Annotated in this window: 50 protein-coding genes, 5 tRNA genes and 1 other annotated feature (2 of these 56 running past the window's edge); of the genes, 10 read left to right on the forward strand and 45 right to left on the reverse strand. The window is 43.8% G+C overall.

The window, feature by feature from the left end; translation table 11 throughout:
• The 11 genes from B5F18_RS00530 to B5F18_RS00580 form a co-directional block, all read right to left on the reverse strand.
• On the reverse strand, positions 1-784 hold the 5' portion of the coding sequence (locus B5F18_RS00530) for a sodium:solute symporter family transporter (RefSeq protein WP_087155714.1). 755 nt of this gene lie to the left of the window's left edge; only the first 784 of its 1539 coding nucleotides appear in the window; it begins with the start codon at positions 782-784; its stop codon lies beyond the left edge, outside the window.
• Positions 785-950: 166 nt separating this feature from the next.
• Positions 951-1430, reverse strand: a complete 480-nt coding sequence (locus B5F18_RS00535) for a methylglyoxal synthase (RefSeq protein ID WP_087155715.1) — start codon at positions 1428-1430, stop codon at positions 951-953.
• Between the two features lie 19 nt (positions 1431-1449).
• Complete coding sequence (locus B5F18_RS00540) at positions 1450-3018, reverse strand: putative ABC exporter domain-containing protein (RefSeq protein ID WP_087155716.1); 1569 nt, start codon at positions 3016-3018, stop codon at positions 1450-1452.
• Positions 3015-3713: an ABC transporter ATP-binding protein gene (locus B5F18_RS00545; protein WP_087155717.1), complete on the reverse strand. Its 699-nt coding sequence runs from the start codon at positions 3711-3713 to the stop codon at positions 3015-3017. Before B5F18_RS00545 ends, B5F18_RS00540 begins: the two co-directional genes overlap by 4 nt.
• Positions 3714-3818: 105 nt before the next feature.
• Positions 3819-4484, reverse strand: a complete 666-nt coding sequence (locus B5F18_RS00550; protein ID WP_087155718.1) for an acyltransferase — start codon at positions 4482-4484, stop codon at positions 3819-3821.
• The gene (locus B5F18_RS00555; RefSeq protein ID WP_087155830.1) at positions 4481-6517 is read right to left on the reverse strand and encodes a DNA topoisomerase; all 2037 of its coding nucleotides are present in this window, start codon (positions 6515-6517) and stop codon (positions 4481-4483) included. The genes B5F18_RS00550 and B5F18_RS00555 overlap by 4 nt, the downstream gene beginning before the upstream one ends.
• Positions 6518-6586: 69 nt before the next feature.
• Complete coding sequence (ppk1, locus tag B5F18_RS00560) at positions 6587-8701, reverse strand: polyphosphate kinase 1 (RefSeq protein WP_087155831.1); 2115 nt, start codon at positions 8699-8701, stop codon at positions 6587-6589.
• A 90-nt stretch (positions 8702-8791) separates the two neighbouring features.
• Entirely contained in the window at positions 8792-9877 is a 1086-nt protein-coding gene (gene asd / locus B5F18_RS00565) for an aspartate-semialdehyde dehydrogenase (RefSeq protein ID WP_087155719.1), read from the reverse strand.
• A gap of 21 nt (positions 9878-9898) precedes the next feature.
• On the reverse strand, positions 9899-11278 hold the full coding sequence (gene argH / locus B5F18_RS00570; protein ID WP_087155720.1) for an argininosuccinate lyase: 1380 nt from the start codon (positions 11276-11278) through the stop codon (positions 9899-9901).
• Between the two features lie 105 nt (positions 11279-11383).
• The gene (locus B5F18_RS00575) at positions 11384-12814 is read right to left on the reverse strand and encodes a phospholipase D family protein (RefSeq protein WP_087155721.1); all 1431 of its coding nucleotides are present in this window, start codon (positions 12812-12814) and stop codon (positions 11384-11386) included.
• 8 nt (positions 12815-12822) lie between these two features.
• The gene (locus tag B5F18_RS00580; RefSeq protein ID WP_087155722.1) at positions 12823-13446 is read right to left on the reverse strand and encodes an epoxyqueuosine reductase QueH; all 624 of its coding nucleotides are present in this window, start codon (positions 13444-13446) and stop codon (positions 12823-12825) included.
• Between the two features lie 127 nt (positions 13447-13573).
• Between B5F18_RS00580 and B5F18_RS00585 the strand changes: the two genes are divergently transcribed.
• The 4 genes from B5F18_RS00585 to B5F18_RS00600 all read left to right on the forward strand — a co-directional run bounded on the left by B5F18_RS00585 (position 13574) and on the right by B5F18_RS00600 (position 15975).
• Positions 13574-14347 (forward strand): ABC transporter ATP-binding protein, encoded by a 774-nt coding sequence (locus B5F18_RS00585; protein WP_087155723.1) that lies wholly within the window; start codon positions 13574-13576, stop codon positions 14345-14347.
• Entirely contained in the window at positions 14334-15131 is a 798-nt protein-coding gene (locus tag B5F18_RS00590; protein WP_087155832.1) for an ABC transporter permease, read from the forward strand. The genes B5F18_RS00585 and B5F18_RS00590 overlap by 14 nt, the downstream gene beginning before the upstream one ends.
• 136 nt (positions 15132-15267) lie before the next feature.
• Positions 15268-15603 (forward strand): helix-turn-helix domain-containing protein, encoded by a 336-nt coding sequence (locus tag B5F18_RS00595; RefSeq protein WP_087155724.1) that lies wholly within the window; start codon positions 15268-15270, stop codon positions 15601-15603.
• Between the two features lie 144 nt (positions 15604-15747).
• Positions 15748-15975 carry a hypothetical protein gene (locus tag B5F18_RS00600; protein WP_087155725.1) on the forward strand — a complete coding sequence of 76 codons (228 nt, stop codon included), beginning with the start codon at positions 15748-15750 and terminating at the stop codon, positions 15973-15975.
• A gap of 67 nt (positions 15976-16042) precedes the next feature.
• On the opposite strand, the gene metA is transcribed toward B5F18_RS00600, so the two are convergent.
• The 7 genes from metA to B5F18_RS00635 form a co-directional block, all read right to left on the reverse strand.
• The gene (metA, locus tag B5F18_RS00605) at positions 16043-16963 is read right to left on the reverse strand and encodes a homoserine O-acetyltransferase MetA (protein WP_087155726.1); all 921 of its coding nucleotides are present in this window, start codon (positions 16961-16963) and stop codon (positions 16043-16045) included.
• 22 nt (positions 16964-16985) lie between these two features.
• Positions 16986-18296: an AI-2E family transporter gene (locus B5F18_RS00610; RefSeq protein ID WP_087155727.1), complete on the reverse strand. Its 1311-nt coding sequence runs from the start codon at positions 18294-18296 to the stop codon at positions 16986-16988.
• Positions 18297-18454: 158 nt separating this feature from the next.
• Positions 18455-18769 carry a DUF1540 domain-containing protein gene (locus B5F18_RS00615; RefSeq protein WP_087155728.1) on the reverse strand — a complete coding sequence of 105 codons (315 nt, stop codon included), beginning with the start codon at positions 18767-18769 and terminating at the stop codon, positions 18455-18457.
• Between the two features lie 53 nt (positions 18770-18822).
• Entirely contained in the window at positions 18823-20751 is a 1929-nt protein-coding gene (gene thrS, locus B5F18_RS00620; protein ID WP_087155729.1) for a threonine--tRNA ligase, read from the reverse strand.
• Positions 20752-20778: 27 nt separating this feature from the next.
• Entirely contained in the window at positions 20779-21447 is a 669-nt protein-coding gene (locus tag B5F18_RS00625; protein ID WP_087155730.1) for a B3/B4 domain-containing protein, read from the reverse strand.
• Between the two features lie 91 nt (positions 21448-21538).
• Positions 21539-21742 (reverse strand) — a binding site (T-box leader).
• Positions 21743-21805: 63 nt separating this feature from the next.
• Entirely contained in the window at positions 21806-22384 is a 579-nt protein-coding gene (locus B5F18_RS00630; protein WP_242955771.1) for a YdcF family protein, read from the reverse strand.
• Positions 22385-22528: 144 nt separating this feature from the next.
• Positions 22529-23029 (reverse strand): SEC-C metal-binding domain-containing protein, encoded by a 501-nt coding sequence (locus B5F18_RS00635; protein ID WP_087155732.1) that lies wholly within the window; start codon positions 23027-23029, stop codon positions 22529-22531.
• 180 nt (positions 23030-23209) lie between these two features.
• On the opposite strand from B5F18_RS00635, the gene B5F18_RS00640 reads away from it, so the two are divergent.
• Complete coding sequence (locus tag B5F18_RS00640; protein ID WP_087155733.1) at positions 23210-23422, forward strand: hypothetical protein; 213 nt, start codon at positions 23210-23212, stop codon at positions 23420-23422.
• A 7-nt stretch (positions 23423-23429) separates the two neighbouring features.
• On the opposite strand, the gene B5F18_RS12550 is transcribed toward B5F18_RS00640, so the two are convergent.
• On the reverse strand, positions 23430-23591 hold the full coding sequence (locus tag B5F18_RS12550) for a hypothetical protein (protein WP_204217041.1): 162 nt from the start codon (positions 23589-23591) through the stop codon (positions 23430-23432).
• 270 nt (positions 23592-23861) lie between these two features.
• Between B5F18_RS12550 and asnA the strand changes: the two genes are divergently transcribed.
• On the forward strand, positions 23862-24872 hold the full coding sequence (gene asnA / locus B5F18_RS00645; RefSeq protein WP_087155734.1) for an aspartate--ammonia ligase: 1011 nt from the start codon (positions 23862-23864) through the stop codon (positions 24870-24872).
• A 61-nt stretch (positions 24873-24933) separates the two neighbouring features.
• Here asnA and add read toward each other — a convergent pair whose 3' ends face one another.
• The 5 genes from add to B5F18_RS00670 all read right to left on the reverse strand — a co-directional run bounded on the left by add (position 24934) and on the right by B5F18_RS00670 (position 32114).
• Positions 24934-25944, reverse strand: coding sequence for an adenosine deaminase (gene add / locus B5F18_RS00650; protein WP_087155735.1), 1011 nt, complete (start codon positions 25942-25944; stop codon positions 24934-24936).
• 11 nt (positions 25945-25955) lie between these two features.
• Positions 25956-27143, reverse strand: coding sequence for a phosphopentomutase (locus B5F18_RS00655; protein WP_087155736.1), 1188 nt, complete (start codon positions 27141-27143; stop codon positions 25956-25958).
• Positions 27144-27297: 154 nt separating this feature from the next.
• On the reverse strand, positions 27298-28578 hold the full coding sequence (locus tag B5F18_RS00660; RefSeq protein WP_087155737.1) for an adenylosuccinate synthase: 1281 nt from the start codon (positions 28576-28578) through the stop codon (positions 27298-27300).
• A gap of 155 nt (positions 28579-28733) precedes the next feature.
• Complete coding sequence (gene cls / locus B5F18_RS00665; protein WP_087155833.1) at positions 28734-30305, reverse strand: cardiolipin synthase; 1572 nt, start codon at positions 30303-30305, stop codon at positions 28734-28736.
• Between the two features lie 141 nt (positions 30306-30446).
• Entirely contained in the window at positions 30447-32114 is a 1668-nt protein-coding gene (locus tag B5F18_RS00670; protein ID WP_087155738.1) for a glutamine--tRNA ligase/YqeY domain fusion protein, read from the reverse strand.
• Positions 32115-32317: 203 nt separating this feature from the next.
• Here B5F18_RS00670 and B5F18_RS00675 point away from each other — a divergent pair.
• Positions 32318-32390 (forward strand) — tRNA-Thr (locus B5F18_RS00675).
• A 35-nt stretch (positions 32391-32425) separates the two neighbouring features.
• Here the strand turns inward: B5F18_RS00675 and B5F18_RS00680 are convergent.
• The 17 genes from B5F18_RS00680 to B5F18_RS00760 form a co-directional block, all read right to left on the reverse strand.
• Positions 32426-32749 (reverse strand): sporulation initiation factor Spo0A C-terminal domain-containing protein, encoded by a 324-nt coding sequence (locus B5F18_RS00680; protein ID WP_087155739.1) that lies wholly within the window; start codon positions 32747-32749, stop codon positions 32426-32428.
• Between the two features lie 94 nt (positions 32750-32843).
• Positions 32844-33470 (reverse strand): sigma-70 family RNA polymerase sigma factor, encoded by a 627-nt coding sequence (locus B5F18_RS00685; RefSeq protein WP_087155740.1) that lies wholly within the window; start codon positions 33468-33470, stop codon positions 32844-32846.
• A 16-nt stretch (positions 33471-33486) separates the two neighbouring features.
• Positions 33487-34245 carry a 23S rRNA (guanosine(2251)-2'-O)-methyltransferase RlmB gene (gene rlmB / locus B5F18_RS00690; RefSeq protein ID WP_087155741.1) on the reverse strand — a complete coding sequence of 253 codons (759 nt, stop codon included), beginning with the start codon at positions 34243-34245 and terminating at the stop codon, positions 33487-33489.
• Positions 34238-34690, reverse strand: a complete 453-nt coding sequence (locus B5F18_RS00695) for a Mini-ribonuclease 3 (protein WP_087155742.1) — start codon at positions 34688-34690, stop codon at positions 34238-34240. Before B5F18_RS00695 ends, rlmB begins: the two co-directional genes overlap by 8 nt.
• Positions 34675-36081: a cysteine--tRNA ligase gene (gene cysS / locus B5F18_RS00700; RefSeq protein ID WP_087155743.1), complete on the reverse strand. Its 1407-nt coding sequence runs from the start codon at positions 36079-36081 to the stop codon at positions 34675-34677. Before cysS ends, B5F18_RS00695 begins: the two co-directional genes overlap by 16 nt.
• A gap of 36 nt (positions 36082-36117) precedes the next feature.
• Positions 36118-37236 carry a GNAT family N-acetyltransferase gene (locus B5F18_RS00705; RefSeq protein ID WP_162607522.1) on the reverse strand — a complete coding sequence of 373 codons (1119 nt, stop codon included), beginning with the start codon at positions 37234-37236 and terminating at the stop codon, positions 36118-36120.
• Positions 37200-37760 carry a 2-C-methyl-D-erythritol 2,4-cyclodiphosphate synthase gene (gene ispF / locus B5F18_RS00710; RefSeq protein ID WP_087155745.1) on the reverse strand — a complete coding sequence of 187 codons (561 nt, stop codon included), beginning with the start codon at positions 37758-37760 and terminating at the stop codon, positions 37200-37202. The genes B5F18_RS00705 and ispF overlap by 37 nt, the downstream gene beginning before the upstream one ends.
• Positions 37761-37772: 12 nt before the next feature.
• Positions 37773-38171, reverse strand: coding sequence for a hypothetical protein (locus tag B5F18_RS00715; RefSeq protein ID WP_087155746.1), 399 nt, complete (start codon positions 38169-38171; stop codon positions 37773-37775).
• Positions 38172-38350: 179 nt separating this feature from the next.
• Positions 38351-38424, reverse strand: a tRNA-Met gene (locus B5F18_RS00720).
• 16 nt (positions 38425-38440) lie between these two features.
• Positions 38441-38513 (reverse strand) — tRNA-Val (locus B5F18_RS00725).
• Between the two features lie 6 nt (positions 38514-38519).
• Positions 38520-38593, reverse strand: a tRNA-Met gene (locus B5F18_RS00730).
• Between the two features lie 16 nt (positions 38594-38609).
• Positions 38610-38682 (reverse strand) — tRNA-Val (locus tag B5F18_RS00735).
• A 186-nt stretch (positions 38683-38868) separates the two neighbouring features.
• Positions 38869-40203, reverse strand: coding sequence for an NADP-specific glutamate dehydrogenase (gdhA, locus tag B5F18_RS00740; protein ID WP_087155747.1), 1335 nt, complete (start codon positions 40201-40203; stop codon positions 38869-38871).
• Between the two features lie 204 nt (positions 40204-40407).
• Entirely contained in the window at positions 40408-43917 is a 3510-nt protein-coding gene (locus B5F18_RS00745; protein WP_087155748.1) for a right-handed parallel beta-helix repeat-containing protein, read from the reverse strand.
• A gap of 18 nt (positions 43918-43935) precedes the next feature.
• Positions 43936-45918, reverse strand: coding sequence for an FUSC family protein (locus B5F18_RS00750; protein ID WP_087155749.1), 1983 nt, complete (start codon positions 45916-45918; stop codon positions 43936-43938).
• Positions 45919-46149: 231 nt separating this feature from the next.
• Positions 46150-49905, reverse strand: coding sequence for a phosphoribosylformylglycinamidine synthase (locus tag B5F18_RS00755; RefSeq protein ID WP_087155750.1), 3756 nt, complete (start codon positions 49903-49905; stop codon positions 46150-46152).
• 100 nt (positions 49906-50005) lie between these two features.
• Entirely contained in the window at positions 50006-50695 is a 690-nt protein-coding gene (locus B5F18_RS00760) for a TIGR01906 family membrane protein (RefSeq protein WP_087155751.1), read from the reverse strand.
• Between the two features lie 157 nt (positions 50696-50852).
• On the opposite strand from B5F18_RS00760, the gene B5F18_RS00765 reads away from it, so the two are divergent.
• Positions 50853-51737, forward strand: a complete 885-nt coding sequence (locus B5F18_RS00765) for a LysR family transcriptional regulator (protein WP_087155752.1) — start codon at positions 50853-50855, stop codon at positions 51735-51737.
• On the opposite strand, the gene B5F18_RS00770 is transcribed toward B5F18_RS00765, so the two are convergent.
• The 4 genes from B5F18_RS00770 to B5F18_RS00785 form a co-directional block, all read right to left on the reverse strand.
• Entirely contained in the window at positions 51691-54090 is a 2400-nt protein-coding gene (locus tag B5F18_RS00770) for a helicase C-terminal domain-containing protein (RefSeq protein WP_087155753.1), read from the reverse strand. The genes B5F18_RS00765 and B5F18_RS00770 overlap by 47 nt on opposite strands.
• Positions 54091-54270: 180 nt before the next feature.
• A complete protein-coding gene (locus B5F18_RS00775; protein WP_087155754.1) occupies positions 54271-54498 on the reverse strand; it encodes an HPr family phosphocarrier protein in 228 nt (75 codons plus the stop codon).
• A gap of 132 nt (positions 54499-54630) precedes the next feature.
• On the reverse strand, positions 54631-55410 hold the full coding sequence (locus B5F18_RS00780) for a TIGR03915 family putative DNA repair protein (protein ID WP_334293327.1): 780 nt from the start codon (positions 55408-55410) through the stop codon (positions 54631-54633).
• Between the two features lie 4 nt (positions 55411-55414).
• The gene (locus B5F18_RS00785) at positions 55415-56731 is read right to left on the reverse strand and encodes a putative DNA modification/repair radical SAM protein (RefSeq protein ID WP_087155755.1); all 1317 of its coding nucleotides are present in this window, start codon (positions 56729-56731) and stop codon (positions 55415-55417) included.
• A gap of 175 nt (positions 56732-56906) precedes the next feature.
• On the opposite strand from B5F18_RS00785, the gene B5F18_RS00790 reads away from it, so the two are divergent.
• Positions 56907-57293 carry a GntR family transcriptional regulator gene (locus B5F18_RS00790; protein ID WP_087155756.1) on the forward strand — a complete coding sequence of 129 codons (387 nt, stop codon included), beginning with the start codon at positions 56907-56909 and terminating at the stop codon, positions 57291-57293.
• A protein-coding gene (locus B5F18_RS00795) for an ATP-binding cassette domain-containing protein (protein WP_087155757.1) crosses the window boundary here: on the forward strand, positions 57271-57671 show its beginning. 478 nt of this gene lie beyond the right edge of the window; only the first 401 of its 879 coding nucleotides appear in the window; its start codon is at positions 57271-57273; its stop codon lies beyond the right edge, outside the window. The genes B5F18_RS00790 and B5F18_RS00795 overlap by 23 nt, the downstream gene beginning before the upstream one ends.

The raw sequence follows: 57671 nt of genomic DNA on the forward strand, positions 1-57671 counted from the left end.
GGATCATTTGTGGAAGTCCCCATGTTCCAAGAGAAGTTAAAATTACAACCCCTAAAAGATTTAGTGGATCCGGTCCAAAAAAAGACGTAAAGGCCCCCGGCTGTCCCACAGTCACCGGAACATCGCTTGGGATTTCGGCCATCTTTCTGATGGCTTCCAGAAATCCACCCTGTCCGGACAGAACTGCCGCAATCACGGCAACGATTCCTCCAAGCATGATGATTCCCTGAATGAAATCATTGATCGCTGTTGCCATGTATCCACCAAGAATCACGTAGATTCCGGTAAACACCGCCATGATGATCACACAGGCTGCATATGGTACGTCAAAAGCCATCTCAAACAATCGGGACAGTCCATTGTAGATTGATGCTGTGTACGGTACAAGAAACACAAAGACGATCGCTGACGCTGTGATTTTTAAAGCTTTGCTGTGAAACCGTTCTCCAAAGAAATCCGGCATAGTCTTCGATTGCAGATGTTGGCTCATCACCCTTGTCCGCCTTCCAAGCACAACCCAGGCGAGCAGACTTCCAAGCACTGCATTCCCGATTCCTATCCAGGTGCAGGCCAGTCCGTACTTCCACCCAAATTGCCCAGCATATCCTACGAATACAACAGCAGAAAAATAAGAAGTTCCGTATGCAAACGCTGTAAGCCACGGTCCAGCGCTCCTTCCTCCAAGCACAAATCCTTCCACACTCGCTGTATGCCGCCTCGCATAAATCCCTACGGCAATCATCGCTGCAAAAAAGATGATAAGCATTGTCAATTTTACTCCCATTTCTTTCTCTCCCTTCGTTTTCGCTTTAAACCGTTACGCTTTAAAGCGTTAAAGAAATAGTAGCAAATATCTTATATTTTGTCAATCTTTTTATGCAAAAACGGTATTTTGAAACCTGCCTCCTGCTCTTTCTTGTGCAGATTTTCAAAATACCGCTTTCGTTTTTCTACTCTTTCATTTTTTCAACCCGTTCCTGGATCGTCCTGTCATAATTCATAATTTTTCTTTTGTATGTAGTGTCCATATATTTGGAATGCAGCATAAAATCAGCAGTTGCAAGATTGTTTGCGATTGGTATGTCATACACAACTGCAATTCTTAAAAGCGCCTTCACATCCGGGTCATGCGGCTGCGCTTCAAGCGGGTCCCACAAAAATATCATGAAGTCTATTTGACCTTCTACTATCTTTGCACCGATCTGCTGATCTCCTCCAAGCGGACCACTGTTGTACGCCCTCACCGGAAGCCCTGTCTTCTCCGCGATCAGACGGGAAGTTGTACCTGTCCCGCAAAGAAAATGTCCTTTTAATATCTCTTTATTTCTCTCGCACCATTCCACCATCTCTTTCTTTTTTCCGTCGTGTGCCACCAGTGCGATATTTTTTGTCTTTCCAATTTCAAAGCTAATGTAATGATCCTCGAGCATTGCGATCTTCCTCCTTTTTCTAGTCCAACTGTTCCATCGTCTCAAATCTTGCCGATGCGAGCACGGCAAGCACTCCTGCAATCAGTATACTATAAATAATGAAAATCGGATAGACCAGATTCAAATTTACAAAGATTCCTGCAAGCGCGGCGAATGCAATGCCGACTCCGAGCACCGAATACTGGGCAAGAAGGCGCAGCCATTCCTTAGCCGTGTTTCCCAAAATATCTCCAAAGCACGACTCTATCAATATCTTGACGTAAATCTTTACCGCCTGCATCAGCGTATACAACAATATGCAGAATACGATCTGCCACCACGGCAATTTCCACGCTGTTCCCGCCACCACAGATGCAATCGCACCATCAACCATATTGCGAAAATGCTCCATCAGCGTGGAATACCAAAGTTTCCGAAAAGGCGTATCCGGTATCATATAGAGGTACGGGCTTTTCAGTTCCTTTCCCCATTTACCGAGATAACCGCTCGTCAAAAGGGAAAGGTACAAGATCACGCAAAAAAGCACAATCCCTCCCGGTACATCTTTAAATTCAGGCTCTATCTTCACAGCCACAATCCCCACAATAAGGCTGACAAGGCTCATGTAGCCCAAAATAAAGAATCGTTCTTTTTTATATTCCAGAACCTGCCTGTAGAAAATAGCTTTTGCCCCGGTTCCCCGATACTCTATATTTGCCCGGCGCCATTTTTTCTTTGTTCCTATGCGGAAGGTGACTTCACCTTTTTTGTTTTTGTTGTAAAATTCTACATAATCATCCGCAAACTTTGCAGCCTCCTCGTAGTATCCTCCCATACATTTCATTTTCACAGCCGCAAAAACAGCCGCAAAAACAAGTATCAGATATGCCGCTGCACCCGGCAGCCATGCTCCTGCAGGGCCAAGCAAAATCAGTCTTAGAAAGGCAATATTCCATCCAATGACCGGGACTGCCTGTACACCTCTGCTGTCCATCAGCGCTATGACAGAGGATAGGGAGAGCGAATTTTTGTAAAAATACCAGACCAAAAAACCTGCTAACGCCAAAAGACAGATCAGCACAACCTTTGGAAACCACCGTCTCCCTATTTCTGAATGCATTTCATTCCCATAGAAAATGATCACCAGTGCACACTCCAATGTCACTTCTGCAGTGAATCCCACAAGGAAAAAGATGACCATCTTCCACCCTTCGATCTGGAATACTGCCGAACCCACAATAGCCAAAATAAGATATATAATAAAAGAAAATAAAAAATTTTTTATTGCTGTGTACACAAGAATTGTCTTCGGCGATATCGGCGAAGGAAAAACAAAATGTGTATGTCCCTGCTTAAAAAGCAGTCCTTTTCTCTTGGAATAAGCATAGAGGTTTGTCCCCACTGCATAAATCGTCCATAAAGTGACAATTCCTATAAAAATAAAAGGTGCTCCCTTGATTTCCTTTTCTGCAATCTGATATCCTCCGAACGCAAACATTCCCACATACAGGAGAATAATTCCAAAGTACAGGTATGTCACTGGTTTGTGGATTGCCTTTTTCAACCGATTGATCATGGTCCGTTTTGTCATGTAGATCAGTGCTCTCATTGCCTTTCACCGCCTGTCATCTCAAAGAAAACTTCATCAAGCTCTTTGTCTCCAATCTGCTCTTTTGTGTATGAGCCAATGATGTGTCCAGCCTGCATGATGAACATGACATCAAAAATGTCTTCCACCATCTCCAACATGTGCGTGCTGATCAGCACACTGACTCCGGCATTCTTCAGTTCTTTTACCACCTCTTTGAGTTCTTTGATCGCTTTTGGGTCCAGCCCAACCATAGGTTCATCCAAAAGGATCACTTTAGGGCGGATAGCAAGTGCACAGATAATGCTGACCTTCTGCATCATCCCCTTGGAAAGCTCATTTCCCATTTTGTCCTGCTTATCCCAAAGCTCGAACCGTTTCAGAAGGTTTTCCAGCTCCTCGTCTGTGATACTGCTTTTGTATGCCATCCGGATAAACTCCAGATGTTCTCTAACACTCAACGCCTCAAACATAGCTGGAATCTCGGGCACATAACCAAACACCTTTTTCGCCTCCACTGACCTGGATGGAGTTCCCTGTATCAGAATCTCTCCTTTAAACCGCAAAAGACCTGCAATACACTTGATGACCGTAGATTTTCCGGCTCCGTTTGGTCCCAGCAGAATCCCCACGCAGCCGTCCGGAACCGCAAACCGGATGCTGTCCACTGCCGGCGTTTTCCCATACCATTTCGTCAAGTCCATTACTTCCAGCATAACTTTTCCTCCTTACAACATAAAAACACTTTTCGTAATTTGTATTATTAATTTAATACAATAATACGAAAAGCGTTCTTTCTTGTCAATACATATTTTGAAAGCCTATTGTTTCTCCACAACTTCGCCCTGTTTTTTGTAAATACTGTCTCCGGGAACAAATCCTCTCACCATGGACAGAGGATAAATGTTTGTATGGCTGCCCACAACGGTACCTGGATTTAGCACACTGCCGCATCCGACCTCCACTTCATCTCCCAGCATGGCACCGAATTTCTTCAATCCGGTTTCCACGATGCCTTCCGGTGTTCTCACTGTTGCAAGCGTCTTGTCCGATTTCACATTTGATGTGATGGAACCAGCACCCATATGAGACTTGTATCCCAAAATAGAGTCTCCCACATAATTGTAATGCGGAACCTGCACTTTGTTGAAAAGGATAACATTTTTAAGCTCCGTGGAATTCCCCACAACAGCTCCTTCTCCAACAATGGCATTGCCCCTGATGAAAGCACAGTGCCTGATTTCTGCATTTTTTCCAATAATGGCAGGACCGTGGATGGATGCCGTAGGGGCAACCTGAGCGCTTTTCGCGATCCAGATATCCTCGCCCTTTTTCTCATACTCTTCTCCGCTTAATCCTGCACCAAGCAAAAGAATAAAATCATGGATCTTGGGGAGCACTTCCCACGGATATTCCACTCCCACAAAGATATCCTTTGCAATCGTCTCATCCAGATTATAAAGTTCCTTTACCATTAACTCTTTCATTTTATCTCTCCTTTCGATTTTACTGTTTTCTTTCCTGTCTTTTTATAATATGCCGCTGCTTTGTCATAATACTGTTTCAGCTGATACTGATTTTGAAGGGCCAGAACTCCCTGAGTTCTGCTTCGGATAAACTGTTCCAGTTTTGCCATGTACTCCTCAGCTGTGATCTGTCCTTCTGCCACATACGTCAACCCCTTTTCCCAGCTTGCAGTGAGTTCCGGATTCAAAAGTGAGCGGATGGAGTGTTCCACCACATCATAGATCATCTCGCCCATCAAGGTAGGCGTGATGATCTGGGTCTTTTTGTTCAAAGATAAATATTTGATGTGCATCAGTTTTTTCAAAATCTCCGCTCGTGTAGCACTTGTGCCAATACCGCTTCCCTTTATCTGCGCCCGCAGCTCCTCGTCCTCGATCAACTGCCCCGCATTTTCCATTGCAAGAATCATGGAGCCGGAATTATACCGTTTTGGCGGCGATGTCTCCCCTTCCTTGATCTCCAGAGAATTTATGGAAAGGATATCCCCCTTCTTCAGCTTTTTAACGGATGATAAAAATGCACTTCCCTTTTGCCCCTCGCCCTCTGTCGCAGAATCCTCCTGTTCCTTTTTCTGAAAAGGTATGCCCGCAACCTTTAAATAGCCCTCGTCTTCCAGAACCCGAAAACCGGAAAAAAACTTTTCCTCCCTTATCTGTGTGACAATATTCATTTTCCTGTACACAGCCGGAGGATAAAAAATACTCAAAAATCTTCGCACGATCCTCTCGTACACATCCTTTGCAAATCTTCCAAGAGATGGCAGAAGTGCCAGCCCCTGCCCGGTTGGAATGATGGCATAGTGGTCTGTAATCTGTTTGTCGTTGACATACCTTGTCTTTCCCAGTCCTTTATGACTTTGCATGGCAAGGATATCCTGAAGATAAGGCGCTGCCACCTCGTATTTGGAAAGCCCGTTCAAATTTTTGTGGATCTCTTTTGCAACTGCCGATGAGAGCACTCGGGCATCTGTCCTTGGATAAGTCACAAGTTTTTTCTCGTAAAGCTCCTGAACGATCCTAAGCGTCTCATCCGGACTGATCTTAAATCTTTTGGAACAGTCATTCTGCAATTCTGCCAGATTGTACAAAAGAGGCGGATTTTTCTTTTCCTGTTTTTTTTCCACATTTACGATCAGGCACTGAATTGGCTTTTGTTCTTTCAGATAGACGGTAAGTTCTTCTGCATCTTTCTTTTCCTTGAAACCGTTTTCCTTATAGAGTTTTGGAGACTGAAAGTAGCGGGAGCCCTCCACAGCCCTCCACTCACCCTCAATCTCTCCATCGGGCATCGCTATGCTGCTGACAACGCGGTAGAATGGTGTCTTCACAAACTCACGTATCTCCCGCTCTCTTCGGACAACCATTCCAAGCACACAAGTCATCACCCTTCCAACAGAAAGCACTGCATATTTATGTCCAAGATAACTGGCTATCCCGTTTCCGTATTTCAAAGTCAAAAGTCTGGAAAAGTTAATCCCCATCAGGTAGTCTTCCTTTGCGCGCAAATACGCGGAGGCAGAAAGATTGTCGTATGTTTCCAGATTTTTTGCTTCTTTTATCCCTCTTAAGATTTCCTCTTCTGTTTGGGAATCGATCCAGACTCGCCTTCTCTCTTTTCCGTGCACACCTGCCATCTGCTCCACAAGACGGTATATGTACTCTCCTTCCCGCCCGGAGTCTGTACAGACATAGATGACATCCACATCTTTGCGGTTTAAAAGTCCTGCGACAATGCGGAACTGTTTCTCCACTGCCGGAATGATCTCATATTTATACTCCTTAGGAATAAACGGCAGTGTGGAAAGACTCCACTTTTTCAATTTTTCATCATACGCCTCCGGATAGCTCATAGTGACCAAATGTCCTACGCACCAGGTCACAACCGCCTCTTCTGCCTCCAGGTATCCATCCTTTCTTTTTGTATTTAATTTCAGTGCCTTTGCGAATTCCTGCGCAACGCTTGGTTTCTCCGCTATGTATAATGATTTTCCCATATTGTACCTTCCCTGTCTTTTCATACAGCCCATTGTAGCATTTTTCCCTTCTGCTTCCAAGGAAAAATTCTATCTGCCAAACAAACGCATATAAACTCTTGAGAAGATACCGGTTCTTTTTTTCTTCTTTTTCTCAATCTGAGATGTCGCCCCGATGGCTTCCTCCATAAAAATTTCCTGAGCATTGACCGGGCGGCCGCTTTGCACTCTCTTTTTGTATGTTCCGTCACTTTGCATTTTTCTGCCTTTTACATTGTCAGTCAGCATGATCTTCATCATGCGGTTTATCATCTTTTTTATTGTTTCATCGTAAACCGGACATGCGACTTCCACCCTTTTTTCTGTGTTTCTTGTCATCATGTCCGCAGAGCCAATGTAAATTTTCTGTTCCTCTCCCTTTCCAAAACAAAAAATCCTTGCATGTTCCAGATATCTTCCCACAATACTCATAATCGAAAGATTATCTGTCTCCCCAGCGATTCCGGGTAAAATGCAGCAGATTCCTCGTACATTCATGCTGATTTTTACGCCAGCCATTGATGCTTCTTTTAATTTTTCCATAAAATCAATGTCTGTCACAGAGTTCATCTTCATCACAATTCTTCCCTCCTCCCCTTTCTGGATTTCCTCATCCATGAGGGAAAGGATTTTTTTCTTTAAACTTACCGGAGATACAAGAAGATCATGGTATTCTCCCTCCAAGTTTCCGATAGACATATTCTGAAAAAATGCTGCTGCATCCTCTCCGATTCTTCTGTCTGCAGTCATCAGAGATAAATCCGTGTACATGGCTGCTGTTTTTTCGTTATAGTTTCCTGTCCCAATCTGTGTGATATACTCGATGTTTCCTTTATTCCTGTATGTGATCAGGCAGATTTTGGAATGTACTTTATACTTTTCAAATCCGTACAGCACGCGGCATCCTGCTGCCTCCAGCGTCTCAGACCAGTCAATATTATTCTGCTCGTCAAACCGGGCTCTTAGTTCAATGAGAACTGTCACCTCTTTGCCGTTTTCCGCGGCAGCACAGAGATACTCCACAAGCCGTGTCTTTTTCGCAAGTCTGTAGATGGTGATTTTGATGGTCATCACGTTAGGGTCTGTGGATGCTTCTTTTACAAGTCTCAAAAATGGCTCCATGCTTTCATAAGGGTAGAACAAAAGAATGTCCTTTTTTCTCACCTGTTTCATCACACTGCCCTCGTTTAGCATTCTGGATGGCTGGGGTTCAAACGGTCTTTCCGTAAGTGCCCGTTTCATGGAAAGAGGAATCTTATCAATGATTCCAAAAATATAATCCAGTTTCATCGGCATTTTTGTCCGATAGATCTGTTTTTTTTGAATCCTAAATTTTTCACAAAAAAACTGTTCCATCTCCTGACTCAGGGGTTGTGCTGTCTCAAGCCTCACCACCGCCATCTTTGTTCTTTTGTGCAGTGTTTTTTTCATCAGTTTCCGAAGATCTTTTTCCTCATCCACTGCATCGTCATCCGGCGTGATATCCGCATTTCTCGTCACGCAGATATAGTTTTTGTCTGAAATCTGATATTTGTCAAAGATAAGTTCCAGATATTCCAAAATTACCTTTTCCATTCGGATATAGCGGATATCATGTCCCGGCAGATAAAGAATGTCGGAGACAAATTCCGGCACCGGAACAATACCCAGTTTCCACTTGCTGCCCCGGCTTAAATTTGCCACCACGTAGAGCGCTTTATTTAAAAGATGAGGAAATGGATGGTTTGCATCCACAATCTGCGGGGAAAGGATTGGAAGAATCTGTTCTTTAAAATATTTTTTTACATACTTCTTTTCCTGTGGAACCAACTCTTTAAAATCAAGGCCGCACACACCATATGGACTCAATTGCTTTTTGATTTCCCCGTAAACCTTGTCTCTTTCTTTGTACAAGGGGCTCACAGCGTCAAAAATAGTATCCAGCTGCTCCTTTGCAGTCATCCCGGAACGCTTGTCAATTCTGTCTTTTTTCATAAGTGTCATGTCATACAGACTGCCCACACGGATCATAAAAAATTCATCCAGATTGCTTGTAAAAATCGCAACAAATTTCATTCTCTCCAGAAGAGGTACACTGAAATCTTTTGCCTCCTCAAGCACCCTCTCATTGAATCTGAGCCATGAAATTTCTCTGTTCTGCGTATAATTAAACTCTTTTCTTCCCATAATTTTCCCTCTTCCACTCATGCTTTTCCTGATTTTAAGGCAAAAAGAGGGAGTTACACAGCCTCTGCCGTGCAAAACCCTCTTTTTCATTTATTTTTCCTTGATATATCCTTTTGCGACAAGTGTCTCCGCACAGAGAACTGCTCCGCCGGCTGCTCCTCTCACTGTGTTATGGGAGAGCCCCACAAACTTGTAATCGTACACTGTATCTTCCCTGAGGCGTCCAACAGAGATTCCCATTCCATTCTCAAAATCAACGTCCAGTTTTACCTGCGGACGATTGTCTTCTTCCATGTACTGGATAAACTGTTTCGGTGCACTTGGAAGCTCCAGCTCCTGCGGAAGACCTTTGAAGTTTACCAGTTTTTCGATCAACTGCTCTTTTGACGGTTTCTTTGCAAATTTTACAAATACGGCTGCAGTATGCCCATTGAGCACAGGCACACGGATACACTGTGTGGTGATGACCGGTCCCTCAGCTTTTTCAATTTTTCCATCCACAACTTTTCCCCAGATCCTAAGCGGCTCCTGCTCACTCTTTTCTTCTTCTCCGCCGATGAACGGGATGATATTTTCCACCATCTCCGGCCAGTCCTGGAATGTCTTTCCTGCTCCGGAAATCGCTTGATAAGTTGTTGCCACTACTTCCACAGGCTCAAACTCTTTCCACGCTGTCAGAACAGGTGCATAACTTTGAATGGAACAGTTTGGTTTTACTGCAACAAATCCGCGGTTTGTTCCAAGGCGTTTTTTCTGTGCTTCGATCACCTCAAAGTGTTCCGGATTGATTTCCGGAATGACCATCGGCACGTCCGGGGTCCAGCGGTGCGCGCTGTTGTTGGACACAACCGGAGTCTCTGTTTTTGCATAAGCATCCTCAATTGCTCTGATCTCCTCTTTTGTCATATCCACTGCACTGAATACAAAATCAACGCCGGATGCCACCTTTTCGATTTCATTGACATTCGCCACAACCAGATTTTTGACACCTTCCGGCATTGGTGTCTGCATTTTCCATCTGCCTCCCACTGCCTCCTCATAAGTCTTTCCTGCAGATCTTGGGCTTGCGGCAACTGTTACAACTTCAAACCAAGGATGGTTCTCCAAAAGAGAGATAAATCTTTGTCCTACCATTCCTGTCGCTCCCAAAATACCTACTCTTAATTTTTTTTCCATTGTTTCACTCTCTCCTTTATTTTAATTTTTCTTCAGATATTCTTGTTCTATTTTTATCACATATTCCATGGCCTCTTCTCCCGGAGCACCGATGGTATTGCGTTTATCCACACAAGTTTCCAGGCTCACTGCTTCATAGATATCTTCCTCAAAAACAGGGGAGATCTCTTTGAATTCACTCATTCCAAGCTCCTCGATCGCCTTTCCCTCTTCTATACAGTACAAAACAAGACGTCCGATGATCCCATGGGCATCCCGAAATGGGACTCCGCGGTTGACAAGATAGTCCGCCGCATCCGTTGCGTTCGTAAACCCGTTCTTTGCACTGTCGGCCATAACATCTTTTTGAAATTTCATCGTCTCCAGCATGCCCGTGAACAGAGACAAGCATCCTTTCACTGTATCAATGGCGTCAAATACAAACTCTTTATCCTCCTGCATATCTTTGTTGTATGCAAGCGGAATTCCTTTCATCGTAGTGAGCAAAGATGTCAGTGCTCCGTAGACGCGCCCGGTCTTGCCTCTCACCAGTTCTGCGATATCGGGATTTTTTTTCTGAGGCATGATACTGCTGCCTGTACTGTAGGCATCGTCAATCTCCACAAATTGATATTCATTGGAATTCCAGATAATGACTTCCTCTGAAAACCGGCTCAGATGCATCATCACCGTGGATAACGCACTCAAAAGTTCGATCAGATAATCCCTGTCCGAGACTGAATCCATACTGTTAAGCGTTGGTCCCGCAAACTCAAGAAGTTCTGCAGTGTATGTTCTGTCCAGAGGATAGGTTGTTCCTGCAAGAGCACCTGATCCCAAAGGACAGTAATTCATCCGTTCATAAATATCGGACATCCTTCCTCTGTCTCTTTTGAACATCTCAAAATAAGCTCCAAGGTGGTGCGCCAGCGTGATCGGCTGTGCCTTCTGCAGGTGCGTGAAACCTGGCATATACGTTTTTATATGCTCCTTCATCAGTCTTAAAAGAACTTCAAGCATTCTCTTTAAAAGGCAGTCAATCTCTTTAATCTCGTCTCTTGTATATAATTTCATATCCAGGGCAACCTGGTCATTTCTGCTTCTTCCTGTGTGAAGTTTCTTTCCAGGCTCCCCGATCCTTTCTATCAACACTGCCTCCACAAAACTGTGAATGTCTTCATACTGTTCTGTGATCGTCAGTTTTCCTGTCTTTACGTCCTCTGCAATTCCATCCAGACCATCCAGAATCGCCTGTTCTTCCTCTTTTGTCAAAATCTTTTGTTTTGCAAGCATCTTTACATGTGCTTTGCTGCCCCTGATGTCCTGCTCGTAGAACTTCTGATCAAAAGAAATCGATGCGTTGAACTGATAGACAAGCTTATCCGTCTCTTTCGTAAAACGGCCGCCCCATAACTGTGCCATGGCAACTCCTCTTTTCTCAAAAATGTACGAATCTTAGTTTAGCATACCCATTTCCCATTGTCCAGATTTTATCGCTTTAATTTACAAAAATGCAAAATTCCACCCCTACACAACATATCGAAACGGCTGTAGCAAAAGACCCACAATATACATCGCTGCTTTTTTTAAAAACGGGATGTTCTCAACCTCAACATGCTCTGGGACCTCATACTCTTTCTCATTGACCACTTTTCTGCTGTCATGTTTAAACTCTTCCATATGTCCTTCCAGCTCATTTGCCAGCCTTTTGCTTTTTACCACAAGCATTACTTCTGTGTCCATATAAGTGCTGCGCAGATCCATATTGTAAGAGCCCACGATGGAAATCTCTGAGTCGATGACCATACTTTTTCCATGCATGGAGGTTCCTCCATCATACTCATAAATCTGCATTCCCGTCCCTACAACATCCTTTTTATTCCAAAGGTAATCGCTCGATGCCACAAAATTGTCTCCATTTTCCACGGAATTTATGACAATCTCTGCCTTTGGCACAGACGACTTCACCTCTTTTAATTGTTGGTACATATAGTCATTACAGACAATATACGGTGTGTGAATCTGTACACTTTCTTTTGCCTGTTTCATCAGATCACAAAGATTCGCGAACACTTTTGGCTCTTTCCCGTAAATCCCTGTAGGATTGGCAACAAGTTTGATTCCATCTGTTTCATATGTTTTGTTTTTATAATAGTTCGACTCTTCAAACAAGTGCGGATGCTCTTTTTTTATTTTGTCGTACCGTTCCTCCAGCTCTTTTCGCATGGCTTTAACTTCCTTTTCTTCTGCAAGGTCGCTGTCATCATGAAAAAGTTTGCACTCCTCCATATTCCACACTTCATCAAAATATGACTCCACCTCATAGAGGGAACTTTTGTTCTTAGGCTGTCCGTGATTTTCATTGTAGATCAGCACTTCCCTGTCATGGCTTTTACTCTTTGCCTTGTACTCACCGATAAAATAATCGAACATATTCCTTCCGCCGAGAATATATCCGATATCATCCACGATCACATATTTATCATGCATTCTTCCCTGCAATTTCCACGGCATTGCCAGATTGATCGGATTGTATATCTTCATTTCCACGTTTGGATAGGAAGAAAGCGCATAGAAAAGTTCCTCCCCTTCCATGCGCAAAAATCCGCTGATTCCATCCACAAGAATACTGATTTTCACGTCTTCCTTGGCCTTTTCCTGCAGAACTGCCATTATGTCTTTTGTACTCTGTCCTGGCCTCATGTCAAAAGTGGAAATGATGATCCTTTTCTTTGCCATATTCAAAAGGCGGATTCGTTCATCCCAGGCACTCTGATTGGTCTCCAGCAGCATTGCCCTGTCTTTTACTCCCTCTTGGGCAGCAAAAGAAGAAAGATCAAACGACTCCACATTCGTAATCTTTCGATATCTTGCAAATGGAATCATGGCGCCCGCGAGATAAAGCACTATCACAAAAATTACATATAAATACCACTGTCTTTTGAAATGTCTTTTCATCTTTCCTCCTATTTTTTTATTTCCTTCATCCTGTCGCGGTATGAGAACTCGCACCCACAGTAATCCTGCCGATAAAGTCCGTACTCTTTTGAGAGTTCAATCGAGCGCTTGTATCCGTTTTTCTTCTTGAAATCAGACGGAAGATAGGCAATTGCAAGTTCATTCGCTATCTTCTGTCCAATTTCATTGAGTTTCTGAGCATTTTTCATAGGACTGATGCTCAATGTAGTCGTAAAATAATCCATACCACATTCTTTTGCTATCTCTCCGGCCTGTCTTAGTCTCAGTTCATAACAGCGGAAACACCGCTCGCCGCCTTCTTTTGCCTGCTCCAGCCCTCTGGAAATTTCCATAAACTTTTCTCTGTCATAGTTTCCTGCAATAAATGATATGGGATGTTTCACCTTCATACTCTCGATCAAAGTCTGTTGCTCTAAAATCCGTTTTGTATATTCGCTTTCCGGAAAAATATTGGGATTGTAGTAAAATACGGTTATCCGGAAATACTGGGATAGATATTCCAGCACATAACTGCTGCAAGGCGCACAGCAGCTGTGCAGCAGAAGGCTTGGCACTCTGTCCTCTTTTCTTATATTATCAAGTAGTTTTTCCAATTCTTTCTGGTAATTCATATTCCAGGGTTCTCCTTTATGTAAACTTATTCTATTATACCCCTCCCTGTACATACACAGCAAGCACACTTTTCTTATATTTTCATAAACTAGATGTAGATACCAAAACAAGAAACGGAGGCTTTCCATGGAACCACTGTTGGAATTAAAACATGTGTCCTATTCTTACCATACCCCGGAAGGCGAAACCGCTGCTCTTAAAAACATCACATTTTCAGTTGCGCCAGGAGAATTCACCGCTATCGTGGGACCGTCCGGATGCGGCAAATCCACACTTTTGTCGGTCATTGCCGGATTGATACCAGCTGAATCCGGCGATATTTTTTTTAATGGCAGACCTTTAAAAGAAAGCTCTACCAATATCGGCTATATGCTTCAGCAGGACCAGCTCTTCGAGTGGCGCAACATCTACCACAATGTGTTGCTCGGTCTGGAAATCCAGCATATGCTAACAGCAAAAACAAAACAGTATGCAAAAGACCTTTTGAAAACTTACGGTCTGGAGCAATTTGAAAATTCCAGGCCGTCTGAACTTTCCGGAGGTATGCGACAAAGAGCTGCCTTGATCCGCACCTTGATCCTGGAGCCTGAACTCCTTCTTCTGGATGAACCTTTTTCTGCACTTGACTATCAGACAAGACTGTCCGTCGGCGATGATATCGGGCAGATTATACGCAGGGAAAAGAGGACTGCCATTCTGGTCACACATGATTTGTCAGAGGCCGTCAGTCTTGCAGACCGCGTCATTGTACTGACAAAAAGACCGGCCATCATCCGCCAGACCATTCCGGTCTTCTTTGACCTTGACAACGATACACCGCTGAACCGGAGGAATGCCCCTGAATTCAAGTATTATTTTAATCAAATCTGGAAGGAGCTGAACGATGATGGAAGTGATTAGCAACACCCACAAACATTACCTGAAAAGTCTGCGAAGACATCGTTTCATTGTACGGATATGCAGGTGTCTGATCCTGGTTCTTTTTCTTGGGTTGTGGGAATTCGCTGCCATGACCGGAATGATCGATTCCTTCATCTTCAGCAGTCCGAGAAAAATAGCGCTTTGTTTTTGGTCTATGGTGGAGGATAAGAGTATTTTTCTCCACATCGGCGTCACCTTGTATGAAACTCTCATCAGTTTTGCCCTTGTCATCATCTTCAGCATTTTGGCAGCCACCATTTTGTGGTTTTTTCCAAAACTATCCGAGATTCTGGAACCATACCTGGTTGTCCTTAACAGTCTTCCAAAATCTGCTCTCGCCCCTCTTCTGATCGTATGGCTCGGAGCAAACACAACGACCATCATCGTAGCCGGAATGTCTGTGGCAGTGTTTGGAAGTATTTTAAATCTTTACACAAGTTTCCAGAGGATCAGCAAAGAAAAAATCAAATTAATCTACACTCTTGGCGGAAACCGCGGGCATGCCATGACAAAGGTCATCCTGCCGGCCTCCGTTCCTTCTATCATAAGCAGTATGAAGGTCAATATTGGACTGTGCCTTGTGGGAGTGATCATCGGTGAATTCATCGGGGCCAGACAGGGACTTGGTTATCTCATCATCTACTCTTCCCAGGTATTTAAACTCGATTGGCTGATCATGTCCATTATCATCCTATGTATCATTGCCATGGTGTTGTATCAGCTCATCTCCATCCTGGAAAAATGGTGCAAAAAGAAATTTTAATATGGTAATATATGGAAAATTTTAACAATTTCCCGTTTATTTGGCTACTATCAGTTGTTAATTTAAAATCTAATTTTGTTATACTCATATTTTCCTATAACTGATACAATATATACAGTAGGGAGTGGACAGAAATATGAAGAATTTGAAAGACTTGCGGCTGGCGCGCGGTTTGAGCCAACAGCGGCTGGCAGACCAACTGCATTTAAGTCAGCAATCCATCTATAAATATGAAAACGATTTGTCTGAACCGGGAATTGAAATTTTAAAAAATATTGCCGATTTTTTTGATACCTCTGTAGACTATCTTATCGAGTATACAGACTGCCCGAGAAAATACGACACCTTCAATGAAACGGATTTAAACACCCAAGAGCTGGAGCATATGCGGATGTACCGTCTTCTGCCTCCGGATGTCCGTTCTGATTTTGATTCTCTGATGGAAAAATATGTAAGGGAGGATGATGCCTAAGGTCATCCTCCCTATCTTTATATTCATTCATAAATATAAAAAAATCACGCTCATTTCCTTGATTTCCTTTTTAGAACCTTTATAATAGAACTTATCATGTGCCGAAAATTCAGCGGCTGCTTATCAGGGAGGTAGTTATCAATTATGAAAAAATCAGAATTTCAAAAATTATATCCTGCACTTGTAAACAGAGCAAAACAGGAAGCACTTGCAGAACTCGAAAAATCTTTCGCACAGGTTCTCTCCGGAAAGGAAAGTCCGGAAGAACGCATGGCAAAAATGTCCGGAATTGCACTTTCCGTTTCTTTCCATGCATCTTCCCAGCTCATTTACGATGCTCTTTTAAACATGGGACTTTTGGAAGAAGATTAAAAATGCAAATAAGGAAGATACTGTCAGGAGAGATTCTCTCCGGGTATCTTCCTTTTATTTTTGAAATCTAAAACGGGGTTCCTTCCAGATCATACGGGGTTGTCTGATATACATAATAATTCAGCCAGTTCGTGTAGAGGTTGTTCGCATGCGCTCTCCAGCGAAGCAATGGCTTTTGTGTCTCGTCATCACCCGGATAATAATTCTTTGGCATCTCTACATCGTCCCGCTTTCCTTTATCCCTCATATATTCATTGTGTAAAGTCATCCTGTCATATTCCGGATGTCCCATGACAAAAATCTGCCTGCCCTCTTTTGCCATGGCAAGGAACACGCCTGCCTCCTTTGATTCAGCAAGGATCATAATGTCTTTTACTTCTTCAATCTTCTCTTTTGAAACCGTTGTGTGCCTGGAGTGCGGTGCCAGAAACACATCGTCAAATCCTCGCACAAGTGGAATCCTTCTGTTTTGCACTTTGTGCTCAAATAATCCAAAGAGTTTCTTTGGCAAAACTTCTTTCTGAATCCCATAATGATAATAAAGTGCTGCCTGAGCTCCCCAGCAGATGTGAAATGTGGATGTGACATTAGTTTTTGTCCATTCCATGATCCTTGTCAGCTCCTGCCAGTAATCCACTTTCTCAAACTCCAGCAGCTCCACCGGCGCACCGGTGATAATGAAACCATCAAATCTCTCCTGACTGATTTTCTCAAACGGCACATAAAACTTATTCAAATGACTGATAGATGTGTTCTTAGATTCGTGACTTGACATATTCACAAAAATCACGTCAACTTGGAGAGGGGTATTGGACAGAGAGCGCAGAATCTGCAGCTCTGTATCTTCTTTCAGAGGCATCAGATTCAAAAGTCCGATTTTGATCGGTCGGATATCCTGATGCGTCGCCCTGTGCTCATCCATCACAAATATATTTTCTTTTTCCAGTATCTCTCTTACCGGCAAATCATTTTGCACTCTGATTGGCATTTCAATTCTCCTTTTCTCTTTCCTATATTTTTTCGTCGTTTACGTAAATACCCTCGTCGGTCACTCTCCCGCCCTCCTGATATTCTTTTGTCTCTGTGGGCAGTTTTTTGACGCCGAGCCTATCATCCAGCCATGTTTCGATTATATAGTAGATCACCGCAAATGTAGGAACCCCCATGACCATTCCTGCAAATCCGAACAGTCCCCCTCCAAGCAGAATGGAAAACACCACCCAGAATGCAGACAGCCCGGTGGAATCTCCCAAGATTTTCGGACCGATCACATTTCCATCCAGCTGCTGAAGGATGAGAATGAAAATAATAAAATACAGTCCTTTTACGGGATCATTCAAAATAATGAGTACTGCGCTTGGAATCGCTCCTATGTAAGGTCCGAAAAACGGAATCACATTCGTCACTCCCACGATCACGCTCACCAGCACAGTATACGGCATATTTAAAATACTCAAACCAATAAAACAAAGAATTCCGATGATCAGGGAATCGATGATCTTCCCGATAATAAAACCTCCAAAAATTTCATTGCTCTTTCTTGTAAGATGAATGAATATATTTGCATGTCTCGGAGAAAACAACGCATAAATACATTTCTTTGACTGCGCAAGAAACAATTCCCTGCTAAACAGAACATAGACCGAGACAATGACTCCTATTAAAATATTCATGATTTCCCGAAGAAGATTGAGGACACCGACCGTCAGATTGGACATCAGGATATTTGTCTGTCTTAATAAATCTGTCTTCAGCCAATTCTGCAGCATATCCGCACCTTCATTGAGCACATTTTTGATAAACATCCCGGTTGTCGTCTCATCTGTCTGCATCTTATCCAGTTTGTCTGCCCAATCACCAATTTGTCCCGGCAAGGTGAAGACCATATCTCTGACACTGCGGTACAGTTCAGGGATCACCATATTCAGAAGCATCACCAGTGCGGCCACCGTCAGGATAAGCGCAAGAAAAATCCCAAGAGCTCTGGAAATCTTTTTTGCCTTTTCTTTACTGGCAAGCCTGTCCTCCATGACTGGATAGAACCAGGATTCCATAACCTTCACAAGAGGATTGATAAGATACGCGATCACAAGTCCGTAGATCACAGGTTTTGACACGTCAAATATCTTCCAGAGAATATCCGAAATCACCGGCAGTCTCAAAAGCATAAAATAGAAAAGCACGCTGGCGGCAACGACAAGGAAGGCGGTCATTCCTCTGCTGAAATGTTTTCTTAGTATTGAGGAGGACTTCCTGTCCATTTTCTGACCGGTATCATAAAATCCCAGTTTATTATTCTCGTTCTTTTCCTGATTTTTCATGATACCCTCCTTTCTTCTCAAGCAAGACATATTGCTTATTATACAACCCCGCAATTCTCTTCGTCAACCCCGGGAAGCCTTTGCTCCCAGCGCTCCATGTGCAGGATTTGTACATCAAAAAGACGGATGCCGGCAGCATCCGCCTCTGTTTGTCGTACCTATCTGCACTGAAAGCTTGCACACTCCGTGTCCCCACATTGACAGGCGCTGCTGCCTTCCACGCTGATCTTTCCTGCTTCGCATCTGCATTCTTTATTGTACATACATTCTGTGGCTTTACAGTCAATGCTTGCACATGGGGATGCCTCCCCGGTCACATTGCTCTGTACGTCCCCTTTTCTCTCAACAAAACTGCCACAGCATGTCTCCGCAGCTTTTTTTGCATCGTCTCCCTGAACACAGATGGAATCCAAATCACAGTAAAACTGTTTGTTGTGCATACAAGTCTGTACTGTACATTTTAACTCAGGCATTGTCATTTCCTCCTTTTTCATATTCAGAAATAGCATGCCCTGCTCTTTTGATTTTATTCCTCTTTTGCTTTTGTTTCACGCACAAGTTTTTCGTCAATTTCTTTTTTTATACTATCGATAAATTGTCCAAGGTCTTTCTGTCCTTCATCTCCTTCAAATCTGCTGCGCACGGCAACCAGGCCCTCTTCCTCTTCCTTTGCCCCTACGACAACCATATAAGGAATCTTGTTCAGCTGTGCCTCCCTGATCTTATATCCAATCTTTTCTGCGCGCAGATCGATCTCAGCTCGGATACCGGCCTGATCGAGCTGTTTTAACACTTTTTCCCCGTAATCTGCAAACTTATCTGAAATCGGAAGCACTTTTACCTGCACCGGCGCAAGCCATGTCGGGAATGCTCCTGCAAAATGCTCGATCAAAATTCCGATAAAACGCTCAATAGAACCAAATGCAACGCGGTGGATCATGATCGGGCGGTGTTTTTCACCATCTGCTCCAATATACTCCGCCTCAAATCTAAGCGGCAACTGCATATCCAGCTGAATCGTTCCGCACTGCCATGTTCTGCCAATAGAATCCTCCAAATGGAAATCGATCTTTGGTCCGTAAAATGCCCCGTCTCCTTCATTGATGACATAGTCCATGCCCATCTCGTCAAGAGCACCTTTTAAACCTTCTGTTGCAATTTCCCAGTCCTCATCGCTGCCCATGCTGTCCTCCGGACGTGTGGACAATTCCACATGGTATTTAAATCCAAACAGACTGTACACTTCATCAATGAGCCCTGTAACACCTTTGATTTCCTCTTTGATCTGTTCCGGAGTCATGAAAATATGGGCATCGTCCTGTGTAAAGCATCGTACGCGGAACAGTCCATGAAGTGCTCCGGATTTTTCATGGCGGTGTACAAGTCCAAGCTCACCGATGCGCATCGGCAGATCGCGATAAGAACGCGGCTCACTCTGGTATACGAGCATTCCTCCCGGACAGTTCATCGGCTTGATCGCATAATCTTCCTCATCAATGACAGTGGTGTACATATTGTCTTTGTAATGTCCCCAGTGTCCGGATGTTTCCCAAAGTTTTCTGTTCAGGATGATCGGAGTGGAAATCTCCACATACCCATGTTTTTTATGAAGCTCTCTCCAGTAATCCAGAAGCGTATTGCGCAGAACCATCCCTTTTGGAAGGAAAAACGGGAATCCCGGGCCTTCCTCCCGCATCATGAACAGCCCAAGCTCTTTGCCAAGCTTTCTGTGATCCCTTTTCTTTGCCTCCTCCAGCCTCACGAGATATTCATCCAACTCAGCCTTCTTCGGATATGCAGTACCGTAAATTCTTGTCAGCATCTTATTCTTCTCACTGCCTCTCCAGTAAGCTCCTGCAAGACTTGTAAGCTTGAAAGCTTTTACTGCCTTTGTGTTCATCAGATGCGGACCTGCACACAAATCCACAAATTCGCCCTGCTTGTAAAAACTGATCTCTTCTCCTTCCGGTAAATCTTCGATGAGCTCCACTTTATAAGGTTCCTGTCTTTCTTTCATAAAGGCAATGGCCTCTTCCCTTGACTTTGTAAATCTTTCGATCGGAAGAGCCTCTTTTACGATTTTTTTCATCTCCTTCTCAATTTTTTCCAAGTCTTCTGTTGTAAACGGAGTGTCCCTGTCCACATCATAGTAGAATCCGTCTGCAACTGACGGTCCGATTGCAAGCTTTGTCTCCGGATACAGTCTCTTGACCGCCTGTGCCATAATGTGAGATGCAGTGTGACGAAATGCTCCTTTTCCATCCTCATCCTGGAAAGTTAAAATCTGAAGTTCACAATCCTCGCATACTTCTGTCCTCAAATCAACCAGTTCCCCATTGATTCTTCCAACGGTTGCCACTCTTGCCAATCCTTCGCTTAAATCAGCTGCAATTTCAATCACTGTTTTCTTCTGTTCATATTCTTTCACAGAACCATCTTTCAATGTAATCTTCATCTGTTTTTCTCCTTAATATTTAAATTTTTATTTTACAATCCATGTCCGGATATCTTTTGCACCTGCATATTTTTCCAGATACTCTTTTCCATACTCCATCGCTTGTTCCAAATCCTTATTTTGGGAAAAGGAATAAATCATCGTAAGGATTGTCCGGAATCCCTCTGTTATCATCGCCCGCTCCGAGTCGCTTGTGGAACTCCCCACTGGCCCCCTTTCATCGCAGATGAGGGGAAGTCCTTCAATGTTGAGCTCTTCCTTGCCAATTCCTTTATAAGTTTCGTTTGGCATTCCAATGCGCAATATGAGATTCCCTTCCAATTTTTCTGTGTCATAAGAGCCGACAGAAAAACCAGACTCAATAGATATCAGATTGTTTGCGTCCACCACTGTATTTACCTGATAAAGACCTTTTCCCTGGCCAACACGACGGATAAGTGCCTCCGAAGATACCCGATATCTGCTTGGGTCTTTGCCAAACGCTTTGTATGCTGACCTGGATTCCCTGATATTTGGAAATTCATTAACACTCAGGTCAAACAGACGGTCTCTTACTATTTTAAATGTCTTCTGTTTCAGATATTTCCATAACTCTTCATTTTTCTTCTCCACATTTGTGGTGTAAAGAAAACATCCAAGTCTTGTGTCCGGCCACTTTTCTTTCAATGCTCCATCAATGACGATTTCCCTTGCCATACACATCCTCCTTTTCTTCTGAAATGAAAAGGGAGGTCCGCAATACTTCCTCAAAATATAATAAAAATCCCCTGCAATGAATCACTTCACTGCAAGGGACGAGTATCATAATCTCGCGGTTCCACCCCGCTTGTCTGTACTTGACAGACCTCTCTTTATGACGATAACGGAATCACCGGGCAGGTTCTCTGCCGCTTCGAGGTGGTCTTCAGCTGTTTCCCAAATAAAGGACTTCCACCAAATGTCCTTCTCTCTGTATTCTTCCACAGCTTACTCTTCTCTTCAACACATTTTCTATATGCACTTACATGCCATTTATTATAATCACCCAGAGTTTGTTTGTCAACCGCAAATCCTCTTACAGTTTTCCTATAAGTACTCCCTTACAAACGGCAAAAAATTCTCTCACCATATAATTCGGTTTCAGAACAGCTTTTGTACCCGCACAAATCCCGAATACGCTTTTATATCCCAGTTTTTTTGCCAGATGGATTGCCCGAAACACATGGAAATCGTTTGTGGCAATTCCCACTTTTGCCTCCATATCCTCAATGAACTCTTTGCTGTTTTTCAAATTTTCATATGTGGAGGAAGAGCACTCTTCCATATAAATTCTATCAGAGGAAATCCCTCTCTCTAAAAGATACTCCTTCATGGCACTGGCCTCGGAGACCTCTTCATCCTTCCCCTGTCCTCCGCTCACGATCAGCACAGCATCCGGATGATCTACCGCGTATTCGTACGAAACATCCAGCCTCCTCTTCAATGAGTCTGTCACGCGCTTTCCTCTCACCTGTGCTCCCAGGACAATAATATAGCGAACGTCTTTAGGTATGCGCCCACGTGCAGCCAGGATAAGCTTTGCCTCCACTGTCAAAAATAAAACTGCCAGAACAAGGACCGCAAAGTCAAACATACTCCTTACACCTGACGGCATCCACTGCACGATCCTCTCTCCTAAGATACATCCTGCGCTCAGAAAGATCCAGAACAGAGAAAATGTGGAGTGCGCCTTCCGCGTTGAGATACAAAGGACAAGATAATATATCAGGCTCAAAACACCGACAACAAAAAACATCCTTTATCTACCGCAGCAATATTTATATTTTTTACCACTGCCACACGGACATGGATCATTGCGTCCAATTTTCTTTTCCTTGCGGACTGTACCGGAATTCTTCTGCTCTTTATACAATGCCTTTCTCTTTTCCGGCGTAAAAATCTTTTCCCACTGTGGCAGTTCATACAGCCAGTCCGCCTTTGCATCCACCATGTTTTTATACAGTTTCTCTTTATCAAACGCAAGACTTACAACCGTGTTTTCATCCATGGTCTCAATCGGATTTGGCTCTTTCAAACTTTCGTTGATACCATCGAGAAATCCAACCATAGTAAAGACTTTCTGATGATATTTCTCAGCAAGCTCTTTTAATGTTCCTTTCACCTCTTCGTCCGGATTTTCCAAAAGCTGAGCATAAATCTCTTTTTCGATCGCAAAATAAGTTCCCCAGAATTTCTGAAGCTGTGCTTTATTCATTTCTCTTGAATAGGCGGTTGCGCGCCATTGTTCTAATAATGTCATCTCTATGTACTCCTTTTACCTTGATTTCGTTTTGTCCATAGCTATTATATACTATAAGCTTATTTTTTTCAAAACATTTTTCGTTGTATTTCCTGTATCCGTTTTTTCATTTTTCAGTGGCTTTCCTGACCGTTTCGTTCTATAATGTAACCAAAAATGATTGATAAAGGATGATACAAAATGAAAAAGACAAAACGAATTCTTGCCATCATCGGCGTCATACTTCTCGTTGCAATGTACCTTAGCACACTGATCTTTGCCTTCTTTGACCGGACGGCATCCATGAATCTTTTTAAGGCTTCCATAGCTATGACTATCCTGATTCCGGTCCTCATATATGCCTACACACTTCTCTACAAGCTGGCCACAAAGAATCAGAACGAAAACGATTAGTGTCTATCTACACATAAAGTTCTGCCAACAAAAAGGCAGAGCTTTTTTCTTCTTTTTTGACATGTCTTCTGCCCATTTCCTCCTGAAGACGAATCTTTTTCCGTTTCAGCAGATATTCTTCCATGGAAAGGACATCCCTGTTTCCATTTGTATTTTCCTGATGCAGCATCATATAACCTCCTTTTTCAGTAATCCGGTATTAACTAATATATGTTGACTCCCCGGCAAATATGTCTTGTCATGCCATATTCTGCACATCTTTTTCCTACTCTTCGCATTTATCTTATCATGGACATGTGAAAGAGTTATGTTGGTTTTCTAAAAGATTTCTAATCGCATTCTTAATATTTTCTAACGAAGTCTTTATGATTTTACTTGACTAAAGTCAAACTGGACTTTAAAATAGGAACTATATTTTTTCAGAAAGGAAGTGTTTAAGATGGAACACCTATTGATACCTGAACATTACACATCTCCATTGACCATCAGAGAAACGGAAGTCGCCATCAAAGAAGTCAAAGACTTTTTCGAGCGCGCGCTTGCAAAATCACTTCATCTGACACGCGTCTCCGCTCCTCTCTTCGTAAAACCGGAAAGTGGGCTTAACGATAATTTGAACGGTGTGGAACGTCCGGTCTCCTTTGGCATCCGCGAGCAGGATGATGCCACAGCAGAAATTGTCCACTCCCTTGCAAAATGGAAAAGAATGGCCTTAAAACACTACGGTTTTCATTCCGGCGAAGGTCTCTACACGGATATGACTGCTATCCGCCGCGACGAGGATACGGATAACATCCACTCTATCTACGTGGATCAGTGGGACTGGGAAAAAGTCATCTCAAGGGAAGAGCGAAATATGGAAACTCTCCAGTACACTGTGCGCAAAGTATACTCGGCTCTGCGGGAGACTGAAAATTATATCTCCAGGCGCTACAATTACATAGAACCCATCCTTCCGGATGAGATTTTTTTCATCACTTCACAAGAACTGGAGGACATGTATCCGGAATGTACACCAAAGGAAAGGGAAAACAAGATTGCTAAATTAAAAGGAGCTGTTTTCATCTCCCAGATCGGCGGACAGCTCGCATCAGGAGAAAAGCATGACGGCAGAGCCCCTGACTATGACGACTGGTCACTAAACGGAGATATCATTGTCTACTATCCGGTCCTTGGAAACGCTCTGGAACTTTCTTCCATGGGTATCCGCGTAGACGCGGAGGCATTAGCCCGTCAGCTGAAGGTTGCAGGCTGCGAGGAACGCCGCGAACTCGATTTCCAGAAAGCATTGTTGAACGGAGAGCTGCCATACACTGTGGGCGGCGGTATTGGCCAGTCCCGTATCTGTATGTTCTATTTGAGAAAAGCTCATATCGGAGAGGTTCAGGCATCGATCTGGCCGGACGATGTGACAAAGGAAGCCCTGGCACACGGCATTCAGCTTCTGTAAAACACTTGTATATAGATGTGCAGATTTTTCTGCATCAAGCAGGGGGCTAACATTTAGCTCCCTATCTTTTCGTTTTTTCACAATACTGACTCAATCTCTGACGCATGGTTTTCTTTTCATCTTCTTCCGCAAACGATGTATCCACTGCATACTGTGTTAACTCTTCAGCACTGATTTTGAAGTTTTTTCGGATTTTCCACAGTTCCTCTGTAAGCGTTGTCCCAGAGACAGTCCGGTTATCCGTATTAACGCTTACCAAAAGCCCCTCTTTTAAAAATTCTTCTATTGGATAATCTCTTAAATTTCCCACAGCTTTTGTCTGAAGATTGCTGCTTGGACAAAGTTCAACCCCAATCCTTTTCTTTTTGCAAATCTGCTGAAGTTCTCTTTTCCCCCTCATAGCAATTCCATGTCCGATCCTGTCAGCGCCAATTTGAAGTGCGGTGCGTACCTCATCAGCACTCCCGCACTCGCCCGCATGGATCGTACATGGCAGTCCGGCACGTTTTACAATCTCAAAAAGTTCTCTAAACCTATCCGTCGGATAAGCGGATTCATCTCCTGCCAAATCCACAGCACACACACCTCTTCCATAATATTTTTTAGCAAGGCGTATGACCTCTTCATTCTTTTTCGTTCCATGGTTCCTCATGCAGCACAAGATCAGGTTCCCGCCTATATCATATTCCCTTTTCGCACTTTTTAACCCTTCCAAAGCCGCCTCCACAATCTCCTCTCCCGACAGACTTTCCGTAACCGACAACATCGGTGCAAATCGAATTTCCATGTACATGACCTGTTCTTTTGAAGCATCGCAAAGCAGGTTTTTTACAGCACCGAAAAACGCCTCCTCTGAATGCAGACAGCAAAGAGGAAGTTCAAAACACTTCAGGTATTCTGTGAGGCTGGCACAGCGATCGTCGACACTTATCTTATCACGCCATCCATCCACAAGCGGTATTCCCCTCATCTTTGCTAAAAGTTCAATCGTGTGGGCAGAAAGAGAACCGTCAAGATGACAATGCAGGTCCACTTTGGGCATTTTTTCTATCCATATTTTTTCTTTTTCCATCTTCTCACCTCCTATCTTAAAGTTTCCAGAATGCTCTCCCCAATATCAGGTTTCGAAATGCAAAAATTGTCTGCTATGGTTGCGCCGATATCCGCAAATGTACTCCCATCCTTTAAGTTTCCTGTCCTCTCCATAGAAGGGGAATACAACAACATAGGAACCATTTCTCTGGTGTGATCCGTTCCTTTGTAGGTTGGGTCGTTCCCGTGATCAGCTGTTACAATGAGCAAGTCTTCTTCCTGCAATTTTCCCATCAGTTTTTTCAAATTCTTGTCAAATCGTTCCAGTTCCGCGGCATATCCTTTTACGTCCCTTCTATGCCCCCAAAGAGCATCAAAATCCACGAGATTCACAAAACAGATTCCTTCAAACGCCTTGCCTGCAATTTCTATAGTCTGCTCCATGCCGTGTACTGAGGAAGTGGATTTCCATTTTTCGGTAATTCCCTGTCCATCAAAAATATCTGCAATCTTTCCCACAGAGATGACAGAAAATCCATGTTCTTTGAGCTGATCAAGAACCGTTCTTCCAAATGGTTTGAGTGCATAATCGTGCCTGTTCGCTGTTCTTTTAAATTCTCCTTTTTTCGTCCCTGTATACGGTCTTGCTATCACGCGCCCTACTTTCCATTCCTCTTTCATAGTCAGCTCTCTTGCAATCTCACAGCAGCGGTATAGATTCTCTAAATCGAATAATTCCTCATTCCCGCATATCTGAAGTACAGAGTCTGCAGATGTATACACGATCATCGCATTCTCGGCTATCTCGCGCTCTCCAAGCTCTTCAAGTATCTCTGTGCCGCTGGCCGCTTTATTTCCGATGACCTTTTTTCCGCATCTTTTTTCCAGCTCCTCAATCAGCTCTTTTGGAAATCCATGCTCTGTAAATGTCTGAAATGGAGCAGCCACATAAAGCCCCATCATCTCCCAATGTCCTGTCATGGTGTCCTTGCCATTGCTCATCTCTTTCAAACGTCTTCGATACCCAATCGTCTTTGACGGAGCCGCAAGCTGCACATCCACATCCAGGGAAGGCAGGCCAAGGCTTTTTAAAACCGGGATCTCAAGACTTGGGCAGGCAGCAGCAATATGCCCAAACGTATCTGCCCCTTCATCACCAAATCTGTCTGCGTCAGGCGCATGTCCGATACCAAAAGAATCCACGACTATGACAAATACCCTTTTATATTTTTTATACATTTCTCCACCTTCTGTCTTCCATTGTTTTTCTACTATTATATACTATTTTTCCCTTCACAAACACATATCCATTTTGTGAACATCCCAATACTTGTCGAATGTAAACGAAAACGGCCGGAGAGCTTTGTCCAAAGCCTCCGGCCGTATCTTTTTATTATTTATTGCGGTAGATGATATCCTCTCTGCCCGGCCCATTGGAAACCATGGTAATCGGAAAACCAATCTTTTCTTCCACAAACTCAATATATTTTCTACAATTTTCCGGCAAATCTTCGTATTTTTTGATGCCGCGGATATCGCATTTCCATCCCGGCAGAGTCTCAAGTACTGGTTTTGCCTTTTCCAAAAGATTTGTTGTCGGGAATTCTGTCGTGATCTCCCCATCAATATCATATGCTACACATACCGGTATCTCATCCAGATATCCCAGAACATCCAGCACTGTAAACGCCACATCCGTTGTTCCCTGAATCCGGCATCCGTATTTTGATGCCACAACATCAAACCATCCCATACGTCTTGGGCGTCCGGTCGTTGCACCAAATTCGCCTCCGTCTCCCCCTCTTCTGCGAAGCTCATCAGCCTCGTCACCGAAAATCTCGCTCACAAAAGCACCCGCACCTACTGCGCTGGAGTATGCCTTACACACAGTGATGATCTGTTTGATCTCATATGGCGGGATACCTGCACCAATGGCGCCGTATGCTGCCAAGGTTGAGGATGAAGTGACCATTGGATAGATGCCATGATCCGGGTCTTTCAAAGAACCAAGCTGTCCTTCCAGAAGAATGTTCTTTCCCTCTTTGATCGCTTCATGAAGATACAGGGAGACATCGCATACATACGGTTCCACCATATCTCTATAGGAATGCAGCTCTTCCAGAAGTCCTTCCGGAGTGAGCAGTGGTTTATGATACAAATGCTCTAGAATAATGTTTTTCTGCTCACAGATACGCACAACTTTTTCTTTCAAAAGTTCCTCGTCAAACAGCTCACTTACCTGAAATCCGATTTTGGCGTATTTGTCCGAATAAAATGGCGCGATTCCGGATTTTGTAGAGCCAAAAGACTTCTTCCCGAGTCTCTCCTCCTCGTACTCATCAAACAGGATGTGATAGGACATCACAATCTGTGCTCTGTCCGATACAAGGATTTTCGGCATCGGCACGCCTCTGTCCACAATAGACTGAATTTCTTTAAACAATACGGGAATGTTTAGGGCAACTCCGTTCCCGATAATGCTTGTTGTATGATTATAAAACACACCTGACGGCAATGTGTGAAGTGCAAATTTTCCGTAATTATTTACGATGGTATGCCCTGCATTGGCTCCTCCCTGGAAACGTACAATGATGTCGGATGTTTCACCCAGCATATCGGTAATTTTACCTTTCCCTTCATCTCCCCAGTTCGCTCCTACGACTGCTTTAACCATACAACTACCTCCTAAAATATTTATAATCTTTTCTTATAGATAACAATCTGATATCTTATCAACGAAGAAATTATACTATTATCCCATTCAAATGACAATAGTTAAATTATATTTTCCTTCATTATTCGTCACAATCCTCCAGATTTTTCCCGGCGCTACATAAGCGGCGCTACAATCCGGAACACTTCCCCAGTGACTTTTGAGAGAATACTTCTTCCCTTTACATCCTTCATTGTGATCTCCTGGCATTTTGCCAGAGTACTCTGAAAGTCCTTCTCAATCTCAGCCACCACCTGATTGCGGTAGATGAAAGCACCGCACTCAAAATGCAGGTACAGGCTTCTGTAGTCCAGATTTATCGTACCCACTGCCGCAGTATCATCATCTGATACAAACACCTTTGCATGGACAAACCCAGGTGTGTATTCGTATATCTTCACCCCTGCCTCAATGAGCTCCGCGTAGTATGTCTTTGCCAGGGCAAAAGCATACTTTTTGTCCGGTATGTGCGGCATGATGATGATCACCTCGATACCGCTTTTGACTGCCCTTGTCAATGTAGTGATCATCTCGTTGTCCAAAATCAAATACGGAGTCATGATATGCACATACTTCTTGGCATGGTTCAAAATATGCAGGTACACTTCCTCCCCCACATTCTCATCGTCGAACGGATTGTCCGCATACGGAATGACAAATCCCAAATCACGCCCGTTCTCTTTGGATAGCGGAGTCAGATACTTTTGAAAACTTTCCCCGATCCTCTCATCCAGGTTCCACATCTGCAGAAACATCATCGTAAAACTCTGTACCGCCTCTCCCTTCAGCATGATTGCCGTATCTTTCCAATGTCCGAATCTTTCTTTCCGGTTAATATACTCATCTCCCAGATTGATTCCGCCCGTAAACGCAACCTTTCCGTCAATCACACATATTTTTCTGTGGTCCCTGTTGTTCTGCTGGGTGGAGAGTACGGGTTTGATCGGGTTGAACATTTTGCACCGGATTCCCTTCATGCGAAGGACCCTGGGATAATTGTACGGAAGTTTTGAAATACTGCACATGCCATCGTACATAAACCGCACTTCCACCCCTTCTTTTACTTTCTGTTCAAGAATTTTAAGTACACTCTCCCACATATACCCTCTTTCCACGATAAAATATTCCATAAAAATGAAATTCTGCGCTTTCCTCAGCTGTCTTAAAAGTTCCAGAAACTTCTTCTCACCCACTGGAAAATATCTCACTTCCGTATTCCGGTAAGTCGGAAAATCCAGCTGTTTTGAGAGATAGTAGGACAAATTTGCATTCGCCGGTTTGCTAACCTGCAATTCTTTAAAAACCTCCGGCTGCTGTTTCATATATATGGAGGTATCCTCCCTAAGCTTAAAAAGACGCCTTTTCAAATATTTTGTTCCTATCTGCATTTTTACAAACAGATAAAAGACGGTCCCGAAAACCGGAAATATCAAAATACACAATATCCACGTAATTTTAAACGCCGGATTCCCCTTTTGATTGATGATATAGATAACAGCTATTGTTCCAATCCCCATCAAAGCCATGTAGATCGGCACTGCATAGTCTCTCATATAGTTTACAAGGGCAGCCATCATGCACGCTTGTATCAAAATCAATAAAAGGACCACAACTGTTCGGCCGTACAGTACCTGCACAACACCTTTTCTGGCCCTTTTGGCAGTATCGACCGCTTTACTTTCCTTCATCTGCATTCTTTCTCACATCCTTTTCACGTGACACAGTGTAACACAAAACCAACAGTTTCTCAACCGCAATCCCCTCCCTTGCTCAGCGTTTCCCAAAAAAAGAGCGCAGTCGATTTTTTTCGAGAGCGCTCCATGTTTTTGTTATTTTGGAAGTTTAAATGAACTTTTCAAAGACACGATGCGGTTGAATACTAGTTTTTCGTCAGTCGTATCTTTTGCGTCCACACAGTAATAGCCATTTCTTACAAATTGGAAACTATCGTACGGTTTTACGCCATCAAAACTTGGCTCCAGATATGCGTTATCCACAACTGTGAGGGAATTCGGATTTAAATTTAGGGAGCCATCCTCTTTGTTGTAAACACCTTTCTCTTCGTCCACAATATTCTCATACAGACGAACTTCCGCTTTCACAGCGTAAGGAGCCGGAACCCAATGGATCGTTCCTTTCACTTTTCTCCCCGTGAAACCTGAACCGCATTTTGTCTCCGGATCGTATGTGCAGTGTACAACCGTCACATTTCCGTTCTCATCCTTTTCCAGTCCAACACATTTCACAAAGTATGCATGCATCAGACGTACTTCATTGCCTGGAAAAAGACGGAAATATTTCTTTGGAGGCTCCTCCATAAAGTCTTCCCTTTCGATGTACAGTTCTCTGCAAAACGGCACTTTTCTTATACCAAGCTCTTCATTTTCCAGGTTATTTGCTACATCCAGATACTCGACTTCCCCTTCCGGATAATTGTCAATGACAAGCTTGACCGGATCCAGGACTGCCATCATACGCGGACGTTTCATCTTCAGATCTTCACGAATGCAGTATTCCAGCATCGCATAGTCTACGGAGCTGTTGCTTTTTGAAACCCCGCACAAATCCACAAACATTTTTATGGATTCCGGAGTGAATCCTCTTCTCCTGAGCGCAGCGATGGATACAAGCCTTGGATCATCCCACCCATCCACAATGCCGTCCTCCACCAGTTTCTTAATATATCTCTTTCCTGTTATCACGTTGGTGAGATATAATTTGGCAAATTCAATCTGTCTTGGTGGATGATCAAACTCACATTCTCTCACAACCCAGTCATACAACGGCCTGTGATCTTCAAACTCCAAAGTACAAATAGAATGTGTGATCTTTTCCACCGCATCTTCAATTGGATGAGCAAAGTCGTACATAGGATAGATACACCACTGATCCCCAGTATTGTGGTGAGTCATCCTTGCCACTCGGTAGAGGATCGGATCTCTCATATTGATGTTCGGAGATGCCATGTCGATTTTTGCACGAAGCACTCTCTCGCCATCCTTAAACTCTCCGTTTTTCATCATCTCGAACAACCTCAGATTCTCCTCAACGGAACGCTCCCTGTAAGGGCTGTTCTTTCCAGGCTCTGTCAGTGTTCCCCTGTACTCCCTGATCTCATCCGGGGTCAGGTCACACACATAAGCCTTTCCTTTTTTGATCAGTTTCAACGCACATTCATACATGATATGAAAGTAATCGGAAGCATAGTAAAGATGTTCTCCCCAGTCTGCTCCCAGCCATTTGATATCCTCTTTGATGGACTCCACAAACTCCATTTTCTCCTTTGTCGGATTTGTATCGTCAAAACGCATGTGGAATGTTCCATTATACTTCTGTGCCAAACCATAGTTTAAAAGGATGGATTTAGCATGTCCGATATGCAGATATCCGTTCGGCTCAGGCGGAAACCTTGTACATACAGTTTCGTATTTCCCCTCCTTGAGGTCCTTTTCGATTTCCTGCTCTATAAAGTTTTTTGAAACCACTTCGTTTTCCATGGTTGCCCTCCTCTATGAAATTCTTCCTTAATTTTTACATCCATATTTTTTAATATTATCATAAAACAGAAAAGACGACAACAATCAATTCTTGTTTTCTATCAGGTCATTTTTTTGTAATCTCACATTTTTTTCAATAATTTACAACAACTCATTGACAACCGCGGCAGTTCTATTGTATAGTATACACGTTGACAAGATTTGCTGCCTTGGCTCAGTCGGTAGAGCGTCGCCTTGGTAAGGCGGAGGTCGGCGGTTCAAGTCCGCTAGGCAGCTTAAAAAAAGGAATCCTTTCTTAAAGGGTTCCTTTTTTAATGATTCCTGATGTAAAGCGCCATAGCTCCGATAAAATCTGTATTACTAGGGGCTATATCAAGCTTTTCTCCGCACATCTCTTCCACCAGAGCTTTATTGTAACTCCAAGCTCTGATGACAGCAGTCCTGATATTCTGTTCTACATTGTACGGTTTCACATCGTTTCTCACTGCAATCTTTGGATAAATTGATTTTGTAATATGTATCTCTCCTTCGCTCTCAGACAGTGCAATGTCTACTCCGGATATCAGATAATAGTACCCCTTATACTTCATATTAACGCCAAGTTCCCTGAGCAGTAGCTTTACTTTTTTATACATATTTGTCCTCCATGATCATAGGTTCTATATATAATAATGAAGAACTCTTCCTAAACTTTCGCTCCTTATGTATAAATCAGACAATCCAAAAGTTTTATCGGCGCAGCCGCACATGAAAGATTTCCTGTGCTTTGGATTTGATCCGCTGCAATGCATTGTCAATCGCCTTTGGACTTTTTCCGGTTATCCCGGCAATCTTATGATAATCCATTCCCAGCAAATGGAGTTTCAAAACCTGATTTTCCATTTTACTCAGTTTTTTCTTCAATTCCGACTCCATCATCTCCATATACTCTTTGTCAAGAAACAGTGTCTCCGGATTGCTCTCCTTGGCTGACTCTATCGTGTCTATAAGAGGTGGTCTTTTTTCCTCTGACTCCTGATCCAAGGAGTCATAGATGGACACATAGGAATTCAAAGGAAGGTGCTTTTTTCTCTTGGATGCAGCGATAGCGGAATATATCTGCCTGGAAATGCACAAATCCGCAAATCCTGCAAAAGGGACATTCTGCGTCAAATCGTAATCCCGGATTGCCTTAAAAAGCCCGATCATCCCTTCCTGGATCAGATCATCATTCTCTCCTCCCAACAGGAACATGGCCTTCGCCTTTTTTCGGACCAGGTTTTTATATTTTTCCATAATATAATCCGTGATTTCTTTCTCCCCGCCGCGCAGTCTACGAATCAGCTGTTCATCTGTCAAATCTGTGTACTGCTCCATCTTGCCCTACCTTTTTCTATTTCATCATTCTCTGCCTTACAATTTCATATGCGAGTACGCCTGCCGCCACAGAAGCATTCAGGGAATCAATGTCTCCCATCATCGGAATAGATGCCGTAAAATCACAATTCTCCCTTACAAGCCTTCCAACGCCTTCTCCTTCATTTCCGATCACAAGCCCGATCGGACCTGTCAGATTTGTCTTGTACATCACGTCTCCACCCATATCTGCACAGACAAACCAAAGCCCCTTCTCTTTGAGCTCATCCATGGTTTTTACAAGATTCGTCACCTTTGCAACAGGAGTGTAATTGATGGCCCCTGCAGATGTCTTTGCAACAGTTGCAGTAAGACCTACCGCTCTTCTTTTTGGTATGATAACTCCGTGTGCACCCGCAAGATTAGCTGTACGTATGATAGCCCCTAAATTGTGAGGATCTTCAATACCATCCAGAAGGATCAAAAACGGATCCTCCCCCTTCTCTTTTGCAAGTTTCAGCATGTCCTCCACTTCTGCATAAGAGTAAGCAGCTGCGCACGCCACAACTCCCTGATGTTTCTTTGTCCTTGAAAGCTGCTCTAACCGCTCTTTTGAAACAAAATTCAAAACCACATCATGTTTCTTTGCCTCCCGCACGATCGTGCGGACCGGGCCATCCTGGCACCCGTCCAACACATACAATTTATCAATGCTCTTTCCTGCACGGATCGCCTCCAGCACTGCATTGCGCCCTTCAATCACCAGGCTTTCCTCTTGTTGTTCTCTTTCAATCATCCGTTTTATCCTCCAGACTTTCAAGTCCTGCTTTTACCAGGTCTATCATTCTTTTCCATTCTTTTTTTAAATACAAATATCCCATCAGAGCCTCAAAGCCCGTGGCCCTGCGGTAATCCGTCAGCGTCTGATTTTTTGCTGGGGAGACAGACTTTGCATTCCTTCCTCTTTTATAGACTACATGCTCCTGCGGCGTCAAAAGTTCCTGAATGGTGCGCATCATCTGCGACTGGGCAGACGCCTGCACAAGTGCGCTCGTCTTTTTGTGCAGTTTCTGTACCTGCCTGTTTCCCTCACTCACAACAAGTGTACGGATTATCAGATCATACACGCCGTCCCCGATATATGCAAGTGTCAATGGGGAATACAAAGAGACATCGATCTGTTCCATCTCAAATGTTTCCTGCATATACCTGAATACTTCTGTCTCTACGCTCTTTTCCATTTTACCCCTTCTCTTGTATCCTCCAAAATAATGCCTTTTTCTGCCAACTCATCGCGGATTTCATCAGCCCTCGCAAAATTTTTCGCTTTTCTTGCTTCCTGGCGTTCCAAAATCAATGCCTCTATATCCTCATCCAGCATCTCTTCTTTTTTCTCCACGATCAGCCCCAACACATCGGCGAGTTTCACTGTCATCTCTTTCAATTTTCTCATGTACGCTTTGGAACTCTCGTCATTTACCGTTGTATTTGCAAATTTCACAATTTCGAAGATGGAAGAAAGAGCATCCGCTGTATTAAAGTCATCGTCCATAGCTTCTTCAAACTGGTTTACATACTTCCCTGCCTGCTCAAGCTTTTCCTTCTCATCCTCTGTAAGCTCCTCTTTCCCCGCATTATCCATAAGATAATTAAGATTGGACACCGCTGTCAAAATACGCTCCAGCCCGTTTTTGGATGCCTGCATCAACTCTGCACTGAAATTTAATGGACTGCGGTAATGTGCACTAAGCATAAAGAAACGCAGCACCTGCAGATCATACTGCCCGCTGATCTCACGCACTGTCCGGAAATTTCCGAGTGATTTTGACATCTTGCGGTTGTCAATATTTAAAAATGCATTGTGCATCCAGTATTTTGCAAACTCTTTTCCGTTTGCCGCTTCACTCTGGGCAATCTCATTTTCATGATGAGGGAAGACCAAATCCTCTCCACCCGCATGAATATCAATCTGTTCTCCCAAATACTTTTTTGCCATCTCGGAGCACTCAATATGCCATCCCGGCCGGCCGTCACACCAAGGGGATTTCCATGCAGGCTCTCCTTCTTTTTTGGGTTTCCATAGAACAAAATCAAGAGAATCCTCTTTTTCATCCTGCCCTGTAACAAGCAATGACCGCTCCCCGGAGCGCAGGTCATCCAGATTTTTGTGGGACAATTTCCCGTAATCCTGGAATTTTCTCGTTCTGTAATACACGGTTCCGTTCTTCTCGTATGCATATCCTTTATCAATCAATCCTTGAATCATCTCAATCATTCCGCTGATCTCTTCTGTCGCCTTTGGATGTGTTGTGGCCGGCTTTACATTCATTCCCGCCATATCCTTTTTGCACTCCTCAATGTATCTTTCCGATACTTCCTGGGCAGAAATACCTTCCTCAATTGCCTTCTTGATAATTTTATCGTCAACATCTGTAAAATTGGATACATAGTTTACTTCGTAGCCTTTGTATTCAAAATACCTTCTCACAGTATCAAAGACGATCATCGGCCTTGCATTTCCAATATGGATGAAATTGTACACGGTTGGTCCGCACACATACATCTTTACCTTGCCTTCCTCCAATGGGACGAATTCTTCTTTTCTCTTAGTCAACGTATTATACAGTCTCATGATATTCCTCCTTATTTCCATTCTTTATCATTTCTTCTACACAACTTCATTTAAAAAGGACGGGCCAAAGACAGAAATTTTTGAAAGAACTTCCTCTCCTTTTTCCGTTATCTCTTTTTCGTCTATCTCTTCCACACAAAGATATCCTGTCACAACACTGAAAAATGTCTCCACACCCAGCATCTCCACTGGCTTTCTCTCAGCATCCCGCAGCTTTTTTGCATACAGACGTCCTTTCCTCCCCTCCAGAACATACACCCCTTCATTTTCCTCTATAAAGGAATCCCGAAACCATATCCTCGCACTGAAATCTTCCTTCACCCCAAGAAGATTTAAAAAACGCTCGAGGTTTACAATGCGTCCCATGATCATGGGGCGGCCATCTTTCTCCTCTTTTTGCATACCGATCACCCGGACCGTCTCCCCTTTTGGGATCAGATTTTTGAGTATCTCTTCACCGCCAGGGACATACAGTGGTTCCCGAAATTCCAGTTTGTTTTCTTTTGTATAGCAGAAAACTCCTCTTAACTCTCCACCATCCTTCACACAGTAAATCCCTCCGTTTTGAGATTTCTGCTCTTTTAACATGGTTTGATAATACTCCTCCGTGCGCTGTGCATAAACCCTATAATTCAGTTTCAGAATCTCTCCGGCAAATTTTGCCATCTCCTTGCACATCGATGGATCCGCTTCCCAAATTTCCAGATTTTCTTCTGAATGATTTTGAAATTTCAAATCTTTTTGCGTCTGCTTATAAAAGAACCGGAATCCAAAGGGATAATAGATTGCCTCTGCTGCCGGCATCAAAAAAGTAAATGGCACACTCTCTTTTTCCATGTCCAGCATGCTCTTTCCCAAGAGCCCCCTCATCAATCCTTTATGCCGATGTCCCGGCAGCGTTGCCACCGCGACAATATAGAAACTTTGTACCTTTTCGTCCCCCACCATGATCCAGTATGGGTTTAAGTGAAGCATCGCACAAAGTTGACCGTCCCTCTCGGCAGCATAAATGACATTGTTTTTTACTTTCTCATCATAATAATAATCCAAAAAAGCCTCTGTGTCCTCGATAAAAACCGATTCCCACAGGGCTCTTGTCCTTGTGTGCTCTGATCTGTCTAATTTTCGGATTTTGTATTCTGAATTACCTGACATCCTGCACAACCTCCGCATCCTGCACCAGGCGTTACATCATAGCTGAAATTTGTGATCTTCTCGAGCGCACAGACTGCGTGGGAGGAAATTCCCTCCCCGCTCCCAGTAAATCCAAGTCCTTCTTCTGTCGTCGCTTTGATGTTTACCTGCTCTTTCTCTATCTTCAACACATCCGCGATATTCTGTCTCATTGTTTCAATATAAGGGGCCATCTTTGGTTTCTGGGCGATGATCGTGGCGTCAATATTTTCAACCACATACAGATTTTCGTCCAACAACTCTCCCACACGCCGCAAAAGTTCCATGCTGGAAATATCCTTAAACTCTCCCGCTGTATCCGGAAAATGTTTTCCAATATCGCCGAGAGCTGCCGCGCCAAGCAGTGCGTCCATCACCGCATGGACCAGAACATCTGCATCCGAGTGTCCAAGCAACCCCTTTTCATACGGTATCTCCACACCGCCTATGATAAGCCGGCGTCCTTCACTCAGTCTATGGACATCATATCCCATTCCTATTCGCATATCCTACTCCTTTTACTCTATGTTGTCCGCTGCTTTTTCTACGGACAATCCTTCATGCAAACTGTTCTCGCCAGAAAGAGCATTCTTTTCCTCCTCTGTTATCTGAACGAGTTTCGCTTTCTCCGCCAGGGAAAGTTTTCTCTCTTCAACTTCCACCGGTCCGCCTGCCTTTTCTTCCTCTTCCAGCTGCTTTGCAAGATCTTCTTTTGCCCTTGCCCGCTCTGCTTTAATTCTTTTATAGCTGAAATATCCAAACACAACTCCAATAAGGATAAAAGCAATTCCACCTATTATGCCGATGACCGGGTCTCCTTTGTCCGCGTCTTTTGTGGACATTAACAGCTGCACACCGACAAAAATCAAGTACAGGCACCCAAGCATTACGATGTTAGCTCTAAATCTGCTGTTCATTCTTTTGCACCTCCGTAACTGTTTTTGATTGTATCACAGCCCTTTTCTTTTTACAAGGCAAAACACTTTGAAGCAGCAAAACACCTTATTGAGTCGTGTGTATCCGGAGAGCTTTTTCTTAATATAAGACTTCATTGAATAGCAAAAAGACATCGGCAACAACCGATGTCTCTGCAAAGTAGCGGGAACTGGATTTGAACCAGCGACACTACGGGTATGAACCGTATGCTCTAGCCAACTGAGCTATCCCGCCATATTCTGTTTATCTATGGGGCCAATAGGGCTCGAACCTATGACCCTCTGCTTGTAAGGCAGATGCTCTCCCAGCTGAGCTATGACCCCATATAGTAGCGGGAACTGGATTTGAACCAGCGACACTACGGGTATGAACCGTATGCTCTAGCCAACTGAGCTATCCCGCCATATTTTGTTTATCTATGGGGCCAATAGGGCTCGAACCTATGACCCTCTGCTTGTAAGGCAGATGCTCTCCCAGCTGAGCTATGACCCCATATTGCTGTTGCGCACTCGCAACTTGCTTTGTTATTATACACTCATGTTTGTCCAAAAGTCAACACTTTTTTTCATTTTTTGTCTATTTTTTTCAAACAGTTGCAACAACGAGAAAATATCCGCCCAATTGCCCAGGAAAATCCGGGAGCCCAAAAGCTCCCGGGAAATTTTCTTCTCTATAATCTTAGCAAATACCTTGTGCGTTCATTGCATCTACAACTTTTTCAAACCCTGCAATATTTGCACCTACAACATAATTACCTTTTACGCCGTATTTCTCTGCTGCAGCAGCTGCATTGTGGCAGATATTTACCATGATGTTCTGAAGTTTTTCGTCCACTTCCTCAAATGTCCAGCTCAAACGCTCGCTGTTCTGAGACATTTCCAGAGCAGATGTTGCAACACCACCTGCATTGGATGCTTTTCCAGGTGCAAAAAGTACACCGTTCTCAAGAAGGTATTCTGTTGCCTCAAGTGTTGTAGGCATGTTTGCTCCCTCTGCAACTGCGATGCATCCGTTTGCAACCAATGTCTTCGCATCCTCAAGGTGCAGCTCATTCTGTGTTGCACATGGAAGTGCAATATCACATTTCACAGACCATACGCCTTTTCCTTCATGATATTCTGCATTTGGACGGTATGCCTTGTATTCAGAAAGTCTTGCACGTTTTACTTCTTTGATCTCTTTGAGTGCCGCAAGATCAATGCCTTCTGCATCGTAAATCCAGCCTGTGGAATCGCTTGCAGTCACTACTTTTGCTCCCATCTGCATTGCTTTTTCAGCTGCATAGATAGCTACATTTCCTGCTCCTGAGATTGCCACTGTCTTTCCTGCAATGTCGACACCGTTCATCGCCAACATCTCTTTCGTAAAATACAAAAGTCCGTATCCTGTCGCCTCTGTTCTTACAAGAGAACCTCCGTAGGAAAGCCCTTTTCCGGTCAGGACACCCTCGTATACGCTGCGGATGCGTTTGTACTGTCCGAACATATATCCGATCTCTCTTGCTCCTACACCGATATCTCCGGCAGGCACGTCAGTATCTGCACCAATATATTTGCAAAGTTCTGTCATAAAGCTTTGGCAGAATGCCATGATCTCTCTGTCTGATTTTCCTTTTGGATCAAAATCAGAACCACCTTTTCCTCCTCCAATAGGAAGACCTGTAAGGGAGTTTTTAAACACCTGCTCAAAACCAAGGAATTTAATGATTCCAAGATTTACCGATGGATGGAAACGAAGACCTCCTTTGTAAGGTCCGATGGAACCGTTGAACTGTACACGGTATCCCTTGTTTACATGAACCTGACCGTTGTCATCCACCCACGGTACGCGGAACTGGAACACTCTTTCCGGCTCAGTCAGTCTCTCAAGGAGCGCATCTTTTCTGAACTTCTCTTCGTTTGCCTCAATCACCACTCTCAAAGACTCCAGCACTTCTTTTACAGCCTGATGAAATTCAGGTTCTGCCGGATTTTTTTTCACAACTGCCTCAATGACTTCATCTACGTATGACATAACTTTTGACCTCCTAAAATCTTTTCGCTTTTATACTTTAACAATTTAAAGGATATCTTTTCGTATGTCAAGATTTTTTTGTAGTTTTTTCCATTGTTTTGAATTTTTTTTAATTCTTTGTTTCATTTATCCCTTTTTAAAGCAAAAAAATACTGCATTTTATTTCTAAAATGCAGTATTTTTATTTGAAACTTTCATTTTCAGCTATCTTTCTTTACTTTTTGCACAGTACGCCGCCAAGGCTGCGCACGCCATCAAAGCTGTAAGGAGAAAGGCGGATGTCTCATCTCCTGTTTTTACACTTTTCACGATTGCGGAAGTGTTGGTCTTAGTCTCTGTTCTATGTACGGATTCCCCAATGTTTGCCGATGTTTTTTCCTCTGCCTTTTCTGTCTGTCCTTTGGCAAATTTCACAGCCGCTACACTTGCGCGCAGTTCGTCCGCTGCCACATCCACTTCTTTTTGCTCCACTGTTTCATCCGCATAGACCAAAGCCGCAGCCGCATAGGCTTTCTGGAATCTTTCCGCAATATCTTTATCCACGCCTTCCGCCTTAAGCCCATTTGTTTCTTTTAAGAGCTCTTCCAAAGCAGTCTTGTCCGGCTTCAGTCTGAGCTCACTCATGGCTTTTACAAGTGCTTTCCATGCATTGTCCACTTCTGCCTGCATAGCATTTCCATCTTTTGCTGTATGTTCCGCTGCTGTTAAAGCTGTACGGAATGCGTCTTTTCCTTCCTCCATATACCGCTCAAGTACAATCTCTTTTGCAGCCGCAATGACTTTATCCAGCTCTGTCTTATCTCCCTGACAAAAAGACAGATACTGCATCACCTTGATCAGCTCCTGCCAGCTTTCATCCACTGTTTTCTGTGTCACGGATGCCTCGTGCGCGTTTGCCTTCTCAAGGATAGCCTCTGCATTTTTTAATGCCTCCTCAAAGCGGATAACAACATCTGTGATAACATTCTGTGTATCTGCTTTTTTTGCAAGTTCGATCGCATACTCCAGCACATCTGTGGAAAGCTCTGTTTCCTGGTCTGGTTTTTCATGGAACACTTTGAAACAGTCAATATTCATCGTGATTCCTGCGGAGGATGGATTTTTCTTCCCATTGTTTTCCACCCTGATCGTATGGGTTCCCTCTTCTTCAAACACAATGGTATAGGCCCTCTTGTTGAAACTCTCCACTTCTGAATACTGGTCATCAACGCCAACCTGTTCTCCATCCACATAGATGTCCGCGGTTCCGGCTCCTTTTCCTGTCTTTGTGTAAAGAGAAATTGCCTTTCCGGTAAACGTATATTCCACATAGGAGCCTGCCTTTGAAAAATAGATATGTGCTCCTGCATGTCCCTGAGAATTTTCTCCTGAGGCCGTGGTATAATCCCCAACTTTTGTCACGGAATCATTTTCCGCCTCCACATATTCCACCATACACTCTTCTTCAGACGGTTCGTCATCAAAGTCCGGTTTTGGCTCATCCGGGCCTTCCACATCCGGCACTTTCTCCACAGCCTCGCCATTGTAAAGCCCTGCATTGGCCTTTCCTCCCGCCACTGCCGGATTACCGAAGAAATCATTCTCCACACCGACAACCTGCGTATCCCCGATTCCAAATGCCGGAGAATCATACGTCAGTTTTACTCTTTCCTTTGCGTCCTCCAGGCTTTCTGTACCGTGAAGGTTTCCGGAAAGCCCTGCATCTTCCACGGAGACATTGTTGTTTCCGGAAGGTTCACTGGACGAATGTGCACCTGCAAAAACATTGTTTTTGAACACGGTCTTTGCGCCAACGATATAAGCGTCCTTTTTCGCACTCATTCCTTCATTCGGAAAATAAAAGATATTGTTTGCAAAAAGGATTTCATTTCCTTGATATACCGGGTGCACCACGTTTTCATTGATAAAAGTGTTGTTGTACACTTTTGCACTTTCAATTTTTGACGTGGCATCTTCCCCTACACATACAATGACAGCCTGATGTGCTGCATACCCTCTTGTGTCATTTACACTCAGATTATACCTGACCGTATTGTTCCGATTATAGGAATTGGTGCGCACATGGAGCATGATTCCTCCGCCTACATTGTTGTGTGAATAATTATATTGAATCACACCATTCTCCGTCATGTCATCCAGATTAAATGCCATGCCATCCATGGTATTTCGTCCATTGCACACTTCATTGTACTGGAAAAGCATTCCGTCTGCCCTGTCACACCAAATTCCGCACCCGTACCCTGCGTAGGTCTGCTGGAATGTATCCACAAGGTTGTGCTCCACCAGCGCTCCAGATGTATAAAGCGGCACAATACCGGCTCTCTGCACATTTTTCACTTCATTTCCACGGATCACAACATTTCTGTGACGGTACGCTTTGTCCGTAAGTTCTCCCCGGATATTTGTCGTGGTGATCCCATTTGCATGACAGTTTTCAATTTTGTTGTCTTCAATGACAACACCGTCAAAAATCGTCGGCTCCTCGTCCAGAATGGCCCCGGCAGTTCCAAGACCGCCGGAAGTATCCCGTTTCGTATAACTCACCACATTGATCCCGCCCGTACGATGCGTGGTCCTTGCCCCATAGAACGTGGTCCCTCCATTTTCCGGAATAACATCCCAGATGGAATCCTGACCGTTATAGCCTCGGATATCGGCAATATCACAGTCTCTGATGTAGATGTGGTGGTACACACCACCGCCGGATGCCTCCACACGGATTCCGCTCCTCTCTTTGTCCTTGTTATCATCACTCCAGTTTTTCACCTTTAGATTGTTGATCTCCCAATATTCCTGGTTGTAAAGGTAAACTGCAGAGCCTTTCCCGCCGAAAGGACCGTCATCGTGCACAGACGGCGCATCAGAATATCTCCCATTGCCGTCGATCAAAGGCTTTTCGCCTTCTCCGTACATGTCAATGACGATCGGAGCCTCTGCATCTCCACTGCCCTTCGGATAGAGCTGTCCCTCAAACTTGGAGCCTGCTTTGATCAGAATTTTATCTCCTGCTGCAAATTTGTATCCGTTGACGTCATCCAGGGAGTCAAATGCAGCCTCCTTAGAAAGTCCGTCTCCTCCCGGTTCTGCCTTCGAGTCAAGATAATACGTTGTATTTCCCGGAGATTCCTGATAATGGATTTCTTCTTTTTCAATGATCTCAAAATAATCAAAGTTGAAATTGTTCTGCCCCCCCTGCTTTGTGGTCAAAACAAGAGTATGTTCTTCGTTCTCCTTGCTGATGTCCTCCGCCTCAAATACTTTTTGCTTAAACTGTGCTGGCCCGGAAGTGTACTCACTGATGTCCCCATATGACTTTCCATCAATAGTCACAGAAAGGGTTCCCGCTCCGTTCCCCTTTTTTGTGTAAAAACGCACACCTGTCCCTGTAAACTTCAAAGTTACAGTTGCACCGATATTTGATGTCTTAATGTGCATACCTCCATCTGAAACCGGCTCCTTTTCTTTAACAAAATTTTTGCTCATATCACTTCCGAACGGAAGGCTTAACGTTACATACGTAAAATCCTCTGCCTGTACTTTTGTAACTGTCTCCTCAGCTTTTGCAGTAAAATCTGTCTTTGTTTCTCTTCCCACCTCCACGCTACTCTCTTTCGGAGCAGCCTGCACGTTTACCGGGAGAACACCCAAGCTCCCAGCAAGCATGCTCACAGATGCCAGCCCTGCGGCTGCTTTATACCATTTTCTCTTTTTCATTTCTTTCCTATTCCTCCTTCAATTGTTTTTGACCTTCTGTTTCTTTCTGATTTTCTGCTCCTGCAGAACCATCTGATATACCACGGAGATCGTATGGGAATATTTTTTCAAAAGAAACGACAAATGGCGCTCCCCTTTGATCTCATGTTGGAACGGCCTGAACTCAAACTCTTCCACCTCTTTTGCCTTTTCCTTTCTGACCCCATTTTCCGCTGTCTGAAGTACATAATCCAGAATACAGATGTCATGTTCCAAAACTTTTCTGTTTTCCTCCTCCACCTCCTCACTTGTGATAAATAAAAGAATCTGCTCAGCGCTGCTTTGCATTTCCCAGAACACAGACATCATATTCTTGTAAAATTCTTGGATATCCTGTTCTTTTTGCTTTTCCAGATACTGCTCCATCTGTTGATATATAAGATAAAAATGTGACAGAGCATCACATGTAAAGCCATAACTGATCTGTGTGTACAGAGCCCTCTTCATGATACGCAGATATCTGTGCTGCACATAAAACATTTGCATGACATTTCTTTGAAAAATTCCCTTTTCGCTTGTCCGGAAAATAAACCGGTTGACAACAAAAACAAGCATAACTGCCACAAGCACAAACCCAAATCTCAATTCCACCGCAAGTGTCATCTGCAGGGAGATTGACGCCAGGATCAGTCCAAAACAGGTGGCGCACAACGCCTGCTGCCAGGTCCCCGGAACAGAATAATACAGGAAAAAGGAAAACACCGAGCCAACGGCTAAATGCCCTGCAACAGACGGCACAAACGGCATTGCCAGGGATACAAAGATACACCCAAGCATTGTGCCCAAAAATCTTGTTTTCAGTCTTTGACTGCTGTCCTCATACATTGGACGCAGCAAAAGAAACGCATTCAATGCAAGCCAGTATGCATGTTCTACCCCGGACAGCATGTTAAACAGCAGCGTACCGGCAAGTATGATGGAAAGCCTAGCAGCAAATCGGAACTCGAATGCATCCAGTTTCAGGCAGGAAAGGACACGGTGCAAAGGTCTGCGGTGTTTCGGCAGTCTCCACTCCTCCCCTTTGACACTGTCCATATTGCCTTCATACTTCAAAATCAAAAGAAACATGGAGCCAATCCTTACGACAACTGCCGTATTCTTATCCTCCTTATCGCTGATGCCTCTTAAAAAACCCGTCATTTTATCCTGAAGCGAAAAGGAATGCCCTTCCTTTGCAAAACGCTCCAGTATATCCGCTGTCATCAAGAGTTCCTCTTTTGCGCAATCCAAAAACATTCCCTTTTCCATCTCCGCTGTATAGTAGAGAACTCTCTGAAAAAACAGTGCATAAAAGTAGTTGAGTTTTCCCTTTTTCGTTACCCGGTAGTTCATTCCATGACTGTGATAAGCGTTAATGTAAAGCTGTTTTTGGATTTCAAATAATTCCTGTCTCTTTGTCCCGTCAAGCCCACCGCCCGAAATCTGACGGAACAAATCTGCCACAAGGAGCAGCCCCTTTTTTAGGTTTTCTTCCTCCCCATCATCCTTTTTCCCATAAGTTCCAGCCAGAAGCACTGCCAGCAGCAAGACCATCCCATATGCCACAGAGCCAATGTAGGTGCCAAATGCACTCCACGGCACCGGACGCAGCTGCAGAAACAAAAAGCCCATCCCGCTCGCAAAATACCCAAGCTGTTCAAACTGTGAGGACTGCAGAAACACAAGCAGAAACGGCACAAGTATATTAAAAACAATGCAAAAAGCAATATGGTGGCACGCAAGAAATGCCAGAACACTTAAGCCCGCCTGCTGCACAAATAACGCGCACAAGCTTTTCGGCGTCTGCTTTTGTTTCCTCTTTGTCTGAAACAAAACAGTAATAAAAGATGCAGACATCGTATACTCTGGTCCGAACAATATCCATGTAGAATAAAAAAGAACCAGAAAGAATAATGCTGCAGCCGTTGCGTTTCTGATTCTTGTTCTTCTCTGTCTCCAAAAATCACAGATTTGAATTTTCATCCAATATCCTCTTTTCTCTCATTTGTATAATCCCAGTATACCACTGTGTCATGCCCAAGACAAACCCCTCTTTGTAGAGCATAACGGTTAAATGCCTTATTGCGGTGTGTGCATTCTGTCCGGAGGGCTTTTATGCTATATGGGAGACATAAGGACTTTCATATAGAAAAAGAAAAACAGGAAGAGTCCACTGTCTGCACAGTGACTCTTCCTGGCTCATCATGTCTTTCTCTATTTAAAATATGCGACTCCGGATTCAAAAATCTGCAAATCCTGTTCTCCGTAAATATTCATGGCAACTTTGTCTCCCCGGCGTTCTGAATGCGCCATCTTTCCAAGCACCCTTCCATCCGGGCTTGTGATTCCCTCAATTGCGCAGTAAGAGCCGTTGACATTCCATTCTTCGTCCATGCTGACATTTCCGGAAAGGTCACAGTACTGTGTTGCGACCTGACCATTGGCAAATAATTTTTCCAACCACTCCTTGCTCGCAACAAAACGCCCTTCTCCGTGAGATGCCGGATTTACATAAACGCCGCCCAAGGTTGCTCCTGCAAGCCACGGGGATTTGTTTGTCACTACTTTTGTGTACACCATCTTGGAGATGTGACGTCCGATGGTATTATAGGTCAATGTCGGAGAATCTTCTTTCTGTCCTGCGATTTCTCCGTATGGAACCAGTCCCAGTTTAATAAGTGTCTGGAACCCATTACAGATACCAAGCGCCAGACCATCTCTCTGTCTCAAAAGTTTTTCAACCGCCTCTTTTAGTTTTGCATTCTGGAATGCGGTTGCGAAAAACTTTGCTGAGCCGTCCGGCTCGTCACCTGCGGAGAATCCGCCAGGGAACATGATGATCTGAGATTTTTCTATGGCTTTTTCAAATTCAGCCACAGAACTTCTGATGTCTTCTGCATCCAGGTTTTTGAACACTTTTACAATTGTCTTTGCGCCTGCTCTCTCAAACGCCCTTGCGCTGTCGTACTCACAGTTTGTTCCAGGGAATACCGGAATAAATACTGTAGGCTGTCCGATCTTATGCTCGCAGATATGGATTTCTTTTGCATCATAAAGCGGGCTTTCTACGCTTTCTTTCTTGTTTTCCCCAGACACAGTAGCAAATACACTCTCCAATGTTCCTGTCCATGCTTCTTTTGCCTCATCAAGTGAAATCTTTGTATCCGCATAGGAGAAACAATCATCATCGGTCACTTCACCGATCACTGTATATGTGATCGCCAGTTTCGATACCTTCTCCGCTGGAACTTCTGCAATGATATCGCCAAATGCAGGGGCGAAGAAATCTCTCTTGTCAAGATTATGCTCAATCTTCACACCGCAGCCATTTCCAAATGCCATCTTAGACACAGCAGCAGCGATTCCATGTCTGTCCAGCGCATAGGCTGATACAATATTGCCTGCCCCAATATCTGCTCTGAATTTTTCATACTGATCCATCACCTGTTCATATACCGGCAGATCATAGGCATCTTTCTCAATTCTAAGCCAGATCAGCTTATTTCCTGCCTGTTTTAATTCCGGAGTGATGATATCTTTTTCTTTTGCCACATCTACTGCAAAGGAGACAAGTGTCGGCGGAACATCAATATCCTGGAATGTACCGGACATACTGTCTTTTCCTCCGATGGACGGAAGTCCAAATCCAAGCTGCGCTGCATAGGCCCCAAGAAGAGCTGCAAACGGCTGGCTCCATCTATGTGGTTCTTCCGTCATGCGGCGGAAGTATTCCTGGAATGTGAAACGGATTTTCTTATAATCACCGCCTGATGCCACAATTTTCGCCACTGACTCTGTCACCGCATAGATTGCTCCGTGGTACGGGCTCCAGCTGGAAAGATATGGGTCAAATCCATAGCTCATCATAGTCACTGTATCGCATTTTCCATGAAGAACCGGAAGCTTTGCCACCATTGTCTGTGTCTCTGTCATCTGATACTTTCCACCGTGAGGCATAAATACAGAGCCTGCACCAATGGAACCGTCAAACATCTCCACAAGTCCTTTCTGAGAGCATACATTTAAGTCTTTCAACATGGAAAGCCATGTCTCTTTGACATCCCCAATCTCTTTTCTTGTCAGAATACTTTCATCTTTAGACGGGATATCCACTGCTACTTTTGTCTCCTGATGTGCACCGTTTGTATCCAGGAATGCACGGGAAATGTTGACGATTTCTTTTCCCCTCCATGTAAGGACAAGTCTAGGGCTTTCCGTTACAACTGCTACTTCTACCGCCTCTAAGTTTTCCTCTTTTGCATAGGAAAGGAACTCTTCTACATCCTTTTTATCTACCACAACCGCCATGCGCTCCTGGGACTCGGAAATTGCGATCTCTGTTCCGTCAAGTCCCGCGTATTTTTTCGGTACTTTATCCAAATCAACCAAAAGTCCGTCTGCCAGCTCTCCGATAGCTACGGATACACCGCCGGCACCGAAATCATTACATTTCTTGATCAGACGGCTTACTTCTTCTCTTCTGAACAATCTTTGGATCTTGCGCTCTGTCGGAGGATTTCCTTTCTGTACCTCTGCTCCGCATGTCTCGATGGACTCTTCCGTGTGTACCTTGGATGAACCCGTAGCTCCACCGCAGCCGTCACGTCCTGTACGTCCTCCAAGGAGGATGATGATGTCGCCCGGATCGGATGTCTCGCGGATCACTGCTCTTCTTGGTGCAGCCCCCATGACTGCTCCGATCTCCATACGTTTTGCCACATAGTCCGGATGGTAAATCTCTTTCACAAGTCCTGTCGCAAGCCCTATCTGGTTACCGTAAGAACTATATCCGTGGGCCGCTTCCCTTACCAGCTTTTTCTGAGGAAGTTTTCCCTTCATGGTCTCTTTGACAGACACCGTCGGGTCAGCAGCTCCTGTCACACGCATTGCCTGATACACATAGGTACGCCCTGAGAGCGGATCGCGGATCGCCCCTCCAAGACAGGTGGCAGCTCCACCAAACGGCTCAATCTCTGTCGGGTGGTTGTGTGTCTCATTTTTAAAATTCACAAGCCACTCTTCCTCCACACCGTCCACACTCACCGGAACAACAATGCTGCATGCATTGATTTCGTCGGATTCTTCCTGATCTTCGAGTTTCCCTTCCTTTTTCAATTTCCGCATCGCCATCAAGGCAAGATCCATAAGGCAGACAAATTTGTCTTCTCTGCCAGCAAAAATCTCACTGTGGTCTTTCAGATACTGTCTGTATGTCTCCTCCATCGGTTCACGGTAATCACCGTCCCCAAAGGATACTTCTGTAAGCTCTGTGGAGAATGTAGTGTGTCGGCAATGATCTGACCAGTAAGTATCAAGCACACGAATTTCCGTCATAGACGGATTTCTCTTCTCCTCATTGCAGAAATAATTCTGAATATGGAGGAAGTCTTTAAATGTCATGGCAAGACCAAGTGAATCGTAAAGCTTTTTAAGCTCTTCTTCCTGCATGTCTTTGAATCCATCAAAAATTTTTACATCTGCCGGCTCTTCAAATTCTGTGACAAGCGTCTTTGGTTTCTCCATACCGGTTTCTCTGGAATCTACAGGGTTGATACAGTGGTTTTTGATTGCCGCAAGTTCTTCCTCGTTTACTTCTCCCTCTATCACATAGGTAGTCGCTGTGCGGATCACCGGCATCTCATCCTCTTTGATAAACTGCACACACTGCACTGCAGAGTCTGCTCTCTGATCAAACTGTCCAGGAAGGTATTCCACGGAAAACACTTTATCGTTATCACCTACAGGAAATTCTTCCATATACAATTTATCAACCGGTGGCTCGGCAAAAATCCCGTTGCATGCTCTCTCAAATGTTTCGTCTGAAAGATTTTCCACATCATAACGATTTAACACCCTTACACCATACACTGTCTTTATTCCTAAATAGCTTCTGATTTCATGCCGAAGTTCCTTTGCACGCACTGCATATTCCGGCTTTTTCTCGACATACACTCGCTTTACACCGCTCATAATGGCCTCCTTTATAATCTACATTCTCATTTATCTGTATCATACCATAAACTTCTTCATTAATGTAATTAATATATCTTAACATTTTTATAAGTTGTACTTATTTTTTCTTCACACACCAAAGTCTCAGGAAAAGCCCCGCTGCCACAGCAGCCAAGGCTCCTGCAAATGTCATCCCAATGCGCACGACCATGTCAAAGAAAAAACCCTCCGGCAGCATCCGGATCATATAATCTGTCGCCGGGTCAAAGAGCCACAAATCATTGTCAAAAAAAATGTGATGGAAAGTGACAAACACCGCGTCAAAGTTTACCGCGCACAAAATGCCGATCACAACCAATGCACACACAATCCCTGCAAGTGTGGCCAGTATGGTTTTGCACATTTCCCCTTTTCTTGGTTTCAAAAACAATGCCACTGCAAAAAGAATGACAGCAAAACATGCCAGAATGTTTCGAAGCTTCAGTCCTCCAAGAAAAAGTACTTTCACCTCACCCATGTGAAACCGGTCCTGGTCGTTGAAAAAATCCTGCTGTTTTCCTTCCACTTTTACCATAACCGAAAGCTCCTCCCTCTCTCCGTGAAGGTAGGACATCATCTCCTCTGTCACATACATGATGTCATCCATCTCCATATCAAGTTTCTCCTGCACCTGATACTTTTCGTATTCCTTTTGGTAAAATTTATACTCATTGTCCCCGTAGATAGCCACCTCAAAGCTTGTGAGCAAAAGAACGATAAAAAGACAAAGAGATGCAAGCACCACTGTTATTCTTCGTAAACTTTTCACTGTAAACCTCCTTTTTTATCGCTGAGCAGATTTTATCATATTTTCTTTCTGTGCGCGACGGATTTCTTGCTTGAATCTGAAAATCCCATCCACTATAATAAAACCCATACACGCCCGTTTTCAGTCCGAGGCGGTGTTTTCAAAGGAGGGATTATCCATGGATATCAATTATGAGTTATATAAAGTTTTCTATTATGTAGCTTCCACACTCAGTTTCTCGGAGGCATCAAAAAAACTGTTTATCTCCCAGTCCGCTGTAAGTCAGTCTGTCAAAGCCTTGGAAAAAAAGCTGGACCAGTCATTGTTCATCCGCAGCACAAAGAGAGTACAGCTCACACCGGAAGGGGAAATCCTTCTGCGCCATGTAGAGCCTGCCATGAATCTTATCAAACGCGGGGAGGCTCAGATCATGGATGCTGCATCCGGCGGCGGACAAATCCGCATTGGGGCAAGCGACACCATCTGCCGCTATTTTCTCGTACCGTACCTGGAACGTTTCCACAAAGAATTCCCGAATGCACACATCAAAGTCACCAACCAGACCTCTATCCGCTGTGTCGATCTGCTGGAAAACGGACAGGTGGACTTTATTGTGACAAATTCTCCAAATGCTTATTTAAATAACATGTTTACCATCAAAAAAATCAAACGTTTCCGGGATGTGTTTGTGGCTAACGATGCTTTTGCTTCCCTGAAAGATAAAAAGATTACATTCTCCAAGCTACTCGAACACCCAATCCTAATGCTGGACAAGAAAAGTACAACAAGTGAATTTTTGCACAATCTGTTTCAGCAGCGCCAGCTGGACCTTGTCCCTGAGGTGGAATTAAGCAGCAATGATCTGCTTTTGGACCTTGCAAAGATCGGCCTTGGCATTGCCTTTGTTCCGGACTACTGCCTGGATGAAAACACAAGCTCCCTCTTTACAGTACAGATGGCTGAGCCCCTGCCAATGCGTGAACTGGTTGTAGCCTACAACGAACACGTACCAGTCTCTAAGGCTGCCTCCCAGTTTCTGGACTATTTTGAGGCTCTGACATAATCTTCCAGAATGTCTCCATCTCTTTTTGTACATCCAAAAGCCGGCATATTTTGCGCTCTCTCCACTCCCTTGGAAAAATATCTTCATATTTGCGCTCCAAAAAACGGTCATCCAAAAGGAAGATAACGCCTTTATCTTCTTCCGTGCGGATGACTCTGCCTGCTGCCTGCAGTACTTTGTTAAGTCCAGGATAAAGATAGGCGTAGTCAAATCCATTCAACCCCATTTTTTCAAAATACATCCTTAAGATTTCTCTCTCCTGGCATACCTGCGGAAGACCTGTTCCTGCAATGAACGCTCCGATCAGTTTTTCCTTTGTCAAATCAATCCCTTCTGAAAAGACTCCTCCCAACACGCAAAACCCGACAAAACTTTCTGCTCTCTCCTCCTCAAATTCTTCCAGGAAGATCTCCCGAGCCTCCTCATTCATATATTGAGACTGAATGGCCCAGGCAATCTTACCATCCTGATTCCTCTTCTCAAAGCAGTCATACACTTCCTCCATAAACTGATAGGAAGGAAAGAATGCAAGGTAATTTCCTTTCTTTGCCCGCGCTGCCTTGCAAATGTACTCTGCATATCTTTCATACATCTGCCTGCCCCGTCTTTTGTATTTACTGCTGACATCTGCCCCCACAAGAAGCAGTCTTTTATCCACAGAAAACGGTGATTCTGCATATACAGCATAGTCATCCGTTTCCACACTTAAGAGCTTTTTATAATAATTGACTGGTAAAAGTGTCGCCGAAAAAAAGATCGTACTGCTGCCCATATCCAAATATTCTTTTAAGTTCACCGCTGGGTTGACACAATAAAGTTTTACCTTGAACCTGGCACTTTCCTCCATCTGGGTATAGATCATGTAGTTTTCGTCTAATCTTTCATGGATATACAAAAACATCCGCACCTGAAAATAAAGTTCCCTCACCTTTTCCTTTTCTTCTTCCTTCTCACTCTCCTCCAGAAATTTTTCCATCTCAGACATCAAACTCAGAAGTTTCATAGCAAAATGTGACACCTGATCCAAAATCTGATAATCCTCACATTCCCGTTTCCATTCCAACATCTGTCTGTTACATTCTTCCAGCTTTTTGGCAAGCTTTGGACTGCCTTTTCCCACTTCTCTTTTGAGCGCCAGGAAATCCTCCTTATAAAGCTTGGCACTGTACATTTCCCTTGCCCGCTCCACCAGATTGTGCGCCTCGTCTACAAGGAACAGATATTCCCCCGAAAGCCCTTCCCCAAAAAAGCGGCGCAGATGCGCATTAGGGTCAAAAGCGTAATTGTAATCGCAAATGACGGCATCCACCCACTCCGCCGCATCCAGCGACATCTCAAACGGGCAGATCCCGTATTTTTTTGCCTGACGTTCTATGACCTCCCTGGTCAAATCATCCTCTTCCCTCAAAAGTTCAAACACAGCATCATTGACTTTGTCATAATGTCCTTTTGCATAAGGGCAGGCATCCGGATTGCAGTCCGCCTTTTCCAGAAAACAGATTTTCTCTTTCGCTGTCAGGACAATACTTTTCATGCGCAGCCCATTTTCTCTTAAGGCGTCAAAGGCCTGTCCTGCCACAGTCCTTGTGATTGTCTTTGCCGTCAAATAAAAAATCTTCTCTCCCAGATTTTCCCCCAATGCTTTTACTGCCGGAAAAATCGTGGAGATTGTCTTCCCAACACCGGTCGGAGCCTGAAGAAACAGTTTCTTCTTCCTGAGAATCGTGCGGTATACATTGCTAACAAGCTCTTTTTGCCCTGGTCTGTATGCAAACGGAAATTCTGTTTTTTTGATGGACGCATTCCGCTCCTTCTTCCACTCTATCCGGAATCTGGCCCATTTTTCGTAAGCTGCCACAAGTCCAAGAAACCATTCCTCCAGTATGTCCATATCGATCGTTTTTTGAAAACGTTTGATCTCCTCTGTCTCCATCTGACAATAGGTGATCTGTATCCTAATCTTTTTTAGTCCTTTTTCTTTTGCCGCCATCCATGCGTAACATTTTGCCTGTGCTTCATGCACCTTAACAGGTTCTCTTAAAAGTTTTAACTCACCAAGGATTCCTTTGATTTCATCGATCGTGATCTCTCCATCCTCTTCTATCACTCCGTCAGCTCTTCCCTCTACACGGATACAGAGGTCTTCAAATTCTACCTCCGTCTTCATTGAAACCTCGGCTCGGTAAGAACTGCCCATTTGTCTTTGAATTTTTCTGTGAATCCGCCCACCCATGAGCATTGCATCTTTTACCTGTGCAGTGCCTGTCCGGTTATCAATATCACCATTTCGCATTATAAACTCCACAAGATTGCGGACAGATATTCTGACAATATTTTGATTTTCCACCTTCATAGCTAAAACATCTTTCCCATTCTTTTTGTCTCTTTCAGTATTGTATCATATCAGAGAAAAATTCCAATTTTTTATATCCCAAATTTTAAAACACTTTTATTGCACAAAGCAGGCGGCACCCTTTGGATGCCGCCTGCCGATTTCTGCCTTCTTCTTTTTCACAACTGCCTATGGAATTTTCTATGCCACGCTGTATTTCGCCAATACGCTCTCAAAATGCGGGTCTTCACCATTATAGCACACTGTCAGCTCACGATTTAAGTCCAAACTCAAAACCCCTAGAATAGATTTGGCGTCAATAATGACTCTGTTATAGAAGACATCAATGTCAAACTCGCATTTCGAAGCAGCGCGTACAAAATCTTTTGCAGTATCAGCTGTCAATCTAATTCTACGTTTGTTGTCCATTGTCTTCCTCCTTTCATAGGTAGCTTAATTTCTATATTTCGGGTTATATTATGCCATCGTGCATATCATAAGTCAATCGTCGAATTAACCTATTTTTACCATGTAAAATTATGGTTTTCTATCAAATACGCCCTACTTTTCGTCAAATTCCAATACGTTCGCCCGATAGCGCAAAGGGAAATGTGACATCTGAAGTTTTGGATTTTCCCTCTCTTTTATGGAAATGCTGGTATGGAAAATCTTCCATAGATTTGCAAATTTCTCTTCGGTTTCCAATTCGTCTTTTAACATCTCAAAATCTGTCTCCTCACTCTCAAGAAGAAACCACGGTCTTCCCTTTCGGTGCACGAGAAATATCCTGTGTGTTTCATCGTAGATCAAAAAGTCTTCATTTGGAAAACGGTCTGCGAAATGCCCCGCTATACATGTAAGAATCCTGTTTTTTGGCGTGATCCGGGCAGCAAGAATTCCATTTGTTATCTCTTTGAAACGGACAAATTCGATAAAACAATGCGCTTCATTTGAGACCTTCCTGGACAGTGCAAATACTTTTTGTACTGCCGGGCATGCCAGGTGCTCCATGATTTTTGTGCTGTTCAAAATCTTTCTGGCAGCTTGCATGGTTCCAAGGACCGCATCCGCCTTTTTCTCATCCTCTGACAATAGCGCATAACAGATATCTTTGTATGTTTCCATCCCAAGATGCTTCTTGATCATCCTTTCCACAGCAGCCGCTTTCTTTCTGTCCGGCTCTGTCTGCGTGTACTCGCAAAAAAGCTCCCGCTCCATCTGTCCTTTCAGAGCGATTCCCGCGCCATCGGCATCTCTTTTAGTCTTCCATGCATCATAGATAGCGGAAAAAATCCCTTCCAGCGTATCTTCTGCCACATAAACTCTTTTCAAAATTCCCACCTCTTTACCATAGATTTCCGCCTCCAAATTTCACATCATCAAACAGCGAGATCTGTCGATATCCCATCTCTCTTACTTCTCTAGGAAGTCTCTCCTTTGTGCTCATAAGGTTTTTTGTGATATAATCCTCCTCCAGCCGTACCGGATACATCATCCGGCCGCTGCATGTGATAAAATAGAGTGCTCTTTTCAAAACAACCCCCATCTTCTTTAAATCCTCGAAACCTAAAACTGCATTCTTTCTTGCTTTCACAATCCTGCCTGCTGATCTGTAACCAATCCCCGGAACCCGAAGAAGTGCATAATAATCTGCCTTGTTTATCTCCAGAGGAAAAAACTCCAGATTTCTCAGCGCCCAATTGCACTTTGGATCCAGATAAATATTAAAATTCGGCTCTTTCTCTGAAAGCAGTTCTGCTGCCTCAAATCCATAGTACCGCAAAAGCCAGTCCGCCTGATAAAGTCTGTGTTCCCTCAAAAGAGGCGGTCCCTCACCCGTCTTTGCAGGCAGTGCCTTATCTTCATTTACATGTACAAACGCCGAATAAAAAACTCTCTTCAGCCCGAACTTTTTATACAGAGATTCCGCTACATTGAGAATCTGATAATCCGACTCCGGAGTAGCTCCAATGATCATCTGCGTACTCTGCCCTGCCGGCACAAATCTTGGAGCATTTTTATAGAGTGCAAGCTCTTGTTTGGACTCCACCATTTTTGTCTGCACATACCTCATTGGTGTAAGAATGTTTTTTCTGTTTTTATGGGGCGCCAGTGCTTTAAGCCCCTCCGCGGTCGGCAATTCCAGATTGACACTCATACGGTCTGCCAAAAATCCGGTGCGGTAGATCAACAGCTTGTCCGCACCCGGAATGGCCTTCACATGGATATAGCCCCGGAAATGGAACTCGTGCCGTAATTTATATAAAGTGGTATATAATAGCTCCATTGTATAGTTTGGGCTCTTGATAACTCCTGAGCTTAAGAACAGCCCTTCAATATAATTTCTCCTGTAAAATTCAATCGTCAACTCACAGATTTCCTGCGGAGTAAAAGACGCGCGCGGCACATCATTGGAGGAACGATTGACACAGTATTTGCAGTCGTAAATACACTCATTGGTAAAAAGAATCTTTAACAGGGAAATACATCTTCCGTCCGCGGAAAAGCTGTGACAGATTCCCGCTTTCGCACAGTTTCCGATGCTCTTTCCGTCCCCCTGCCTTTCCACTCCGCTGGACGTACAGGCCACGTCATACTTTGCAGCATCCGTCAGAATCTTCAGTTTTTCTTCTATGTGCATCTTCTCCTCTATCAGTTTCATGACTCCCTCCACAAGAACATATGTTTGTCTTTCTTTATTTTAACATGCAAACACATGTTCGTCAATATTTTTGTTATCAACTATTGACAAACACAAATATATGATTTATAGTAAAGGCACAATAGTTAGTTACTTAAGTAGCTAACTATACAACAAACAAAGAAAGGAGAGTCCCATGTACATTGACCCGGGAAATGAAAAACCTATATTTTTACAGATTGCGGAACAGTTGGAAGACTCCATCTTCACCGGCCTTTATAGCGAAGAAGAAAAGATTCCTTCTACCAATGAAATCTCTTCCCTCTTCCACATCAATCCCCATACAGTTTTAAAGGGGATGAACCTTTTGGTCGATGATGGAGTGATTTATAAGAAAAGAGGTCTTGGCATGTATGTGGCAAAAGGAGCAGTGGAAAAAATCCGCGCAAAACGGCAGAATCTTTTTTATGACCAATATATTGCAACTTTGATTGATGAGGCAAAAAAATTACAGTTATCCAAAGAACAGATTGTAAAACTGATTGAAAGAGGGTATGACAATGAAAGCAATTCGAATCAATAATTTGACAAAAGATTATAAACGACAAAATCAGCCGCTCCGTGCCCTGGATCACGTGTCTTTGAATTTTGAATTCGGAAAAATCTACGGGCTGCTCGGAAGAAACGGTGCAGGAAAATCCACGCTGATCAATATTCTTTGCAACCGTATTTTTGCCACAGAAGGGACCGTTGACATTGACGGTATGTCCGCGTTTGAAAATCCGGATGTTCATGAAAAAATCTATTGTATGAGCGAAGGCAACCTCTGTCCTGATTCCTTCAGCGTAAAAGAGGTTTTCAAGTGGACCAGTGAATTCTATTCCTGCTTTGATATGGAAAAGGCACTCACCCTTTCGGAAATGTTTGGCCTCAATGTCCGTCAGAAAGTGAAAAAACTCTC

The sequence above is a fragment of the Lachnoclostridium sp. An181 genome (assembly GCF_002160325.1).
Taxonomy (GTDB): Bacteria; Bacillota; Clostridia; order Lachnospirales; family Lachnospiraceae; genus An181.

Bases quoted from the DNA above. Each gene is read 5' to 3' on its own strand.
- B5F18_RS00535 (WP_087155715.1), bottom strand. From the start codon at position 1,430: ATGCTCGAGGATCATTACATTAGCTTTGAAATTGGAAAGACAAAAAAT.
- B5F18_RS00540 (WP_087155716.1), bottom strand. From the start codon at position 3,018: ATGAGAGCACTGATCTACATGACAAAACGGACCATGATCAATCGGTTG.
- B5F18_RS00545 (WP_087155717.1), bottom strand. From the start codon at position 3,713: ATGCTGGAAGTAATGGACTTGACGAAATGGTATGGGAAAACGCCGGCA.
- B5F18_RS00550 (WP_087155718.1), bottom strand. From the start codon at position 4,484: ATGAAAGAGTTAATGGTAAAGGAACTTTATAATCTGGATGAGACGATT.
- B5F18_RS00555 (WP_087155830.1), bottom strand. From the start codon at position 6,517: ATGGGAAAATCATTATACATAGCGGAGAAACCAAGCGTTGCGCAGGAA.
- ppk1 (WP_087155831.1), bottom strand. From the start codon at position 8,701: ATGGGAAGAAAAGAGTTTAATTATACGCAGAACAGAGAAATTTCATGG.
- asd (WP_087155719.1), bottom strand. From the start codon at position 9,877: ATGGAAAAAAAATTAAGAGTAGGTATTTTGGGAGCGACAGGAATGGTA.
- argH (WP_087155720.1), bottom strand. From the start codon at position 11,278: ATGGCACAGTTATGGGGCGGCCGTTTTACGAAAGAGACGGATAAGCTT.
- B5F18_RS00575 (WP_087155721.1), bottom strand. From the start codon at position 12,814: ATGAAAAGACATTTCAAAAGACAGTGGTATTTATATGTAATTTTTGTG.
- B5F18_RS00580 (WP_087155722.1), bottom strand. From the start codon at position 13,446: ATGAATTACCAGAAAGAATTGGAAAAACTACTTGATAATATAAGAAAA.
- B5F18_RS00585 (WP_087155723.1), top strand. From the start codon at position 13,574: ATGGAACCACTGTTGGAATTAAAACATGTGTCCTATTCTTACCATACC.
- B5F18_RS00590 (WP_087155832.1), top strand. From the start codon at position 14,334: ATGGAAGTGATTAGCAACACCCACAAACATTACCTGAAAAGTCTGCGA.
- B5F18_RS00595 (WP_087155724.1), top strand. From the start codon at position 15,268: ATGAAGAATTTGAAAGACTTGCGGCTGGCGCGCGGTTTGAGCCAACAG.
- B5F18_RS00600 (WP_087155725.1), top strand. From the start codon at position 15,748: ATGAAAAAATCAGAATTTCAAAAATTATATCCTGCACTTGTAAACAGA.
- metA (WP_087155726.1), bottom strand. From the start codon at position 16,963: ATGCCAATCAGAGTGCAAAATGATTTGCCGGTAAGAGAGATACTGGAA.
- B5F18_RS00610 (WP_087155727.1), bottom strand. From the start codon at position 18,296: ATGAAAAATCAGGAAAAGAACGAGAATAATAAACTGGGATTTTATGAT.
- B5F18_RS00615 (WP_087155728.1), bottom strand. From the start codon at position 18,769: ATGCCTGAGTTAAAATGTACAGTACAGACTTGTATGCACAACAAACAG.
- thrS (WP_087155729.1), bottom strand. From the start codon at position 20,751: ATGAAGATTACATTGAAAGATGGTTCTGTGAAAGAATATGAACAGAAG.
- B5F18_RS00625 (WP_087155730.1), bottom strand. From the start codon at position 21,447: ATGGCAAGGGAAATCGTCATTGATGGAGCATTGAAAGAAAAGTGGCCG.
- B5F18_RS00630 (WP_242955771.1), bottom strand. From the start codon at position 22,384: ATGCCGTCAGGTGTAAGGAGTATGTTTGACTTTGCGGTCCTTGTTCTG.
- B5F18_RS00635 (WP_087155732.1), bottom strand. From the start codon at position 23,029: ATGACATTATTAGAACAATGGCGCGCAACCGCCTATTCAAGAGAAATG.
- B5F18_RS00640 (WP_087155733.1), top strand. From the start codon at position 23,210: ATGAAAAAGACAAAACGAATTCTTGCCATCATCGGCGTCATACTTCTC.
- B5F18_RS12550 (WP_204217041.1), bottom strand. From the start codon at position 23,591: ATGCTGCATCAGGAAAATACAAATGGAAACAGGGATGTCCTTTCCATG.
- asnA (WP_087155734.1), top strand. From the start codon at position 23,862: ATGGAACACCTATTGATACCTGAACATTACACATCTCCATTGACCATC.
- add (WP_087155735.1), bottom strand. From the start codon at position 25,944: ATGGAAAAAGAAAAAATATGGATAGAAAAAATGCCCAAAGTGGACCTG.
- B5F18_RS00655 (WP_087155736.1), bottom strand. From the start codon at position 27,143: ATGTATAAAAAATATAAAAGGGTATTTGTCATAGTCGTGGATTCTTTT.
- B5F18_RS00660 (WP_087155737.1), bottom strand. From the start codon at position 28,578: ATGGTTAAAGCAGTCGTAGGAGCGAACTGGGGAGATGAAGGGAAAGGT.
- cls (WP_087155833.1), bottom strand. From the start codon at position 30,305: ATGAAGGAAAGTAAAGCGGTCGATACTGCCAAAAGGGCCAGAAAAGGT.
- B5F18_RS00670 (WP_087155738.1), bottom strand. From the start codon at position 32,114: ATGGAAAACGAAGTGGTTTCAAAAAACTTTATAGAGCAGGAAATCGAA.
- B5F18_RS00680 (WP_087155739.1), bottom strand. From the start codon at position 32,749: ATGTATAAAAAAGTAAAGCTACTGCTCAGGGAACTTGGCGTTAATATG.
- B5F18_RS00685 (WP_087155740.1), bottom strand. From the start codon at position 33,470: ATGGAGCAGTACACAGATTTGACAGATGAACAGCTGATTCGTAGACTG.
- rlmB (WP_087155741.1), bottom strand. From the start codon at position 34,245: ATGATTGAAAGAGAACAACAAGAGGAAAGCCTGGTGATTGAAGGGCGC.
- B5F18_RS00695 (WP_087155742.1), bottom strand. From the start codon at position 34,690: ATGGAAAAGAGCGTAGAGACAGAAGTATTCAGGTATATGCAGGAAACA.
- cysS (WP_087155743.1), bottom strand. From the start codon at position 36,081: ATGAGACTGTATAATACGTTGACTAAGAGAAAAGAAGAATTCGTCCCA.
- B5F18_RS00705 (WP_162607522.1), bottom strand. From the start codon at position 37,236: ATGTCAGGTAATTCAGAATACAAAATCCGAAAATTAGACAGATCAGAG.
- ispF (WP_087155745.1), bottom strand. From the start codon at position 37,760: ATGCGAATAGGAATGGGATATGATGTCCATAGACTGAGTGAAGGACGC.
- B5F18_RS00715 (WP_087155746.1), bottom strand. From the start codon at position 38,171: ATGAACAGCAGATTTAGAGCTAACATCGTAATGCTTGGGTGCCTGTAC.
- gdhA (WP_087155747.1), bottom strand. From the start codon at position 40,203: ATGTCATACGTAGATGAAGTCATTGAGGCAGTTGTGAAAAAAAATCCG.
- B5F18_RS00745 (WP_087155748.1), bottom strand. From the start codon at position 43,917: ATGAAAAAGAGAAAATGGTATAAAGCAGCCGCAGGGCTGGCATCTGTG.
- B5F18_RS00750 (WP_087155749.1), bottom strand. From the start codon at position 45,918: ATGAAAATTCAAATCTGTGATTTTTGGAGACAGAGAAGAACAAGAATC.
- B5F18_RS00755 (WP_087155750.1), bottom strand. From the start codon at position 49,905: ATGAGCGGTGTAAAGCGAGTGTATGTCGAGAAAAAGCCGGAATATGCA.
- B5F18_RS00765 (WP_087155752.1), top strand. From the start codon at position 50,853: ATGGATATCAATTATGAGTTATATAAAGTTTTCTATTATGTAGCTTCC.
- B5F18_RS00770 (WP_087155753.1), bottom strand. From the start codon at position 54,090: ATGAAGGTGGAAAATCAAAATATTGTCAGAATATCTGTCCGCAATCTT.
- B5F18_RS00775 (WP_087155754.1), bottom strand. From the start codon at position 54,498: ATGGACAACAAACGTAGAATTAGATTGACAGCTGATACTGCAAAAGAT.
- B5F18_RS00785 (WP_087155755.1), bottom strand. From the start codon at position 56,731: ATGAAACTGATAGAGGAGAAGATGCACATAGAAGAAAAACTGAAGATT.
- B5F18_RS00790 (WP_087155756.1), top strand. From the start codon at position 56,907: ATGTACATTGACCCGGGAAATGAAAAACCTATATTTTTACAGATTGCG.